This is a genomic window from Paenibacillus senegalimassiliensis, assembly GCF_001486585.1.
Classification (GTDB): Bacteria; Bacillota; Bacilli; order Paenibacillales; family Paenibacillaceae; genus Fontibacillus; species Fontibacillus senegalimassiliensis.
The window spans coordinates 59,489-117,023 of record NZ_LN909041.1 but is presented as its reverse complement, the minus strand read 5'-3'; the positions used below and the strand labels follow the sequence as shown (position 1 = coordinate 117,023).

The following is a 57,535-nucleotide window of genomic DNA, read 5'->3' as shown; positions in this document are numbered from 1 at the left end:
GATACCCTGCTGACTTCCGGCAAGTCACTGAGCGAGCTTAAGCAGATCATGAAGCAATATCCGCAGGTGCTGGTTAACGTACGTGTACAGGATAAGAGCAAATACGAAGGCAATACTGCGATTGGCGCTGCTGTGGCTGAGGTGGAGCGTACATTAGGTGATAATGGTCGGGTGCTGGTTCGTCCGTCCGGTACGGAGTCTCTGATTCGTGTCATGGCCGAAGGGCCGGAGAAGAACGAACTGGAGAAGCTGGTGGCTCAGATCGTCGGCGTTGTGGAGAAGGAACTCGTTTAAGCTTGGCGTCATGCTATCATCACGATTATTATACCTTAACCGCTGTTCTTGGAGCCTGGCTTCGGAACGGCGGTTTTTCATTGTGATGCCGGGTGTTTTTGTGGGATGATCAGGACGGGCCCAAGCAATCGGGACAAGTTGATCATTGCCAAAACGAGTGAAGGTGCATATAATTAAGCATATTCGAGAAAAGAAAGCGAGGGTCGTGAGGTCACTTGGAAAGTTAAGCGCCAGAGCTTCAGCGTGTGCGCATATGAATCTGAAGATTTATTTTGTGAGTAAGGGATCATACTCATCGTCATGGCAAGGGCGGCAGGCCAGCTTGCGAACGGTTGGGATCAATAGACCTTATGAGACGCTTCAGAGGAAGGTTGCGGCAGCTTGGAAGCTGACGAGGTGGAGGTGTTCGAAATGTTCGGCGGGGGCCTCCCGGTGTCACATCACACCGTAACTGTATGGGCAAAAGGAATGGGCGACCGTTCCCACAAACCATACGGACAGATGGAATACGATATTCATGAACTTGATGAATGTCGCGTAAGCAGACGGACGCGGGGGAGACTTCCGCGGTAGACGAAGCATCAGGATTTGTCGTGAGAGACTTGGCTGAACTCATAAAAAGCAGTTGCTTTTTGACAATTAAATATGTTCTTGTTTCGGTATATCGCGCGAGGTTTCTTTCGTGTTCACTTCTTACGGTTAACAACCATCTTGTAAGAACGAAACGGAGGAAAATATAATTATGTGTGGTATTGTTGGATATATTGGGAATCGGGATACGCAGTCGGTATTGATCGAAGGACTTAAGAAGCTGGAGTACCGTGGGTACGATTCGGCTGGCATTGCGGTGTTCACGCCAGGTGGACTGAAAATTGCCAAAGCTAAAGGCCGGTTGGCTAATTTGGAGACCAAGCTGGAGAATGCACCACTTGCCGGATCGGCTGGAATCGGTCATACTCGTTGGGCAACTCATGGCAAGCCGTCTGACGTTAATTCACATCCGCATACCGATCATACGCAGAAGTTCTCGGTGGTTCATAACGGGATTGTCGAAAACTATCTGGATCTGAAAGAAGAACTGATTGAGCAAGGGTATATTTTTGTGTCGGAAACAGATACAGAGGTTATTTCCCATCTGGTGGCTCGCGAGTATCAAGGGGATATCGTCAAGGCCGTGCAGCAAGCGATTCGCCATATGCGTGGCGCTTTTGCGCTTGGGGTATTGACCGAATACGAGCCTGAGAAGCTTGTAGCCGTCCGTCAAGCCAGCCCGTTGATTATCGGTCTTGGCGCGGGGGAGAACTTTATCGGCTCCGACATACCGGCTTTGCTTAATTACACCCGTGATGTGTACATTTTGAACGACGGCGAAATGGCCGTACTGACAAAGGATACTGTCGAATTGATGACCCTTGAGGGGAATTTTATTTCTCGGGAAATGATTCGTGTCGATTGGGATGCCGTGACGGCAGAAAAAGGCGGATATGATCATTTCATGCTCAAGGAAATCCATGAGCAGCCGCGTGCTTACCGGGACACTATGCTTGGCCGCATCGATGAGAGTGGACGTAAGGTAGTGCTGCCTGGATTTAAATTGTCCGACGAGAAGATCCGCAGCATTACGAGCATTCATGTCATTGCCTGCGGTACAGCTTATAATGCTGGCTTGGTTGGCGGAACAGCTATTGAACAGATGGTCCGCATCCCGATCATGTACGATGTGGCTTCGGAGTACCGTTACCGTTCACCACTCATTACTCCGGATACGCTGGTTATTGTGGTTAGCCAGTCGGGGGAGACGGCGGACACATTGGCAGCCTTGCGTGAAGCGCAAGCTAATGGAGCGCATGTGTTAGCCATTACCAATATGGTGGGCAGCTCGATTGCCCGTGATGCGGACGATGTCATTGCTACGCTGGCTGGCCCGGAAATTGCCGTGGCTTCCACGAAGGCATATACGTCGCAATTGATTGCCTTCTATCTGCTGGGGCTCTACATGAGCCAAGTACGTGGCACCAAATCCGAGGATGAAGTGGCGCATGTGCTTGCGGCCATGCATGCTCTGCCAGAGCAGGTGGAGAGCATACTGGCTCAGTCCGATACCATTAAGGCCTATGCGGAGCAGATCGCCAAGCATGAGCATTTGTTCTTTATCGGTCGCGGGATCGACTATGCAGTCGTGCAAGAAGGCTCGCTCAAGCTGAAGGAGATCTCCTATATTCATTCGGAAGCCTATGCTGCCGGAGAATTGAAGCACGGCACCTTGGCATTGATCGAGGACGGCGTGCCAGTCATCGCCTTGGCAACGCAGGACAGCGTGCTGGAGAAGACCGTCAGCAACATTAAGGAAGTGAAGGCGCGTGGCGGGGATGTTATGGCCTTCACCCATGAAGAACATGTTCCCAGCCTTTTGAAGTCGGTGGACCAGGCCTTCGCCATTCCGAAGACCCTGCCAATGCTGACTCCGGCCATTTCCGTCGTCCCTCTACAATTGCTCGCCTACTACGCTTCTCTAGCCCGTGGCAACGATGTTGATAAGCCACGGAACCTGGCGAAGAGTGTGACGGTGGAGTAGGGCGGGGTTAAGGACGACACTCGTTTGTCCCATTATAAAAAAGTCGTGAACCAGTAAAAGATGTCATGAACCGAAATGCAAGATGAATGATTTTCAGTATCTAGTAGGGAGCCCGAGGGATTAATTCGTGGCTCCCTTTTTAAATGCTGAAAAACATTAAAAAGCATAAGAATTTCTCAAGGGAACCTGAGCGAGATTAAGCTGGGAAGTAGTAATTCATCTACGGAAACATTAATATACAATTGATAGTATTGAATCATTGATTTGCAATGAATACCGGATGTAAATAAGGAGGATCACAACAATGCATGAAGCGGCAGTCGCTTTTTTAGATGAGGTATGGCCTTTTTATATAGATTTATTGGAAAAGGATAAGAAGCGTATTTTTTCTACTCCGTCCCCCAGCATGCTGTATACGGGCTCACATAATTATCTGAAATTTTCATGGAGGAAGGGCAAGTTCCAATGGGCTGACGGTGCGATTGCCTTTGATTTGTACGAGCCTTTATCTTGGAGCGACAGCTCACATAAGCTGAAGCCAGAGTTCGATTATATGAGCCACTTGACGGAGGAGATACTGGCGGATGAGGTTTTTCCCGAACTTCAGACGCGAGTAGATGCTTTGTTGCAGAAAGCGCCTCTGAAGGAATGTTATTTTAGCTACGAGCTGAAGCTGGTTCTGGAGGTAGAATGGAAGCAAGGGAAATATGAGCAATCTGTGCTGCTGCGAAATGAGGCGAAGCGGGAATACGTACGTGAGCAGCTTCGGGCTTTTATTGAGCAAAAGGTGTTTTCCGATGCTCCGGCACGGCCTAAGCCTGCTGATCATTACTTTTTTGCAGACGCACTGTTGAATCTGGATTTAATTGAACAGAACGTGACGGATACGGGGGCTATCATCGACAGGGTGACGGCCAAGTATCAAGATCGAGAGCACATAGAAGAGTGGAAACGGACCTATACAACAGCCCTAAAACGATGGGCGGAGGAGCGGTTTTTGCCTATGTATTTTATCTCCACGGGCAATTATGGGATGGAGTGGGAACTTAAGCCGGAGGCGGAACGCGATAAAGTAGAACCTGAAGCAATGGATTTTTTCATCTACACTGCAATGAAAATCGGCGCGGAAGAGCGTAATATTCCCGCAGCCTATTTCAAGCTGGCCGTCCAATTGGGTTCAGAGCGAGCGGAGCAGTATTTGAAGATGGGCAGTGAACTTGTTGAGCATGAACGGAGAAGTGAATTGTTGCATGCTCAGGCCAACGATATCTTAATGGAGATTGAGCTTCGCATTTTATCCGAGGAGGAGGAAGCCTACCGTCAGTCGCTTGAATACATATCGGACTTGTTGCGGCAGGGGTTTCCTTGTGAGTACAATCTGAAATTAAAAAATAAGATCAAAAATTTTCTGCCGATTAAAGGGTTGGCCAAGTCTCAGCTCCATCGTTTTTTTGCAGCATGTCTTCAATATCCGGCTTTGCACCCGAGCTTGGCTCAGTATGCGGAGTTGGCCATGAAGCCCTACGCATGGTATGGCGATGTGGAGGCTGGAGAAAAATCCGCTATGCCGGGCACTTATGCAGTGCTTGGTCTGGGTTTATGCAGCAAAGACTATTTTCCGCTTTTACAGCGCTATATGGAGCAGGTAGATGAAGAGCATCAGATGGCTCATCATTATTATTTGGAGGCCTTTCTGGAGGCGCATGGGGCGGTGCCAGAATGGATGCCTGTCATGGTGTCTATTCTTGCTAGCGTAACAGATTCGGCCAAGCCGTCAAAGCTGAATTGGGTGAACACGCCGCAATTAGCGGTCGCTCTACAAAACGAACTGACACAGCTTGAGCCGTACGAGAGAGAAAAGATACTGTATCTGATATTCGGCAGCTCAGGCAAGTTAAAGAAGACGATAAAAGCTACCGAAGAGCCATTAAAACAAGCCTTGGAGGCGCTCCTGCCGCTTTACATGTAAGCTCAGCATATCGAATAGAAGTTCTGTTTGTGTCATGGTTCGGGATTTGTTCATCTGAATATCATTAAATAAAAAGACATTTCCGCGAGCCTAAGGCGGAAATATCCTTTCTGGGACCTTCGGGTCCCTTTTTTATATTTTTCTGGAGTAGTATCCCATCAGTGTGAAGAACACGATCATGATGAAGAGCAGGGCGCCCATCAGGGTGAAAAAGATGTATGGGTTGAAAAAACCGGCGACCACCGTAGCTATGCCCAGCCCGATGAAGACGATGCTGATGCTCAGCGAGGCAGCATTTTGCAGAATCTGACTGCTGCGCTCGTCGTTCTCCTTAATGTACATTTGCTTCAACAGCGCCTCATTCCTGGCGGCCTTCATGTATTTCCCCAGAAACATAACTACGAACAATTCGAGGCCGAGAAAAGCACCGACCTGAAAGCCCTGGATAAAGCTCGGCAGCTCAGGTAGCCGGTCACGGTAAAACATAAACCCCAGGTACAGCAGCAGCGTGCCCCCGGCCACCAGAGACAGACTGTTTGCGCGTTTCTTAAGCTTGTTCTTATAATTTTCCATTACAATTCCTCCAATTCGCTAAAATCAAACACTTCTTCAATCGTTAATCCGAAATACTTGGCGATCTTGTACGCAAGAATCAGGGAGGCGGTGTACTTTCCGACTTCAAGTGAAGTGATAGTCTGCCTTGTAACACCGACCGCCAGTCCTAGCTCTTCCTGAGACAATTTGTGCTGCTTGCGCAGCTCCGCGATTTTGGTTTTCAAAGGATCAACTCCTTGCAATGTTTGCTTTGCATGTTTAGTATAGTTTGCTTTGCATATTATGTCAAGCTTACTTTGCAAATAAGGTATAGTTTGCTTTGCAAATTGTGGTGATGGATGAGCTGAATGGTTTTGTCGCTCAGGCTTTTAGACTGATGGGGGACGAGCGATTACACTCGGCGGGATGGGAACGAACCTCGTAACTTGCTTGCGGGGGATTTAATGAGCACAAAGGGGGAGGAATTTAATCCCCCTTCACTTCCTCAGTGCCTCCAGCATATCGTTGATATGCTGATGCATAAGCTGACGGGCTTGGTCGCTGTGGCGTTCTTCGATGGCGATGGCGATCAGGACGTGGTAGTTGGAAGCCTTGGTACGCATGTGAGGCAGCGTGTTCGTATGCTTGCGTCCTTCGGACAGGAGTGGGTAGATGGATTCCATCATACGGGACAGCACAGGCTGCCGGGCGGATTCGGCGATTAGGCGATGGAAGGCCAGGTCAGTATCCAGGAAGGGTCCGCCTTCTTCCATTTGCAGAATCATCCGCTCGGCGAGCTTTCGCAATTCCTTCACCTGATTAAGTGTAGCATGCTCTGCGCTTAAAGCCGCTAATGTAGGCTCGATCAGAATTCTCGCTTCCAGCAGCTTGACGAGTGAGATATCCCCAAGCTCCTTCAAGTTTGCCGTAGGGTCCTCTAACAATAAAGGATCATTCCTCACGTACATCCCCCGGCCGTGCTCAATACTGATGTTTCCTTGGCTTTCAAGAGTGCGCAAAGCCTCCCTAACCGTGGACACGCCAACCTCTAGCTCCTTGGATATTTGCTGTAAGGTGGGAATTCGAGACCCGGGGGGCCATTCACCGTTAATGATTTTTTCCTTAAGCTGATCTATCGTTGCTGAATACACTGTTTTTTTCATATTCATATCCCCTGTTGGTCTACTCTATTATGTTCATTTTAGCATAACGAGTTTTGTTTCTCCCTATGAAAGTAAGGATTGACATGCAAATTGAAAGATAATATCATAACCTCATAAAGATCATATCTATTTCAAATTAAAAGACGTAAAAGCTCTAAAAAAGTGCTTATATCTAATTATAGATCATATGTATATGAGAATATACTACACAACCATCATGAACATATGATCTATAAAGCTTCAGGAGGGGAAGACGATGGACGTAGTAACCTTTGGTGAATCCATGGTGCTGTTCAGCTCGGACCAGAACCTGCCACTGCAGTATATCCACCAATTCAACAAGCAAATGGCCGGGGCTGAGTCCAATGTAGCTATCGGGCTAGCCAAGTTAGGGCATCGTGTCGGGTGGTTCAGCAAGCTGGGGGATGATCCATTTGGGCATTATGTGCTTCATCAGATCAGAGGATATGGAATTGACACCTCAAGATGCCGACATACCAATGATGCTCCTACAGGCATTTACTTCAAGGAACAGCGCACTCACGGGAAGACGCAGGTCTATTATTACCGACATCATTCTGCCGCAAGCAGAATGCATCCGGATGAACTGGATGAGGCGTATTTGGCGGGCTTTAAATTTTTGCATGTAACAGGGATTACGGCTGCGCTTAGTCCTGATTGCCTGGCATTTACTCGCAAGGCTATGGCTTCAGCCCGGAAGCAAGGCTTGAAGATTGTTTTTGATCCCAATGTACGCTGGAAGCTCTGGGACAGTGAGGAAGCAGCCAAGCAAGTGTTGCTGGAGCTGGCAGGGTATGCGGACTACATTTTGCCGGGGCTGGATGAAGGTGAATTGTTGACCGGCTGTAAGCAGCCCGAGGAGATAGCTTCCGCTTTGCTAAAGCCAGGAGTAGCGGGCGTGGTTGTGAAGCTGGGTAGCGAAGGGGCGTATTATCAATCGGAGCAACAGGGCGGTTATGTGGCCCCTTTTCCAGCAGAGGAGATTGACCCTGTGGGGGCGGGAGATGCCTTTGCTGCGGGCTTTATCAGTGGACTTTTGCACGGTGATGAGCTTGAGCAGGCTGTCCGTAAGGCCAGTGCTATGGGAGCGATTGCTGTAAGCGTAAATGGAGATGTGGAGGGGCTTCCCAATGAGCAGGAATTGCTGCACATGATCCATCATCATGATGACGAAGACTACCAGAACGTAAAGCGATAGGAGTGAGGGACTATGACCAAGCAAGAGCAACTGGATCAGTTGATGAATTCCGGTATCGTCGCCGTTGTGCGAAGACCGCCAAGGGATAAGGTACAGCTTATTACGGATGCACTGGTAGCCGGCGGAGTGCAAGCCTTGGAGATCACGGTAGATTCAGAGGGCGCGTTCGAGCTTATTCCTCGCCTGAAAGAGAAATACGGCAGTCGGGTGCTGGTTGGCGCAGGGACGGTAATGAATGCAACGGTGGCGGAGCAGGCGCTGCAAGCTGGCGCGGACTTTATTTTCTCCCCCATTCTTGATGAAGCTACCATTAGAATCACTCAACAATATGGACGGATTTCCATTCCGGGCGTGATGACTCCTACCGAAATTGCCAAGGGCTATGAGTGGGGAGCCAATGTGCTAAAGATTTTCCCGGGAGCCATGTTGGGCGCTAACTATATTAAGGAAATATCAGCACCACTACAAGGAATTCCCATGATGCCCACAGGTGGTGTGACGTTACATAATGTTGGCGAGTTCATTCGAGCCGGGGCGGTTGCTGTAGGACTGGGCAGTTCTCTGCTGGACAAGAAGGCTATTGCCGAAGAGAGATACGAAGATATTACGGAGCTGGCGCAAAAATTTAAAGCAGCGATTATAAGCGCAAGAGGATAAGGAGACAATCCCATGAAAATCACCAATTTCAAAACCTTTATCGTACCCCCACGCTGGTTGTTCCTCAAAATAGAAACGGATGAAGGAATCGTTGGCTGGGGGGAGCCTGTGATTGAAGGCAAGGCCCATACGGTTCAAGCGGCGGTTGACGAATTAATGGACTTCCTTATTGGCAAAGATCCGCTGCGCATCGAAGATCATTGGCAGGTGATGTACCGTGGAGGCTTTTATCGTGGGGGCCCAATTCTAATGAGTGCAATTGCAGGAATTGATCAGGCTTTATGGGATATCAAAGGAAAATACTTCAATGCGCCTGTATATCAACTGCTCGGCGGGGCTTGCAGGGACACGATTCGCGTGTATTCCTGGATCGGTGGCGATCGGCCGAGTGAGGTGGGATTAGCTGCCCTGGAGAAGAAAAGCGCTGGCTTCACCGCCATTAAAATGAACGCTTGCGAAGAAATGCAGTATATTGATACGCATGACAAGGTGGATAAGGTGGTAGAGCGAGTGGCGGCCATCCGCAGCGCGGTGGGGCCGGATCTCGGCATTGGCGTGGATTTTCATGGACGTATTCATAAGCCGATGGCCAAGGTCCTGGCCAAGGAGCTTGATCCGTTCCGCCTGATGTTCATTGAGGAGCCTGTGCTTCCGGAAAATAATGAAGCTCTTCGCGAAATTGCCAACCATACCAGCACGCCGATTGCTACCGGGGAAAGAATGTTCTCGCGCTGGGACTTTAAGTCCCTGCTACAGGACGGTTATGTCGATATTATTCAGCCCGACCTGTCCCATGCCGGGGGAATTACTGAATGCAAAAAAATCTTTGCCATGGCAGAAGCTTATGATGTAGGGGTGGCACCGCACTGTCCACTTGGACCCATTGCTTTGGCAGCTTGTCTCCAAGTGGATGCTACGGCACACAACGCCATCATTCAGGAGCAAAGTCTCGGCATTCACTACAACCAGGGGAATGATCTGCTAGATTACATTACCGATCCGAATGTATTTGCTTACAATGAAGGTTATGTCCAAATCCCTCAAGGACCTGGACTTGGGATTACAGTAAATGAAGAGTATGTTATCCAAATGGCTAACGAAGCGCCCCATCGCTGGAGAAATCCGGTGTGGCGTCATTGTGATGGCTCTGTGGCAGAATGGTAAGATCGTATCGCGCCCTACTCCAGTTCAATGACTACCATCTGATGATTCTCTATGCGGGGGATGCTGTAAGCAAGTTCCCCCTCTTCTTCCGTGAAAGGTAGCTCTATCATTGATGGGGCCAGATAGATGCGGCGGACACGGGCGGTGTCGTCAGGGAGACGGAGGCAGACGGAAATATCCTGTAAGGGCACGATATCTTCAATGACCTCGACTTGCCCTTTCAGTACAGGAGATGCATACAGCAAATGATTGACATATCGCTTCTCCTTCCGCTGATATTGCAGAGTCGTGATGCCGCGAGCCGGGAGGTTGGTGCTTAAGACCGGCTGCGGAAGCAGGCTCGATAAGGCGTGAAGTACGATTTCTTTCAGGATGAGATGGCCTGCGTCGGCATATTCACTGAATAGATCCCAAGCGATATAGATTCCGCTCCGGGACTCGATCATTCCGGGTCCGTTATCATTCCTGGCACTTGGAGTGTGCCGGTGCGAACTAAATGCGAAGAGATCACGGTTGAAGTAGGGATTCTCCACATGGCCCAGCACTTGTCCCTCCTGAATGTCTACAAGCTGCCCTTCACTGTACATTGCATAGGAGGTTGGCAACAGGACGCCGGGCTGGAAATGCGGATGGAAATAGGCAGGACGGTAGGTATTGGTCCCTAGCCAGCGAATCCCCATATCTAGGGCAAAAGCATCGCCAGTCATATTCAACCCTGAACGGCCGGTGACCAGCAGCTTGCCGCCTCCTGTTGTAAAGGCTTCGATTCGGGCAGCCAGCTCCGGCCATACCGGTACTTCATCTGGCAGAATCAGCACCTTGTAGGCCGTAAAATCACTCAACGTGTCTATCACGTCAAAGAGATAATGGCCTTCGGTCAAGATGCGTACCGCTCCGGCGTCGGCCAGGTTGGTGCGGTCCTTGAGCGCCTGACTATCCGGACAAGCTTCGCGCGCCGCTTCCAGAGACAGAATCGCGATGTCGGCAACCGATTCTACCCCGTCGCACCACGGTTCCTTGGCTTCCACCTCGGCATAGGCGGCACCGATCAGGGCATAGGTGGCTATATCCATCAAGCCTGAGGGATGCAGCTGATCGCCGATTGAGCATTTGGCGCCGTGGGCCAGGCTGAGTGCGGCTTCAAACCGCAGCGCATTCGGATGCTTATAGCCGCCAAATTCGCCCCAGGAGGTATGGAACTTCCCGGTCATACCAAGATACTCCATGCCCAGCGTCTGGACATAGCGCGCCGACAGTGGAAAGTGGTCATAACCCCAGCCACCGGTCGGAAGTGATTCCAGTTCTAGATGGGTATTAATATGGGCAAGATCGCGGCGTCCTCTCGTTTGGTGACCGTTATTATGGTAGAGCGGCAAACCGGGCTTAACGGCGTTAATTACCTCGCGTACGCGTTGTGTATAGTTCAGGAAGGTTTGCTCGCCCAGCGCCTCTACGGCTGCATCGTCACGGGGGTCCTGACCCGCGGCCCGCAACGTGGCCACGCAGTATTGGCAGCGACATTTGCGCGCTCCGACAATATCGAGAAATAGGCCGTCAATCTCATAGCGGGTAACGACTTCATGGATTTGTGCAAGCAGGATATCCAGATAAGGGGTATTGAAGCAGAACTCGTGATAGCCTGGCGTCATAAAATCTTTGGCCCAGCGGGTCCGTTCCTCTTCATCGCGAATCAGCCATTCGGGATGGCGGCGAGCTAGCTTCTCGTCAAGACCAGCCGATAAATAGACCGGTGTTAGGACGTCGATTTCATGGGCTGCGGCGATCATTTCCCCTAACAGGTCAAAGGCGAGATGAGGATGAGTTTCGTTGGCTTCACTGGGGTGGTACGCCCAGCCGTGATGGCATTTGGAGAAGACCGTAACGGAATCGACGTGCCCGGCCCGCAGCATATCTTGAAACTGGGATTTGGAGAATTGCGCTCCGATTTCGGGAATGGCCTCGGAGGTATGGAAGTCGAGATGAACCTGACGAAAACGCATAGATAAACAACCCCTTCAAGTTAAATAGTAAAAACCGATAGTGATAATATAGATTTTAAGCCTGACAAGCTTTAAATAACAATCAATTGTGTAGGTTAGGAGATTAATGTACACTGATGATGTATTGAGAATCATTATCAGGGGTGGGGAGTTATATGAAGGGGAACGTTCCGTATGCCGCCATACGCAGACTGATTTACTTTAAAGGCCGCTGGACCTCTTGGCCGAAACGAAGAAGCACTCGGATGCATACGCTCCTTTATATCAAGCAAGGACCGTGCTGCAACCGATAGAGGTGCCGGCCGGTATTCTCACTGCGGTAATTGGTGCGCCCTATTTCCTGTATCTGATGGTGAGCAGTCGAAGGTAGCGGGCGTGCTTCCTATGAGAAATAGAAAGCGAGCGGGCCTCCCGGAAAATGCACCACCGGGCTGCCCCTCGCTTGATTAACCTAATTATTCTGCTGGTTGTTAATTCTACTAGCTCGCTTACGGCTCAATGCCCCAAATGAGCTGCCCATTCACGTATCCGGTCACCTGCTCATGATTTTCGAACTGGCTGGCGGAAGCCTTGAAGGAATAATCATTGGTCTGGTCATAATTGGCCCAGTTGTTCTTGGAGAAGCGGGTTTGAATCTCTGCACTTTCACCAGGGTTCAAGGCTCCGGCCGAAGCGGTAAACCCAATCTCCAGCGCATAATCAGCTCCCGTGACCGGGCTTTCCAGCTTCACGAATTGTCCGTTGACGTTGGCGCTACCGATGTTGGCCCAGTCACACCAGAAGCTTTGCGGGTTGTCTCCATCAACTGTGTAGTAGTACCGAAGGGTGACATCGCTAAGTTCAATCGCTGAATCCCCTGTATTAATGATTTTGAATTTCGGGGATATCCCGTTGGTGGAGGCGCTTGTATTGCCATTGAAGGCTTGGACTGTCAAGTCTCCGGCGGGAACAGGCACGCTAGTATCCACTACACCTACGGTAAGCAGGGCATTATTTCCTCCGCTAAAAGCAAAGGTAAGCACATGCTGACCGAGCGGCAGCGTGGACAGATAGGTTTTGCTTAAGATAACAGAGGAACCGGATGTCGTATAATCTTGACCCGCTGTTAGCGTCTGGCCTCCATTTGCGATGCTGGTGAGTTGATGTCCGTTTAAGCTAAGAGATACTGCAATATCTTGCTGTAAGTTTGCTGCCTGATCAAAGGTTGCATTTACCGGTGAAATGACGGCACTAGGCGTGGAATCCACAATGCTGACTTTTAAGACGGCGTCCTTTCCCTGGTTGAAGTCAAAGAGAATGGAATGGGTACCCACCGGTAACTGAGACAAGAACTCCTTTTTCAACACAAGTGTATTTCCACTCAGTGTATAATCCTGCCCTACTTCCAGCGCCTGGCCATCTAACCGAAGCGCGGTTAACGAGTGACCGTTGAATTGAATCGTGATGGTTTGGTCACCGGGATTTGCCGTATTTCGGTCAAGCTCGATGTTACCCGGTGTAATCGATGCACTTGGAATGGGGTTGTTATTCTTGAGGTCAGGCAGCTCATCCAGCGTGATGACATAATCACTTTGGTACAGCGTAGTCAGCGTGGCCGGATAGTTAAAGGCCGAACTCATCAGGTGCTCACCGTACCAAGGACAGAAGTACAGCCAGCCAGATTTTTCCTCCGTTAAATTTTGCAGGCTTGGGACGGTATCATTTTCAGTCATGGCTACCATCTTCTTGCCGTCGGTCAAATCAACGAGCTGATAGAAGATCGAGGTGATCGCATCCTCATTAGGTACGCCCGATAGCCCGTCATGTCGGTTGTAGATCGTATTGTATTTATCATAGCCGACCAAATCTACCTGATCGTCACCCGGATACCAAGCCGGAGAAGTGCTATAGACGTAACTATTGTAAGTCCAGATCAAGTTGTGCAGGTCATAGGTCTCTGTCAACTCGGTATAGAGGAGGTCCCATAATTGCTTGTACACCTCCGCGCCAGCCGATGCCCACCAGAACCAGGCTCCTTCCCCGTTCAGGCCGCCATTGCCCTCGGCTTCATGGTAAGGGCGGAAAATGACGGGTACATCATTATCCTGCAAGATCTGAAGCTGCTGCGCCAAATCCTCAATCGTCGTCATCACATATTGGTATTCTTTCGTCCCTGGAACTACCGCATTGGCGGTGTTGAAGTTAGTCTCCGTAGGCTTGTAGGTGGCTTCCTTCCAATCCACGAAATCTCCGAGCTGATAGGTGGTGAAGTTCCGTGGCACATTGATATGCCAAGAGGCCGTAGCGATCCCGCCCCGGTTGTTCACCCAATCGATCATGCGATCGGTGGTGCCGTCCTCCCAGCCGTATAACGGGTTGTAGTTCATAAAGTCAAAGCCGCGAATAGCCGGATACTTCCCGGTTAGGTCATAAATCCAATCAAACTCCAACTCGTAATTGCCGTCATTTCCGCTTCCGTATATCTCCTGCTGGCCGGAAATAATATGATGGCCATATACCTCGGTCAAATAGTTCATCAGAATTTGCGTTTCCGGCGTAGCTTGAGCATCAGTCAAGATCGGCTGTACTTCCAATGGGTCCAGGTCAGCGAAATCCACCGTGAAGGTATCAAAATAAGCAAAGCCCCAGCCGGCCTTGAGCTCAATGGTATTGCTTCCTTGGGTCAGCTTGTGGAAGCCAAATTCATAATTCGACCACTCTGTTGTGTAGGGCAGCATATACGATCCCTTCGTCACGCCGTTCACTGCTAAATATTGCAGCCTGCCATCAGCGCTAAGCTCCTGCATATACCGGGTGGAGATGGCATACATACCGGTTTCCGGGACCGTTACGTTGAACGTAATCGTACCCGAGTTCTGCATCCAGACAAACCCGCTGCCGGAATAGCCGGGCTTGGGTTGTCCATAAATTTCGGTGGCGACTTGAAGGTCGGAAGTAAGCTGGGCGTCTTCGCCTTCAATAGTGAAAAGCGGTAGGGTGTCTGCGTAAACGGGCGCTGCCAATAGTCCGAGCAACAGGGTCCATGCGAGCGTTAGTGCACTTGCCTTTTTCAGCCAATTTTTCATCTTCACCTTTCCTTTCCATGTAAGAAATGATAAATCCTTGTTTAATCTATCAACTCATGGATGCGCTTTCATAGCCAATATAGCATGAGTACCAATTATTGTAAATATATCCATGCTGAAAATTTCCCCTTGCCTCCTCAATCCTCGTATTCTCGTATTATGGTATTCTATTGCTAAAAGTGTGAGTTCAAAAAGTCGAATCTACTCCTTGAACAACTTCGTCCTGGGAAGCCAAATTTTTGAACTACCTCTAAAAGTGAGATACAGGAGAAGCTGGCTATGGCTAATATACATGATGTTGCAAAGCGTGCGGGAGTATCGGTATCTACCGTATCAAGGGTGCTGAACGGCAATCCTTATGTATCGGAGGAGAAGCGAATCGCGGTAAAGCGGGCAATTAACGAACTGGATTATACGCCAAATCGTTTAGCCGTTGATTTGATTCGGCAGAGCACGAGAACCATCGGCGTCATCATGCCGCATAACAATAATCAGGCCTTCGATCAGATGCTGCATGGGGTGCTTAACCGGTCGGTCGAACGCCATTATTCTGTCATGGTGCTCCCTACCAACTATCAGCCCGAGAACGAGATCAGTTACTTGGATATGCTGAAGAACAAACAACTGGACGGGATCATCATTACCTCTCGCTCGAATCCTTGGGATACCATTGTTCCCTATGCCAAGTATGGCACGCTGGTAGCTTGCGAGTTCACGGATCATCCGGATATTGCTTGTGCTTACATGGACCGATATGCCTCTTATGTCGATGCTTTTCAACTGTTGAAGAGCAAGGGACATTCCCGGGTTGCTTTTACCACTGCCAGGGGGCAGGAGAGCAACAGTACGCGGCTGACGATAAGAGCTTATCAGCAAGTGTTCGGGGAGCTTGCCCCCTCTTTGCATATCAAGGATTGCTACAGCATGGCGGATGGAGCAAATGCGGCCAGGCAATGGCTACAGGCGCAGAGCAAGCCTACAGCTATTTATGCGAATGGCGATGAGGTTGCCGCAGGCATTTATCAATATGCAAGAACTGCCGGGCTGCGGGTCCCAGAGGAACTGGCAATCATCGGCCAGGAGAATCAGCCTGTCGGGGTCGCTCTGAATCTATCAACCGTCGATCATCGACTGGTGCAAGTTGGAGAGCAAGCCTTCGATCTGGTGGTTGAGAAGTCCAAGGCCAAAACTGAAATTCCTTATCAAATTATCATGCGATCATCGGTGTAGCTCTTGACCTGAAATGCATTTCATACTTTAGCATGTAAATAGACGCGCATCACCCATCATGCTAAAGGAGGAAGGCTTCGTGTATAGTACATTTATTTTTGACGTTGATGGTACTTTGATGAATACGGAGCAAGCTGTGCTGGGCTCCTTGCAGAAGCTCTTGAAGCAGAATTACGGCGTGGAAATGAGCCAGCAAGACCTGGCGTTTGTGCTTGGCATCCCTGGTTCTGTATCCCTGCGGCAGCTTGGTGTGGATTACATTGAGGTGGCTAATAAGAAGTGGAATGCACTCATGCAGCGGGAATATCGCCATATGATTCATGTGTATGAAGGAATTCAGCCCCTGCTTGTTGATTTGAAAGAGCAATCGGTGGTGACCGGGGTAGTCACGTCCAAGACCTATCAGGAGTTTCTGGATGACTTTATTCCGTTTGGCCTTGTTTATGATCTGACCTATGCTATATGTGCCGACGATACTGAACTGCATAAGCCCCATCCGGAGCCCCTGCTCAAATTCCTTGAAATGTCCGGGGCCAAGGCTGAAACATCGATCTATATTGGAGACACCATTTATGATTCCGAATGTGCCAGAGAGGCGGGAGTCGATTTTGGATTAGCCTTATGGGGGTGCAGACAACCTGAAGCGATTCCGGCAAAATATAAGTTTGAACACCCGCGCGATATTCTCGCCTTATTAAATCCGCAATAGCGGTCTCCAGCCATCTTAATCCCTGGGCACCTCCCCATAACCTGACGCATATTGTAAGGTGATAGCAGTCTAGGCGAAGGGTAGAGAAAGGAAGGGTAAGCATGGCAGGGAAAATATTAAGGTACTTCGGTGGCGGGAATACGGCACGAGGCTTCCATAACTTGTTTGAGTCGAACTTTCAGGGACTCCGGCGATTATTTATTTTGAAAGGTGGCCCGGGAACGGGGAAATCCTCCTTAATGAAGGCGATCGGCTCGGAATGGTCGGAACAAGGTCTCGATATCGAGTATATTCATTGCTCGTCAGATCGGGATTCCATCGATGCGGTAATCATCCCCGCTCTGAAGGCCGGGATTGTTGATGGTACGGCGCCGCATGTGTTCGAGCCCAAAGCACCGGGTGCGGTAGAGGAATATGTGAATCTCGGGATGGCCTGGCATTCACGGCAATTGGCTGCTCAGCGGGCAACGATTGAACGATTGAACCAACAGATAACCGATGCTTATCAGGCGGCCTATGGCCATTTTGCCGATGCACTCCAAATTCATGATGAGTGGGAAGAAATCTACTTCGGACAGATGGATTTTGAGAAGGCAAATGCATGGACGGAGGAGCTTCTGCATCGCCTCTTCCAAGAGAAGAAGCAGTCCGGCAGGGCCGAGGTCAAGCATCGCTTCTTGGGTGCAGCGACACCAACAGGGGCGGTTGATTTTGTACCTAATTTAACGGAGGGCTTGGCCAAACGCTATTTCCTCAAAGGGCGCGCAGGCACGGGGAAATCCACGATTCTCAAGAAAGTGGCCGAAGCAGCGGAGCAGCGGGGCTACGATATCGAAGTCTATCATTGCGGCTTTGATCCGTATAGCCTGGATATGGTCATTGTTCGCGATCTGGATTTTGCTATCTTTGACAGTACGGCACCGCATGAATACCATCCCGAACGGGCTGGTGATGAAATCCTTGATACCTACAGCGTATTTGTTGCGCCGGGTACTGACGAGCGCTTTGCCGCAGAGATCGCGCAGGTGGGTGTACAATATAAGGCCAAGATGCAGCAGGGAATTTCCTCTCTGGCCGAAGCCAAACGGCATCGTGATCAGCTAGAAGAGATCTACGTTGCAGCCATGGATTTTACCATTGTGGATGAATTCAGAGATGGCATTCGTGCAGAACTTATGACCCTGGTGAGGTGATATCGGCAATCCGCATCCGCCCCCAGTCATACATGAGCTCCAGAATTGGCATTAAGGTCTGCCCAAGGTGGGTCAATGAATATTCCACCTTGGGCGGAACCTCGGGATACACCTCGCGGTGAATAATACCATCATCCATCATTTCCTTAAGCTGGCTGGTTAGCATTTTATGCGTGATTTTCGGCAATAAACGCTGGAGCTCGCTGAACCGCTGCGGTCCCTCCTTATCCAGATGCCACAAAATGATCAACTTCCACTTTCCTCCGATGACTGACAGCGTTAATTCCTTTTCGCAGTTATAATCACCACTTTTCAGCTTATCCATAATTTCTTTTCGCAAATCGGACAACTCAAATCCCTCCTACAGCACAAAAGTTACTTTTAAGTTACTACCGTACAAAAAAGTGCATTCTTCATTCCTGGCTATATCTCGCTTAGTATTTAATTACAGGCAGGTTACTCATTCAGTCATTCATGCATCATTATACCAGCATACCAGACCAGCACGAGATGCAGCAAAAGCCCGGCCTGCCAAATCAAGCGAATGAGGAGTGGAAGATAAATGGAACTACAGTTAGCATTGGACTTGGTGAATATCCCAGAGGCAAAAGAATTGATTAAAGAGGTAGAAGCACATATTGATATCGTGGAGATTGGCACACCCGTCGTAATCAACGAGGGGCTGAGAGCGGTCAAGGAAATCAAGGATACTTTCCCACATTTGAAGGTGCTGGCCGATCTTAAGGTAATGGATGCCGCTGGATATGAAGTAATGAAGGCTTCGGAGGCGGGAGCGGATATTGTGACGATCCTGGCTGTAGCCGAGGATGAGACAATTAAGGGTGCAGTAGAGGAAGCTCGCAAGCAGAACAGACAAATCCTTGTTGATATGATCGGTGTAAAAGACATCGCGGCGCGTGCGGAGGAATTGGATTTCTTTGGAGTAGACTATATTTGCGTACACACAGGTTATGATTTGCAGGCCGTCGGTAAAAATTCCTTTGAGGACCTGAATACGATCAAGCGTGTGGTGAAGCAGGCCAAGGTTGCCGTTGCAGGGGGAATCAAGCTCGCTACCTTGCCAGAAGTTATTCAGGCGCAGCCGGACCTTGTCATTGTAGGCGGCGGTATTACCGGCACGGAAGACAAACGGACGACAGCCGCAGAAATGCAGCGTCTGATTCGCCAAGGTTAACCTTATGCTGACAAGCCAATACTCAGCCACTATATCAGGGGAGCTTACGCAAGCAGTGAAAGGTATCCCCGAAAATGAGACCGCAAAGCTTGTGGAACGGATACTGCAGGCGGGACAAATTTTCGTTGCCGGGGCGGGACGGTCCGGTCTGATGATGCGGGCATTTGCCATGCGACTGGCCCAGCTTGGACTCCGAGCATATGTCGTTGGAGAGACGGTTACGCCGGGTATGGGACCGGAGGACGTGCTCATTATCGGTTCCGGTTCTGGCGAGACGCGCAGTCTTGTTCCGGTGGCGGAGAAGGCCGCAGCCCTGGGCGGGGCGGTTGTTCTGGTCACTCTCACGCCAGAGTCAACGATCGGCCGTCTATCTGTGCTGACGGTCAAGTTACCGGGCTCGGTCAAGGACCGGGCAGGTCAGCCCTACCCAACTATCCAGCCAATGGGTGCCTTGTTCGAGCAGACGTTGCTCCTCTTCGGCGATGCCGTGGTGTTACGGCTGATGGAGCTAAGACAAGACAATACGGCTACGATGTATGGAAGGCACGCGAACCTGGAATAGAAGGCGAGGTCAAAAAGCACGAGAAGGATGGAATCGCCATCCTCTCGTGCTATTTTATATATTACGCTTCGGCTTCAGGATACCGAAGTTACAGAGGCTCCTGTCTTGGCCGAGGGCTGAGCTAGAAGCTTCTCCTTGCTCATAGCCAGGGAGAAGACAATCGTAAGTGCGGCGGGAACCAATGCCCAGGCAAAGGTCAGGGCCACGGAAGAAGACAAAGCGCCGCTAATGGCTTGTAGCATTCCTTGTGGAATCTGCTCTCGCGAGGAGGCCTCCAGCAGAATATGGGCATCACCGGACAGAAGCTGCGAGGCCACAGCTTCTTCGCCCACTGAACCGGTGGATACATCAGTAGGAATATGCTTGACGAACAGATGGTTTTGAATGATTCCAAAGATAGTGACCCCTACAGCCATCCCCAAAGAGCGCATGAAGGTCAAGGTTGAACTGGCCGTTCCCCGCTGATTTGCCGGGAAAGGGTGGATAGATGCATTCCCCAACACCGGGAAGGAGAAGCCGATTCCAAGTCCGGCGATGACGAGGGATATCGTAACGAAGAGCTGTCCAGAGCCGGGGGTAATCGTACTAAGCAGGTAGAAGCCTGCAGCGAAGATGACCGTGGCTGGAATCATAATGGACCGGTAGCTGAATTTGTTCATGAGAAAACCGCCGATGGTGGACGACACCACCGTGCTGAGCATCATCGGAAGCAGCACCAGGCCAGAGTTCACGGCGGTTCCGTACTGAACACCCTGAATATAGATCGGGATAAATACGGAGGCGGTGATGAAGGCGGCGCCTCCAAAGGTAGCAATTGCATTGCTGGTAGCGTACAGACGATTGGTGAACATCCGGAAAGAAATAATCGGTTCGGCCGCCCTTAGCTCTGCGATGATAAAGATCAGGAGCGAAATCACGGACAACGCAAACAGGGATAATACTATGGCCGATCCCCAAGCATATGTCTTTCCCCCAAGCTCAAGCGCAAGCATTAAGGAAACTACACTACTAACCAGAGAAATCGCTCCGGCCCAATCAATACGTTGTTTGGATACGACGGCAGCTTCATGATAGAAGAACGCCACGCCAGCCAGAGCAGCTATTCCCAAAGGCAGATTAATGAAGAATATCCAGTGCCAATTCAAATATTCAGTAATAAAGGCGCCGAGCAAAGGACCCAGGATGCTGGCTAATCCAAATACAGCTCCGAACATCCCCCCCAATTTGCCCCGTTCTTCCAGTGGCACAAGATCATACATAATCGTAAAGGCAATCGGAATGAGCGCTCCCCCGCTTATGCCTTGAATAATGCGATAGAGGATGAGCTGATCCATGGTTTGAGCTGTGCCGCACAGGACTGAGCCAATAATGAACACGATGATGCCGAAGAGAAAGAACCTCTTACGGCCATACATATCAGATAGCTTGCCGAAGATGGGCATGCCAGCCATCTCCGAGATCATATAGGCTGACGATACCCACACAAAGCGGTCGAGTCCACCGATATCTCCGACGATGGTCGCTGTTGCCGTCGTAATAATGGTATTGTCCATCGCCGACATCAGAATTCCCAGCAGCAGGGCAGCTAGCACGATGCCGGTGTGTTTTCTTTTTGTTTGTTCCATCTTTCGTTCACTCACCTTATTCGTTGATAAGATAGCCCCTTACCTCAATCCTTACGGGCTACTGCCTGCTTCCAGACGCTAATGCCGAGCCACACGCAGCCGATGGTAATGAGGAAGCCGTGTCCAACACGAAGGGGTTGCGACCAGGCATACTGCGGAAGATAGAGCAGAAAGGCTGCTGCAATTGGAATGCCGCTCCACTTGGACAGAATACGGGATTTCCAGACAGCAATGGCAACCAGGATGCAACCGATAGCCAATAGCACAAGCCCGATCATGATAAGAATAAGCCCAAAGCCGGAGCGAATATCTTCCGTAATCGGGAGCAGATTCTCGTTATTCAGGCGAAGAGCTTCCTGGCCCACAGCGTACAGACCAAAGACCTCTGCCCCGTAGAAAGGCAGTGTAAGCCCGACGCCCAGCCAACTCAAGACCAAGCCATTGAATGCCAGATGGACGACAGGGGTTTGTCTTAAAGTAAGGAACAAGCCAAGTAGCCCTAATGTAAATAAAATGAATGCTACGATGGCCAGGGAGTGGGAGACCACCCATTCGACCGAGGCAAACGCGGCAGCTCCTCCCAGAGTGGCCTCATTGGAGAAGGGGCGAAGTGCAGGATAAAGAACAAAGAGAAGGCCGGAGCCGATCAGGGAAGCACTAGTCAAACTTCCCAAGGCACTAGGCGATGGATAAGATGCTGCCATCAACTTCTTCTCATTCATACGATTCATTAATTGACTCGTCATGGACAACCCTCTTTCTAATAATTGGTGGAATATAGCTATATTTTAAAACTAATTACGTTAGTTTGCAAACTATTTTTGTAATTATAAATTAATTATTATTATTTGACAAACTAATATAATTAGCATAATATAAACTCAAAAATTATAGCTAACTTCATTTAATAATCTGAATGAAGAGGTGGACGATGAGGATTTTGTTAACGGGAGGTTCCGGTTTTATCGGAACAAATCTGACGCGTTATCTATTGGAGAAGTATCCGGATTACACGCTGATTAATCTGTCGCCAGGACGTAATGGCATCCGGGCCAAGAGTACGGAGGCCTTTGCTGACAACCCCAACTATGTCTATGTGAACGGAACTGTGGAGAATGAAGAAGAATTGCGCGAGGCTTTTAGTCATGGCGTGGATGTGGTCATTAATTTGGCCGGACAGACCCACGTAGATCAGAGCTTGTCCTCCCCTGGTGAACTCATTCGCGCCAATCTGATGATTACCCAGATGGTACTGGATATGAGCCGCCAGTTCGAGGTAACCCGGCTGGTTCAAATCTCATCGGCCGAGGTTTATGGACCGGTTGGGGAAGGGAGCCGGATGGATGAATCCGCCCTGATCTCACCGGTTAATCCCTACGCCGCCAGTAAGGCGGCTTGTGATCTGCTGGTGGCCTCCTACCATCATACCTTCGGTATGGAGACCTTGATTACGCGATGCTCCAACAATTATGGCCCCTTCCAAACGACGGAGAAGCTGGTGCCGCTCGTCATTACACAAGCGCTATGCAATCGAACCATTCCAATGTATGGAGATGGCAACTTTATGAGGGATTGGTTGCATGTACAGGACCACTGCACTGCCTTGGATGCGGTCATTCATCGGGGGAAGGCGGGCCAAATCTACAACATATCCGGCAATCAGACTTCGACGACCCGTGAGATCATCGAGCATATATTGGAGCTGACGGAACGTCCCTGGTCCTTGGTGAACAGCGTGCCGGACCGCCCAGGCAACTTCCACCGCTATTCCTTATGCTGCGATAGAATGCTTGAAGATACAGGCTGGGAGCCTCGCTATTCCTTGAAGGATGGCCTTGGTGAAACGGTGGACTGGTATAGAAATCATGGGCACTGGTGGTTATCTGATCAAGGCCTGGCAGCCATTCGATGAAGGAGGGAAAGGAATGAAAGGAATTATTTTGGCAGGTGGGCTGGGTTCCAGACTATATCCGTTAACCATATCCGTGACCAAGCATTTATTGCCTATTTATGATAAGCCTATGATTTATTATCCGTTGTCTGTCTTAATGCTCTCAGGCATAAGGGACATTCTGATTATAGGAACCGCCCAGGATACGCCCCGCTATCAAGCTTTATTTGGGGATGGCAGCCGGCTGGGGATGAACTTCTCTTATGCTGTGCAGGATCATCCGAGAGGGCTGGCTGAAGCCTTCCTGATAGGAGAATCATTTATCGGCCAAGAGGATGTAGCCCTGATTCTGGGAGACAACATCTTTTTTGGGCAGGGCTTTACGGCGATCCTGCGTCAGGCGGTGGAGAAGCAGATGGGAGCTACCGTCTTCGGCTATCAGGTGAAGGACCCGTCGAGGTTTGCGGTTGTTGACTTTGATGCTTCGCGTCAAATCGTATCTATTGAAGAGAAGCCCCGGTACCCCAAGTCCAATTATGCCGTTACCGGTCTGTATTTCTATGATCATCATGTAGTGGACGTGGCAAAATCCATCAAGCCTTCGGCACGCGGCGAGTTGGAAATCACGGACGTGAACCAGGCGTATCTGACACAAGGTCGCCTTCATGTCGAACTGCTGGGCCGGGGATTTGCCTGGCTGGATGCCGGTACCCATGACTCACTTATGCAGGCGTCTCAATTTATAGAGACACTAGAGAAGCGTCAAGGCTTCAAGATCGCTTGCATCGAAGAAATTGCATATCATCTTGGCTATATTGATCGCGAACAACTTGTAAGAACCGCTTCATCCCTTAAGAACGAATATGGACAGTATCTGATGGATATTGCGGATATTCACCAAGGTTCTAGCCAAGGGCGGAGCTTGGAGGTGCACCTGGCATGACGGCGATCGAGGCACACCAAGAGGAGCGGGGAGCGCTTCTGATTACGGGGGGCTGCGGCTTTATTGGCTCTCATTTTCTAATGCACATTTTGGCTCGTAATCCTGAACGCAAGATCGTCAACCTGGATAAAATGACTTATGCTGCCTCTACGGACACCAATCGGGCAGCCGCACAGTATAGCAATTACAGGTTTGTTAAGGGCTCGATCGAGAACAAGGAGCTTGTCGAGCATCTATTTAGAGAGCATGATATTCGAGGAGTCATCCATTTTGCGGCTGAGTCTCATGTCGACAATTCCATCGCCAACCCGGAGGTTTTTGTCTGGACGAATGTTCTCGGAACGCAAACGCTGCTGAATGCTGCCTTATCCCATTGGATGGAGTCTCCAGGGCAACCGAAGCCCGGTCATGCCGAGTGCCGGTTCCACCATATCTCTACGGATGAAGTATATGGTGCTTTAGGCCCGACAGGCAAATTCACAGAGGAAAGCAAATATGCTCCGAACAGTCCCTATAGTGCAAGCAAAGCCGGCTCCGACTTGCTCGTATCCAGCTATAACCGTACCTACGGCCTTAATACCGTAATCACAAATTGCTCGAACAATTACGGACCCGGACAACATGCGGAGAAGCTTATTCCAACTGTCATTCGCTCTGCGCTAGCGCGTGAGCCTATTCCCATCTACGGTACCGGGCAAAATGTGCGGGATTGGCTCCATGTTCAGGATCATGCCGAGGCCATTGAGCTTGTATTCCGGCAAGGTACAAGTGGAGAAACCTATAATATCGGATCAGATAATGAGTGGAGCAACCTGGAACTGGTGAAGCGCATCTGCTCGATCCTTGACGAGCTTGAAGCGGCTACGTTGAACCAGGCCGGGTTATCCAGCTTTGCCGAACTGATTCACTTCACAGATGATCGCCCTGGGCATGATTGGCGGTATGCCATAGATTCATCCAAACTTTATGATGAGTTGGGTTGGCAGGCGCGAATTCCTTTTGCAGAGGGGTTACGGGGCACAATTGAATGGTATAGCGAAAAATTGAATCACAATAGTTAAAACACTTTCCAGGTAATTGAAATAGCTATTAATATTAATTACAATAGGATTAGAAGTGAGGTGATTCCTATGAGTAAACTGGTTACGGTAAACACCGTATCCCAATTAGCGTTTCTACCCAATGTTTTTCCTGTGAACTGTTATTTGGTCGAAGAGCAAGATGGATTGACCTTAATAGATACGGGGATGTCCTTTAGTGCTAAGGGCATACTTCAGACTGCCGAACGGCTTGGCCAACCCATAACCCGGATTGTGCTCACACACGCTCACCTGGACCATGTAGGCGGGCTGGATCTTCTAAAGGAAGCGCTACCAGATGTGCCTGTCTATATTTCCCGGAGGGATGCCCTTCTGCTTGAGGGAGACTTATCCTTGCTGCCGGAAGAGCCCAATACGCCTATTCGTGGCAGCGTTCCAACCAAGGTAAAGACAAGGGCAGATGTGCTCTTGCAGGATGGGGACCATGTAGGCTCGCTGTTGGCGATTGCAGTTCCGGGGCATACCCCTGGTTCCATGGCCTTTCTGGACACCCGCAACCGTATACTCATAGCTGGAGATGCCTTCCAGACTCGCGGGGGGATAGCGGTATCGGGCAAGGTTAAGCCCTGGTTCCCCTTCCCCGCCTTGGCAACCTGGTGCAAGACGGAAGCTATTGAAAGTGCGAGGAAATTAATCGAACTTCAACCGGCCCTGCTCGCCGTAGGTCATGGGCCTATGCTTGAGCAGCCGATCGATGCAATCAGGCGGGCGATTATGGAGGCGGAGGCGGCCCCCTCTTTGGTCCAGCATTAGTAGAGAAGGAGCAGTTTCAATGGCAGCTAGGAATAGCATTAAACTCAATCATATTTTACAGGCAGCAACGGACATTATTGATGAGAAGGGCGTTGAGGAGCTTACCTTGGCTTCCCTGGCCCAGAAGCTGGAGATCAGATCCCCGTCGCTCTATAATCATGTGGATGGCTTGCAGGATATTAAGCGCCAGCTATCAATTTATGGACTCAAGCAGCTATGCTCTGAGTTGATGCGGGCGGCTATCGGGCGGGCCGGAGACGACGCGCTTCGCGAGATGGCGAAAGCCTATATCGTATTTGCCAGATCGCATCCCGGCCTCTATGAGATGACGCTCTTCATATCTGTTGATGATGACGCAGAACTCAATCAGGCAGGCCAGGAGATTGTAGAGCTTGTGACCCAGGTTCTTCGAGCCTATCGGCTGGAGGAATCGCATACCATTCATATGGCGCGCGCGTTCCGCAGCTTCCTTCACGGGTTTGCTTCACTGGAGCACCGCGGCGGGTTCGGGTTGCCTCTTGACCTGGACGAGAGCTTTAACGAGATGCTGGAGACCTTCCTGGCAGGACTGCATGTGCGCTTTCCCCAGGGGCAATAAATGAGTGGCTCCATAAAACCTAAGGCTGATAACGGGATACCCGTTGTCAGCCTTTTTGTTACTTGGATATTTCTTTATTTATACCATGCTGAATACCTCGGCGGGGGCTTGCTCACTGGCTGAAGAAGCTGAGGGGCTTGGGGCTATCTTCTCCAAATATTGAACGGATAAGGCGTAAGCATCATAGGTGGCCGCTTCCTGCTGCATACGAGTAACCTGCTCCTTATATCGTGAATCGCCAAAAATCCGCCTTGCCCCTGCGGAAATATGTTCCGGGGTAACCTTATTAGTCTTGAGGTTGATTCCGATCCCCGACCATTCCACACGCGCGCTAACTTCGCTCTTATCCTCCGATTTGCCCCAGACCATCAGGGGAACGCCATAGGCAATGGCATAATGGACTCCGCCGTATCCTGCATTGGTCACCATCAAATCCAGATGAGGCATTAGTAACGAGTAGGGGATGAACGGCTCAATGCGGACGTTGTCTGGCAAGGCAAAAGGCAGCGGAGGAAGCGGTTTGTGACCCGTTGTGGCAATCACCAGGACGTCCTGGTTCGCAAGCGCCTGAATGGTGGGTAGCAGCAATTGACTGAAATCGGTATTGGCAAGTGTACCTTGGGTCACCAAGACGACCTTCTTGGCTGTCTCTAGTTCATTCCACCAGGAGGGGAGCTCGTAGTCTGTAGGAGTGGTGGTGAGATTGAACGGGCCAACAAAACGGATATTTGCCGGGAAATTGCGGTTCGGGTATTCAAAGGATGGGCAAGTGCCTTGCAAATATAAATCCGAGTAATGGACGACGGCATCAAAGACCCAATGTTCCAGCTTGGGCAAGCCCAACCGATTGAGAATTCCGTTGAAATGTTGCTGTTCATGGCGGAATACCACCTTCTGAACGAGGAAATTTAACAATTGGTTACGAAAGCGCCCAAGCGGTGTGTCTACAGGAGGGATGCCCAGCCCGAAAGGGGCGGTATCCTTACCCGTGATTGATAAAGGCAACATCCCGATGCATACGGTCTTGATTGTGTCTCCTCGTCTGCGCAGAGGTAGAATGCCTGTAAAGGTTGGGCAGATGACGAGGACATCGGGTTCAAATTGCTGACGGATGTCCGCTAAATCTCGGTCGAAGCCCTCCATAGTGCCTGCAATAATGTTGCGTACGCCCCATTTGAATTTCCGAAGCCCTTGTAACTCCATGTATTTTGGAAAATGCTCATGTAGTGTCGAAGCACTAAAGTTAATCAAGTGAGTAAATGGGACAAAGGTCGCCCCCGTACGTTCAATTTTCTCCTGAAACAAGTTGCTGCAATACCAAACTACCTCGTGTCCACGCTGAACCAACTTCCTCGCAATGGGAATGACGGGATTCACATGTCCGTCCGCAGGCCATACGGCAATAAGATAACGTGCCAATGCTTCAACCTCCTTTATAGGGGATAATATGCAGAGTTAACTCATGATGTTATCTGTTGAACTAATCTGAATTAACAAAAAACATTATCTGTTTTTACCTAGGAGTGTATTGACAAATTTGGGCAACAAGTATAATTTTAACATTAGTAAGATTTTCATATATGTTAGATTATATAGCTTTTGACGATGCAGTCAACGTATTTATGTTAGAACTTATACTAATTAGATTAGGAGAATGTGTATGAGTGAATCTATTCAAACGGATGTATGCATTGTTGGAGGCGGGCCTGCCGGGGCCATGCTGGGGCTTTTATTGGCACAGCAAAGTCCATTGAATGTGCTGGTGCTTGAACGGAACCAGGCTTTCCAACGGGAATTTCGCGGTGAATCCATTTCACAGGGATCGGTGGCAATTCTTGATGAATTGGGCATTCTGGATGGACTCAGGCAGCAGGGCTTTTTACAAATTGAAGGGTTATCTATGTTTGATGAAGATCAGAGAATTTTCTCTGTGAACTTCCACGACTTTCAGGCCAAGCACAAATTCATTATTGACTTACCGCAGCCGATACTGATTGGCGCCATTCTGGACAAGGCTCAAACGCTGCCGAATTTCAGCTTGCGTATGGGAGCCGCCTGCACAGGATTGGTTGAAGAACAAGAGCAAATCACTGGCGTTGTATATCGAGATGCCTCTGGCGAGAGCATCACCGTCTCGGCTTCAGTAGTAGTTGATGCTAGCGGCCGATATACAAAAATCAGGGAAATGGCGGGAATTCAGGCCGATATTCAAACCTTCAGCCGGGATGCCGTTTGGTTCCGCGTTCCTCGCCCGAGCGACTGGGAACTTCACACACGTATCAAAGTCAACGGTCAACATCACCTCATCATTTTGCCTACCTACCCAGACCAATTACGAGTTGGCATCAACATTGCCAAGGGACAATACCAGAAGGTCAAGCAAGAACCTATCGAGACATTTCACGATCAAGTTTGCAAATTGGAGCCCCTGCTGGATGGAATCGTTCAGCAACATATCCGGAGCTGGAAGGATACCGTACTCCTGGACATCTTCACGGCCAATGTGCCGCAATGGTCCCGGGATGGTCTTGTGCTCATCGGAGACTCGGCCCATACGGTATCACCAATCCTCGGTCAAGGCGTTAATTTGGCCATTCAGGATGCCTATGTTCTGGCTACGGTCATTGCGAATTATCTGCAAGCTCATCCGAAGGCAATTATTCCGAAGAGCGCATTCGCTGCTTTTGAAGAAAGTCGGCGGGAATTGGTGAATTTTGTACAAGCCTTCCAGGCCGATCAGGAGAAGGGGCTGATGGCTGCCACAGAAGAAGGGATGATTGAGAGACGAATCAAGATGTCGACGCTGGATCAATCCCCGATGAAGGTCCAGCTTGCCATGAAATTGGCCTTCGGCATTTTCAGTGCAGAGCCCGTGCAGGCGAGCCATGGCGGTTAACCTGCAAGCATAAAGGAGTTTGGGACGAACATGCTCATGCTGACTATTCTTAAATGGTTCAATTTATCTTTAAGAGGGCTTATGGAGCTGGGACTGGTTGTCGCACTGGCCCAGTGGGGCTATCTGACCGGAAGCCAGGCTTGGCAGAAGACGGTACTAAGCATTGCCGCACCCGTAGTAATCTTCGGCTTCTGGGGCTGGTTTGACTTTCGTTATGTCGTATCCAACCCGGAGCCCTACCGTCTGGTTCAAGAGCTACTGCTTACCTTTCTCGCTGCCTACGCCTGGTATTCCGTTGGTTATCGCTCATTAGGCTGGTCCCTGGCGATCATTTCTATTGTGCATCATGCTCTGATTTATTTGCTGGGAGAGCGATTAATCAAGTAACCGGTATAGATAGCAAGTCCGGCTTCATACATGCCCAATATACAATTTGGGAGGAGTTCAATTGGGGAAGAACCGAGTCGTTGTCACAGGGATAGGTATTATTTGTTCGCTTGGGACCAATAAAGAGCAGGTCATCTCCAGAATGAAACGTAATGAGACGGGAATCGGACAGATTACGCGGTTCCCCACGGATAAGTTCATCAGCCGAATCGGTGCAGAAGTGACAGATTATCACCCGGATCTTTATTTTACAGACGAAGAGCAGCGAAGATACGATTATTGCAGCCAATTTGGCATTATTGCAGCTAAGGAAGCGCTGGAGGAGAGCGGAATCTCTAGCGGGGATTATTCATTGAACCGCTTTGGCGTAGCCTTCGGAAGCTGCAACGGCGGGATTAATTCTCTCGAAGAGCAAGGTACGGTCAAGGAATTGGACCTGGAGCGGACAGCGAGATATCCCTTCTTCCAGCAAGGTGACAATATTGCCAAGCATTTAGGGCTTCACGGCCCGGTGAATACGATTAATACGGCATGCGCCGCCAGTGGTAACGCGATTGGCTATGCCTTTGACATGATTCGCAATCAGTATGCAGATGTCATGCTGGCTGGAGGCTCGGACTCGATGTCCTCCTCGGTGTATTCGGGCTTTAACGTGCTTCAGGCGCTAAATTCTTCACCTTGCTCGCCTTATAACGACAAATTCGGCTTGAGCTTGGGCGAAGGCGCGGCTTTTGTCATTTTGGAAACACTGGAGCGTGCAAAACAGCGCAAGGCTACAATATATGCTGAAATTTGCGGATATGGCCTAAGCAGCGATGCCTATCATGAGACGGCCCCCGAGCCTGAGGGACGAGGAATTCAGGTGGCTGTTGATTTTGCCATCAAGAATGCGGGGATTGCCAAGGAGCAAATTGATTATATCAACACGCATGGTACAGGAACGAAAGCCAATGACTCGGCGGAGCTTTACGGACTGCGGCAATTATTTGGAGAAGAGGCATTCCGCAAGGTGCTATACAGTTCAAGCAAAGCCTATTTCGGGCATAATCTGGGCGCGGCTGCGGCTATCGAGTACGCCACCACACTTCTGGCACTTCGCGAAGGGTTATTGCCTGCGACCCTCCATTTTGAGACTCCTAGAGAAGGAATCGATGCAGCGAACCTGATTGCAAACGAAATGCAGGCCCATCATGTTGCCTACTTCCTTTGCAATAACTCGGCTTTTGGCGGCCACAATTGCTCAATCGTTTCTTACAACTGGGCTGCTGGAGAACGTACGGTGGAGGCGGAAGAGCTGGCACCAGCCAAACGTGTTGCCATTGTCGGACAAGGAAGTGTGAGCCGGTACGGTCATGGGGCCGGAATGATCGATTTCTGGCAGGAAAATAAGGAGACCGTCTCATCGGAAGTTCCTCTCTTCTCCTTGAAGGAATATAACAAAGAGCTGTACGAGCGAAGAATGAACGCTCTGTCGCAATATAGCATCGGAGCCGCCCATCTGGCGCTTCAAGATGCCAAGCTGTCGGCTGCGGAGCAGCATTCCACGGACGTGGGCTTGTTCTACGGCACCTCCAGAGGCAGTCTGGATAGCGCCTATAAATATTTGTCAGCTATTTTCGAGAAGGGGCCTGAGCATGCCAGCGGGGTTTATTTCCCCGATATGGTGCTCAATTCCACCGCCGGCAAAATAGCGAAGAAGCTCGGAGTCAAAGGGTATGGCACCTCCATGAGCACCGGGGGTAACGATGGCATGATGAGTGCTCTCTACGCTTACGAGACGGTCCGGGCCGGTATTCAGACGCACGTGCTGGTTGGCGCGGGTGATGAACATTCCCTGCTTTCCACTCAGGTAGACGCGGCTTTGGGGCTGGCGGACATCGACTATGAAATAGGTGAAGGCAGTGCCTTTCTGGTGCTGATGGACCTTGAGCAAGCCAAGCTGGAGGGAAGAGACATTTACGCGGAATTGAAGGGCTTCGGGACGGTCTTTAGCGGACAGGAAAAGGTAGAGGACGAGCCCCAGGCATTGCGCGAAGTGGCCCAGGCCGCCTTGCAGCGGGCTGATGTGAAGCCTTCAGACATTGAATTTATTCTGATAGACGGCAGATTCGAGCCGAAGGAGCAAAGCCAGGATGTGCAGCCATTATTGGAACTGTTCCCTAAGGGAAGCGTTCCTCTCCTTAGCCTGAATGATCGCTTGGGATATTGCGAATCGGCAGGCTCCCTGCTTCATTTGATGGCGGCGGCCAACATTATGCAATCAAGTCGGCTTGCTCCAGTATACGGGCAGGAAGTAGCGGCAACCTCTACTCTGGCCCAGAAGCCTCAAGGAAGCTGCGGCCTGGTGATCAGTTCCTCAATTAACGGCAACTATACGGCTGCCGTCATAACCAACGGTTACACACATTCATCATAAATAATAAGAATGGGAGAGATGAGCATGAAGAGCGTGGAGGAAATCAAAGGAATTATCAAGGAAAGCATTTTGATTGATCGTTTGGAGTTGGAAGACATCACGGCGGAAGAAATCGGAGATGAGCTCCCCTTGTTTGGTGAAGGTCTTGGACTCGATTCCGTGGAGGCTCTGGATGTTGTAGCCGGCATTGAAGCGGAATTCGGCGTCAAATTGCAAGGTATGGATCAAGGCGCCATCAAGGAGCATTTCTACTCTGTAGAGACCTTGTCCCAATTCGTTCACAATCAGCTTGCCGGAGAAGCCGTTCTGGAATAGAGATGAGGAGCGTCAGCGGGCAGTCTTCCGGACTGCTCGCTGGTGATTAAAAGAGAAGAGGACTGGAGGTGTAGCCGCTTATGAAGGACGTTACGGTGATTGGTGCTGGGCTGGGAGGTTTGGCCAGTGCAGCATTGCTGGCGAAGCATGGAAATAAGGTGCGTGTACTGGAGCGCCATTTCATGGCAGGCGGCTATGCGACCTCGTTCCATCGCAAGACACGGGAGATGTCCCTGCGGGCAGAGTTTGAAGTGTCTCTTCACTTGATGGGTGACTTGGGCGAAGGTGGGGCTTTGCGGGAAGTTCTGTCCGAACTTGGCGTGCTGGATCACGTTGAATTTCTTCGTGCTGACAGTCTGTACCGCGCGTTGCTCCCGGGAATGGATATCCAGGCCAGGTCGTATGAGGCTTACGAGCAAACCCTGATTGCCCGCTATCCAGAGGAGCAGGAAGGAATCAGGGAATTATTTGCCCAATTCATTCGGCTTCGCCAGGAAATGCTGCTGATGATGAACAAAGCCAACCGGGGAGAGGACAGCGATATATTCAGCGATGCTCCGACTCTGTTTGCTTGCAGCAATTTGTCGTTGAAGCAAATGCTGGATGAATATATTAAGTCGCCGGAGCTTCAATCCATTATTGGGCAGCAGTGGCAATATTATGGACTTCCGCCTTCGCAGATTTCTGCTGCATATTATGCCTATGCCTGGACGGAGTACATGCTGTTTGGCGGCTATTACCCCAAGGGGCGCTCACAGCAGATCTCCAACGCCTTAGTGCAGATCATCAAGGATCACGGCGGGGAGGTGCTCTTGCGGCAAGAAGTGACGCAGATCGAAGTGGAGGATGGCGCAGTTCGGGGTGTACGCACGAAGAAGGGATATTTCCCAACGGAATTTGTCATTTCCAATGCCGATCCGCGTGAGACCTTTGGTAGGCTCATCGGATACGAGCGGCTTCCCCGCAAATATGTCAGGAAGCTGGAAGCCTTGAAGCCCAGCTTGGGCTGCGTTCAGGCTTATCTATTGCTGGATATTGATTTTCAGAAGGTATATGGCGAGAAGAACCATGAAATTTTCGTCAATGAATATTTCGACCTGGAACAAGCTTATGAGGATATGCTCAAGGAGCGGTATGATCAGATGCCCTTTAGCATTACAATCTATGAAAATTTGAATTCGGAATATCAGATGAGTGGCAAGACCACTTTGTCTTTATTTATTCTCAATCCGATCGATGGCTGGAGCGGTCTGGACAAGCAGGCTTATTTAGCGAAAAAAACAGCGGTAACCGAGGTGCTGCTTGGCCGATTGGAGCGCCTTTATCCGAATATACGCCAGCACATTGATTTTGTGGAATTATCCACTCCACTTACCAATCATTCCTATACGGGGAACTGGCAGGGAGCGATATACGGAGCCCAGCAATCGGTGGAGCAAAGCCTGCACCGGAGACTCCCCCAGACCACGCCAATCAAGGGTCTTTATTTGGCAGGAGCCTGGACCCGGCCCGGCGGAGGATACAGCGGAGTGATCTGGAGCGGCTATAATCTAGCCAAGCAAATCCTTAGGAATAAAGAGGCGGTGATACAGCATTGATGAAGGATCGGGTGGTGCTCATTACAGGCGCAACGCGGGGAATCGGGAAGTCGATTCTGTACCGCTTCGCCGAACAAGGAGCCAAGGTGGTTGGCATTTATGCCAGCAGCCGAGAGCGTGCGGAGGCCATTCAGGAGGAATGGCGGGCAAGAGGAACGGAGATTATGTTCGCGCAAGGGTCGGTTACGGACCCTGAATTTGTCCGCGATACGCTGCAGCAAGTCGTTTCTATCCACGGAACGGTAGATGTTCTGGTGAATAATGCAGGCATCACTTCGGATAATTTCACCTCGCAGATGAGTGTGCAGGAGTGGAATCGGGTCTTCCAGACTAACTTTGAGGGGACCTATAACTGTTCTCGGGAAGCGCTTGTTCATATGGAGCGGCAGGGGAGCGGCAAGATCGTCAATGTCATCTCGGTAACCGGGGTGCTGGGGAGAGAAGCGCAATCCAACTATGGCGCCTCCAAGGGGGCCGTTATCGGACTTACGCGCATGCTGGCGCGGCAATATTCGCAGAAGGGTATACATATCAATGCCGTGGCCCCGGGAATGATCGACACAGAGATGATCGGGCATGTTCCTGAGGAGAAGCTGGAGAACTTCCTGTTGCATACCAATTTGAAACGGCTAGGCACTTCGCGGGAGGTTGCCGATTCAGTCCTCTTCTTGTCGGGGGATATGTCTGACTATATGTCCGGCAGCGTCTTGAAGGTAGACGGAGGCTTTATTCGATAGGGGGAAGCAGCTTGAACAAGGGGATATTGATTACGCAGGGTGGCTATGCCTTTAACCAGGCGATCGCTTCCCGGATGCTGGCTGGTGGCCACAGGGTTGTACTTCATATAGCCGAGACAGAGCAGGCCGCTGCCTATCGCAGGGAGTTGGAGGAGGAAGTGGCCGCCAGGCTGTATATTTTGCAGGGAGATCCAACTAAGCCGGAGAGCCTTCAGGCGATGATGGAAGAGGGCATACACTGGCTGGATGGCCTCGACGTGATGATCCATGGAGATGAGATGCTGGATGAGGAACAGATGATGATGGACAGGCCGGAAGACTTTGGCCACCAGATTTCTGCTGTTTTCGAAGAGATCTTCCTGTGGAACCAGGCGGCAGTGCAGCACATGGTCAAGAAGAAGAGCGGGAAGATTATCTTCCCCATCAGGTATGACACGCTCTATTATGACGGTTACCCAAGCTCGCCGGTCGTTAATCACGGGAAAATTTCCATGATGAAATGTCTCTCCCGGGAGTGCAGTGTATTCCGCATTGACGTGAACGTCATGAGCTTTGGTTATCACGATGTCGGATGGGATCGAGCCGGGAAGAAGGAAATGCAGCGTAAGCTGGAAATTTTCGGACTGAAGCCGGTACTGAAGCCGCTGGAGGATATGCTGGGCATGCTGGAGTACCTTATTCAAGCCCCGGGAAGTCTGGTAGGTGGACAGAATCTGGAGATTGGCATCGGCATCGAAACCAATTTGTAGTATGTGATCAAAGGACAAAGGAGGGGAATCCTGTGCAATCCGTAAAGCTTATAGGAGTGGGAACTTCATTGCCGGGCGAAGCCGTAACGAATTCGAAGATGGAAGAGGTATTTGCCCTGAGAGAAGATTGGATCGATTTTATGATCGGGACCAAGACACGTTACTTCGCTGTTGATCTGGATGAGAAGAACGTGAAGTATGAGCTGAGTGACTTGGCTTCCACAGCGGCGCAGAGAGCCATGGAGCAGGCTGGCTTAACGCCGAAGGATATTGACTTTATCGTCATGTCTACGGCCACGCCGGATCATTTGATGCCAGCGACGGTAAATTTGGTAGCAGACCGGCTGGGAATGAACCGGATTCCCACCTATGAGATTCAATCCGGCTGCTCCGGGGCTATTCAGGGTCTGGAGGTCGCGTACCGGTTCCTGGGTACGGGCAGCTTCACCACGGGCCTGGTTATTGGCGGGGATGTATGCAACAAATATATGGATTTCCAGCGTGACTTCAAGAAGATGCGTTCCTCGGAACTCATCAATTTGGCTTTGTTCGGCGACGGAGCCGGGGCGGCAATTTTGACCAATGACCCGAAGCGCTCCGGGATCGGCATTTCCTACATCGTTAACCGATTTGAGGGATTGGATCGGGCTCCCGGCCAAATGATGAATTGGTTCGGGACCCAGCAGAGCTCAGGCGACGGAAAGAAAATTCAGTCGGCGAAGGAAGATTATAAGGCCATTGAGCAGGATGTTCCCGTGATGGCTAAGGAGATGCTGGAGGAACTGCTGAATGAGCTGAATTGTCCGCTGGATGAGGTGGAGCACTATCTACCTCCGCAATTGGGCGGTCATATGACCAGACGGATTGAAGAATCGCTGGGTCTGGATGCGGCCAAATCCATTAGCTGTGTAGCGGAAACGGGGAATAACGGCAATGCCCTGCCGTACCTGCAGCTTGAACGGTTGATGGAGCAGATGAAGCCAGGGGAGAGGGCGGTCTGCATCGCTATTGAGTCCTCGAAGTGGATCAAGACGGGCATGGCTCTCGTCAGAGAGGACGTGGCTTATGGATGAGCAGGAGGTATTGCCGCAAATCCGTCGTTGGAGGAAGGAAGGGACACTGGGTGAGAACCGCGACCTTATCGTGCAAGCGATACGAATGCATTATGATTCTGTGTTCACGGAGAAGGTAGGTTATTCGTTGAAGAGTGTGTCTGCGGAAGCCTGGCAATCCTCCGGGGAGGGTTCTGTCCAGCCCCTTAGGTTAGCTGTGCTGAGTAATTTCACCGTAGAGTCCTTCCCCTTAATGCTTCGTCCGTTGCTATTGTGTGAGGGAATCTGGCCCTATACTTATCTGGCCGGATTTAACCAGTACGTCTATGAGCTGATTCACGCGAATAGCGGCCTCTATCAGCATTCCCCACAACTTACGATATGCTTGCTGGACGAGCATATCGTACTTGATGAGTTGCCGAAAGATTGGGAAATCGAGGACCTGGAGGAGGCTTGTCAGCGGAAGCTGAAGCAACTCGGGCAGCTTATGGAGATATACCATCAACAGGCTACGGGACTCATCGCCCTTCATACCATTCCAATGTCCCCTAACCTGTACAATACCAAGATTGATTACAAGACGAAGGCCAGGCTTAGCCAAATCTGGCGTGCCTTCAATATGGGTCTTCTCCAGTTGTCGGATACGTGGAGTCAGGTTATTACCCTGGATACGGAAGTATTGCTTCAGGAGCATGAGACTACCAAGCTTCAAGATGCCCGACTGGCTGTATATGGCAGCTTTTATTTTACCTCTGAGGTATTGTTCGGATTCGCTGCGGAAGCAGCAAAGATCGCCAGAAACTACGTGGGTATGACCAAAAAAGTGCTGGTGCTTGATTTAGACAATACCCTCTGGGGCGGTATCGTCGGAGATGATGGCGTGGATGGTGTACAGTTGGGAAATGATGCGCCTGGCAAGGCCTTCGTTCTTTTCCAGAAGCGGTTGAAGCAATTGAAGAATCAGGGAGTTCTTCTTACGATATGCAGCAAAAATGAAGAGGCCGTCGTTAGGCAGATGTTCGAGCAGCACCCGGCGATGCAGCTTACCCTGGATGATATTACACTTATTCGTGCTAACTGGGAGCCGAAGTCAGAGAATATCCGGTTCATCGCCAAAGCGTTAAACGTGGGGCTGGATAGTCTCGTATTTGTGGATGATAACCCGTTCGAGCGTAATCAGATCAGAGAAGCGCTGCCTATGGTAATTGTCCCTGAACTGGATAAAGACCCCTCCTATTATGAAGAGACGCTGTTGTCTAGCGGTTGGTTTAACACCGTGAAGCTGACCGCTTCCGACAGGAAGCGAACCGATCAATATCGGAAAGAAGCGGAGCGTGAGTTGTTGAAGGAGTCCAGCCAGGGAATCGAAGATTATTTGCATTCTTTGGATTTGCAGGTGAACCTGCTGCCGGCCGATTCCTTCAATTTGCCACGGCTTGCGCAACTTACCCTGCGGACCAATCAATTTAATATGACCACCCGTCGGTTGCAGGAGTCGGAGGTAGCTGCACTGCAAGAGAACGATGCGTATTGGGTATTTGGCTTTCAGTCGCAGGATCGCTTTGGCGATTACGGATTGATTGGCTGTGTTGTCCTTGAGAAATCGCCAGATAGCTGGAGGATAGATAATTTTATGATGAGTTGCCGTGTCTTCTCTCGGCAGATTGAGACCGCTGTTCTGCGTTATGTGCTGGGGCAGGCCAAGGAAGCAGGGGTCAAGCAAGTGTACGGCGACTATATCCCGACCGCCAAGAATGTAATCGTGAAGGATTTCTACGTACAGCACGGCTTTGTACCTACCCAGCCACAGCCCGATTCTGATCGACCGTTGCAGCGTTATGTTCATCACCTTGATGTAATTCCACAAGCAGTACCCTGGATTCAGATGAAGACAGAGAAGGAGGCGGTCCATCCATGATTGAACTGGCTGCGTTGAAGCAGGTTGTCGCCGAAGTGATGGATTTGGAGGCAGAGGAATTGCAAGAGGATACCTTGCTGGAGGAGCTTGAGGATTGGGATTCTGTGAATGCGGTGCGGTTGATGCTGCATTTGGAATCAGAGCTGGGCGTCAGGCTTCAGGTAGAACAGGTCATGAAGGCGAAGAGCCTGAGAGACTTGCTGACCGGTGCGAACGGGGAAGCCATCCATGAGGCCGGGTGAAATGAAAGCCCAAATTGTTCCGCTCCCCGGACTGAGAAGGCACACCTATCATTACCTGATGTATGCTTCTCAGTTTAAGGCTGTAGCGCTGGACACGGAGGTAGATATAAGCCAGTTGCTGGAGCGTAAGGAGAAGTGGAAGGAGCGAGGGCAGCGGATAGGATATGTTGCTTTCCTGATTGAGGGGATTTCCAAGGTGCTTCGTGATTATCCGAGGGCTAATGTCTCGTTGAAGGGGGGGATTCAGCCCAAACTGGCTGTCTTCCCTGAGATTACTGCCAAATTCATGATTAACAAGCGAGTGAATGGCGAGCAGATTGTGATGTCGGGCGTCATCTCGGAGTCGGATCAGAAGCAGGTCGACGAAATACAGGGGACGATCGATTATTTCAGCCAAAGTGAGGTGGAAGAGCTCCAGGAACTCAGGGGGGTGAGGTTGCTGCAGTCCTTGCCTGTTTGGCTAGGTCAGTGGGTGTATCGTCTGGCGATGGGCAATCTGTCAAAGCGGAATCAGATGCAAGGGACATTTGCCATTTCATCGTTGGGCCAGCAGCCCGTTCAGGCTTTCTATCCCATCATCTCCAACACACTGTGCTTCGGCATGGGAACAGCAGAGCAGAGACCTGTGGTGATTGACGGACAGATAACCATTCGCCCCATGATGAAGCTGAGTCTGGTCTTTGATCATAGGGCGATTGACGGCGCGCTTGCAGCCGAAATTCTTGGCAAGGTCAAGCAGCAAGTGGAGTGTATGAGCGAATAAACATATACCTAGGAGAAGAGGTGAACTGCAATGGCTCGTCGACCGAAGAAGGACCGTTATGATGTTATTGTCATTGGGGCAGGCATGGGTGGCCTGGGAGCTGCCACCTATTTGGCGCAGCAGGGCTATTCCGTACTTGTCGCCGAGCGTCATTATTATGCGGGAGGTTACGCGCATTCCTTCCGAAGACGTCAATATACATTTGATGCTGCTGTGCGAATCGTCGCCGGAGCTAACGAGCATGGCTTGCTTCATGACCTTCTCTGTAAGGCGGGACTAGGCAATAAGCTGCCGTTCGTTCAACTGCCAGATGTATTTACAGCGATTTATCCCGAGCACCGTTTTACCGTATCCCGTGGGGCTCAGGGGCTTCTCGAAACCTACAGCCAACTCTTCCCGCAGCAGCGGGCCGGGCTCGCGGCGCTGATTCAGGATATGCAGCAAATTTATCATGCCACGATTGAACTGCTGCATGCGCGTGACCCCTTCCATGTCATGTCTAACCAGACCATTATGAAATACAGGTACATGACCTTCGATGAGCTGATTCGCCAGCATTTGACCGATGAGAAGGCGGTGTATACATTTGCCGCGCTGTGGAGCTATTACGGGGCTCCGCCAACCTTGGGGAGTGCGCTGTATTTCGCTTACGCCATTATGAGCTATTTTAATGAAGAGATTTATTATCTGAAGGGTAGCTTTCAGGAGTTGGCGGATGCCTTTGTCCAGCGTATCCAGGATTGTGGCGGCGAAGTATGTCTCAGGAATGAAGTAAAGCGCATCGTTGTAGAAGACAAGCAGGTCAAGGGGGTCGAATTGGGCACCGGAGAATTTGTGGAGGCACCTATTGTTGTATGCAATGGTGACTTGAAGAAGATGGTGCACGATCTTGTTGGCGCCGAGCACTTCCCTTCCCGGTATGTGAAGCGTCTGGCAGATATGACGGTCTCCATGTCGGCATTTGAGGTGTTTATCGGAACCGACCTGCCACTGGAGAATTACGGACTGGCGCATGAGACCTTCATCTACAATCATTATGATTATTCGCAGATTTATGAGAAGCATCGCCATCTGAAGCAGACTGGCGTGGGCGGCTTAGGAGGCCTGGCCATATCATGCCCTACTTTAGCCGACCCGGGGCTGGCTCCTGCGGGGAAACATACGGCCATCTTAACTACACTGGTGCCCTATGATGTAGGTGCAGACTGGAAGGAGGAGAAGCCGAAGTACCAGGAGGCCCTTATCCGCATGGCAGAAAAGGCAATTCCCGGACTGGGAGAGCATCTTGACTTTGTGGAATCGGGCACCCCGCTTACGATGGAACGCTTCACCAATAATAGCCAGGGGGCTACGTACGGCTGGGAGCAGAACATGAAGCAGATGACTTCACGTCCGCAGCATGGAACGGCCATCGGTGGATTATACCTGTCCGGCCATTGGACGGACCCGGGCGGTGGAGTGGTCTCCGCTTTGCTCTCCAGCTATAAGCTATTCCGTAAGATTATGGACGAGTCTGGCGGAGGAGCTGAGGTCTCCCAGCTTATGGCGGGGGCGGGTGAACGGATATGAAGCAAATGGTAGAACCGCTGGAGGATGCTTCCGATATCTCTTCCGAGATTGTACGGACCCGTATAGCGGGGAGTATCTTCTATATTGAGCTTAATCATCCAGCTACCCGGAATAGTCTCGAAAAGGAGATGGCGACTCAGTTGCTGCAAGCCATTCGGGCAGCGAGTGCAAATCCGAAGTGTGCCATTATCGTGTTCCTCTCAACACTGCGTTCCTGCTTCTCCGTCGGTCCTTCTCTTGCTGGACTGACTGAATTATCTCTTCATCCCCAGGGCGCTGCTCTGCTTGGCGATGTGGTTGACGTACTGAACCAAATTGTAATGGAAATTTACCATTCGCCCAAGCTGACCGTAGCCGGTATTCACGGATGTGCTTATGGCGGCGGGTTAAATATCATGCTTGCCTGCGATTATCGGTTGGCTGAGGAGAAGACCAAGCTGATTGAGAACTTTCATTATATGGGATTTACGCCCGATCTGGGAGCAAGTTATTTCTTGCCCCGGTGCATCGGACAGTCCCGGTGCATGGACCTGCTAGTAACAGGCCGGTTGTTCACGGCGAGAGAGGTGGCTGATTGGGGCCTGTTCCATGAGGTGGTTGAGAAGAGGAGTGGTCTGCTGGAACGTATTGATGCCTTGTGCAGCCGTTTTCTGACCGGGGAGGTCCGAAATGTGGAGCGAATGAAGGAACTGTTGCACACCTCTGCTGATACATCGCTGGAAGAGCATTTGGAGAAGGAGAAACGTTATCTAACCGATTGCCTGCGCTATCCTGAAATTACACAACGTCTCAAGCAAGTAGGCATTTGATCTCGTAGAATCGGCAATGCCCGCAAGTACAAAATAAATTTCAGGGAGGCATGGGAGAAATGCATATTGTAGAGAGTCCGAAGCTTCATATCTTGGAGAAGACACCTCAAGAAATATTAAAGCAAGCCCCACCGTTTCTGTTCATCGACCGGGTGCTTCGCTTTGACGGCAAGGAATTGGAATGCGTGAAGCATCTGGCTTACAATGAGCCTTATTTTGCCGGGCATTTCCCAGGGGAACCCATCGTTCCGGGCGTGCTGATGATTGAAATGGCCGCACAAGCCAGTATGCTTCTGTCGATTGCGCTGGAAGGCTCGGAGATTACAGAGCCTCGAATCGGTTATCTGGTACGTACGCAGGACTTCCGCTTCTATAACCCGGGCAGACCCGGGGATAGTCTTCATATTCTAGTGCAGATGAAGGAGCGCGTGGGACATTATCATACGACGAAGGCTGTTCTCATTAACGGACAGACCGGGGCCAAGCTGGGCAAGGGGGAATTAACCTTCTTCTTGCCGGAAGGGTTAGGGTGAGATGATGATTGGAATCGGATTGGACCTGGTTGAGATTGATCGGATGAAGCATATTTTGTTGAGGCAAGAGGACTCCTTCCTGGAGATGGTTCTCTCGGAACGTGAGCAGGAGGCGCTTCGTCAATTCGTCTCCCTACGGCGCAAGGCTGAATGGCTTGCCGGGCGGGTTGCTGCTAAGGAAGCGGCCTCCAAGGCCCTCGGAACAGGGTTAACTGGAGAGATTATGCCTAATAAGCTTGAGATTATTGCCGGTCGTACGGGGAAGCCGGAGCTTGCTTCCTTGCAGGAAATTTGGAGCAACTGGCAACCCCGGATACGCTCACATGTCACGATTACGCATACTCGGCATACCGCAGCGGCAGTAGTGATTCTGGAACAGATGGAGGATGCCATAACCTCATTTGCTCGAAAGGGTGATGCGCGTGGCTTTGCTGCTGGAAGAGCTTTCCACGGTACATTCGATACAAATACCCGCTCCTTATGATATGCGTACCATCAACCTGCATCTGATCCAGAGAGGCAATTCGTTAATTCTGGTGGATGCAGGGGTCAATACAGAGTCATGTTGGGATGGTCTGGTTCAAGGTCTTCATCGTCTAGGTTTTGCGGTTTCCGATATTTCCTGTATTGTGCTGACTCATAGTCACATAGACCATATAGGGCTGCTTAGTCGAATAACATCCCAGGATAAAGTTCCTGTGTACGCCCATCCTGAAGCTTTCCATCGCTTGAACAAGGACCAGGAGTTTCAGGCAATGAGATGGACATTCTTTGAAGAGCTTTACGAGTCTATGGGCTGTGGAGAGCTGGGAAGAAGTACAGTGGAGGGAATGAGGGTAGCGGGGCGAAGGAGGTTAAGCGCTTTGGCAAGCGACAATCTTCATCCAATTCACAGTGGGGACTATATCGCGGGGTTGTCTGTGCTGGAAACGCCGGGCCATTCCCCGGATCATGCCATGTTTATTGATTACAGACAACGGCTCCTGTTCAGTGGAGATATGCTTATTCGTCACATGCCCAGCAATGCCATGATTGAACCGAATCGTATGGGACAGCGTCTGAGCACGCTTGTCCAATACATGGCTTCGCTTGAACAGTGTATGAAGCTGGGTGGAATGACAGCCTATCCCGGCCATGGACAGCCTATCACGGATCTTCCGGCACTTGCCCGGTTGCGACTCCAACGAATTCGTCGGCGTATTCACCGGATTCAGCAATTTATAGCAAATGGCATCTCCGTACCTGTGGAGATAGCCGTGGCATGCTATAAGGAACTGTACGTTAATGATTTCTCCATGGTCATGTCGGAGTTGATCGGGTGTCTGGATTATTTGGAAGCCCATCACCAGGTTACCAAACGGAAGATAGGGACAGTGTGGCACTATCAAGTTACTACTTCCTGTAATAGTAACGTATAAACGAAGCAGCAAGTCCTGGACCATAAAATCCGTGACTTGCTGCTTCGTTATTGTAATGATTCGGATGAGCTTCAACAGTTCACCCTCTACTCGCTGGTAGATAGAGTAACCTGTGGCTGTAACGTAATCTCAAAAGCTCGCCCCCATTTGAAATCCGGATTATTCAGTTCCAAGGATGCACCGGTATAGGTGGCCAGGGTCCAGGTCGATCCCTGAATTTGCTTCACGTTAGCCGCTGCCGAGGTACTATCGATTCCGATGAAGGCCTTTCTGCTCGCCAGAGCTGGAATATGGGCTTGCATCTGTTCTTGCAACATCACAAGCAAATGGCTGTAATCCTCTGGTAAATTGAAGATCAGCATATGCTGATCCGTGAAGTTCTGAGGCATATTGCTATATCGGGCATGGCTTCGGGAATACGCCCTAATCTCGGCGATTGCCATAGCCTTATAATAGTAATCCTTCAGGAAGCGCTTGAACAATAAGGAGCTGTGGGCCTGAAGTGCCTTCTCCAAGGCAGATTCCTGCGTCTCCGTGACAAGGAAGACGTATCTCGCTTGAGCCATCCCCAGGGCGATACCGATCTTGTTGCCTGCGGTGTTCCAGCCGCTATAACCCAGCAGCCGCCCGGTCATAGGCTGCTCCAGCAGAGCCTCAGTCACAGCGGCATTCGCCGCTCCTTGGCCCACAAAATCAATGGCAAGCATGGCCTGCAAGTTATCGCCGCCAGCTTGTACTCGCTGTATGGCATTGCTTACTTCATCAGCGCCCGTAATGGCAATAATCTCAATGTCAGGCTCCTCCGTTACGTGCTTACCCCCGATGATATCGATGTGGCGAAGCAGGTTATCATGCACACTCATGTATTCATAGGGATTGATGATAGTGGAGCCGTCCGGGCCGTAATATTGGATGGAGAAACGACTTTTTCTTCCGTTCTGATACAACTGATTCGCCATTCGGGCGACGAGAGAGTGCCCTAATCCATCCGCATCCGGCAAAATGACCGCCCGGTTCGGATTTTGCCCACCACGCCCATCCAGCTCATGATCAATAAATTGTTCTACGAAGCGAATCTCGTTAATTTGCACCCCCTGCGTATTGGCATCGTCCACACCAATCGCGAGAAAATCGATAAACCCTGGACGGGTCAGCTGATCGAGAATGTAATGATTGGTTTTAAACTTATGCCGCCGGGTGTTGTAATACGCCTCTTTATCAAAATGGGTCGTGCCGTCATAGGGTTCACCCGTGTCCGAAATATTATAGTCTGACAGAATATCGTCAAAGTGGGTGCATGAGCGGCGTGGCCGTCCCATCAACTCACGGGATTCTACATAAGCGTCATAAGTCAAACCCTCCACATAAGTGGTTGTAGCGAGTCTCATGATGGTATCCAGAACATACACAGGCTTGCTTGGATATCGCTGTTTAATCTGGCGAATAACATCAAGCAGCCGGGTAACTGATTGATCATAGTCTGGATAAGCGCCGCTATCACACTCACGCAGGCGTCTACTCCCAATCAATCCCCCGTAAGCCAGCATATCCGCAGAGATAATAAATCCATCCACCGATGCCGCACAGTCTAGAATGAACTTCCTAAGATTTGCCGTGTTCCCATAAATCGGTTCGCGGGTGCTTAGGATTTCCGAGCCTGAGGTAATAGCTACAGTGTCCAGGCCATTTCGAAGATCTTCATTACTCGGGGTAATCAAATGGAGGCCAGCCGAGTAGCCTTGTCTGACAACATCATCCAAATTGACGGGACGATCATCCAGAGGGACATACAATACTTTTTTCATGTGCGGTTTCTCCTTTTCAAGTAGGTAGGCCTTGATGAAGGCCTTCACTTATAAAGGTGTTTTTACCCATTCAAAAACAACCTGACTCCCCAAATTTATTTCATCCCCGCTTAAAACAGCACTAATATCCCGATAACAAACGACCCATATAGTGAAGGTATAGACGTCTAGACCATTAAGGGAAGGAGATTATTTCAACACTTGAACAGGCTAAGGGCATTGCCCAAATATGGATTGCTGGCTCTAGTATTGACGGGGACGTTGTTCCCGATCTATTGGATGCTTGTGATGGCGACGCAGCGGTCGGCGGATGTATTCACCGGCGTTACGCTTTGGCCCAAATCCATCACCTTGGAGCACTTCATCAACATTTTTGCAGAGGATCATTACTTCACTCCATTTATCAATAGCTTTACAGTGACGGCGGTGTCCTTGCTCATCGTGCTGGCCTTTGGGCTATCGAGCGCCTATGTGCTGGGGAGAAAAGCCTTCCGAGTCCCGTTCAAGCGAACGCTGCTCATTTGGATTTTGCTGGTCCGGGTGCTTCCGCCCATCGCCTTTGCGCTCCCGCTTTACATACTTATGAATGATGCAGGGCTGCTGAATACGAAAATTCCAATCATCCTGGCGCATGTGCTGGTGAATCTGCCGTTTGTGATCTGGTTTATGGTGACCTTCTTTTATACCGTGCCGGAGGAGATTGAAGAAAGTGCCAGAATCGATGGGGCTTCCGATTTTCTGGTGTTCTACAAAGTGGTATTGCCCCTGGTATTGCCGGGAATTGCTGCGGTGACCATTCTATCGTTCATGGATTCCTGGAATGAGTATTTGTACAGCGTTATTTTCATTCAAAGCCCAAGTGATTTTACCATTCCGCTCAAATTAGCGACCCTGAACAGTGAACAGGAGCTGACGGAGTGGGGAAAAGTAGCCAGCGGCGGGATTGTATCCATGGTGCCGGTGATTTTGACAGCGGTGTTTATGCAGAAGCATTTAATGAGCGGCCTTACGGCTGGTGCAATTAAAGAATAGGAGATGAGAGAAATGAAGAAAAGTTTGGGAATCGTGCTTAGTGCAGTTATGGCGGTTGGTCTGCTCGCAGGATGTCAGTCCGGCGGACCGGACAAGCTGGTAATCGCAGCAAGGGGAGGTTCGCATGTTACAGCGATGGAAGCGGTGAAGGGAGCATTTGAACAGGAACATAACGTCACCGTTGAAATTGTTGGGCTGGAAGCAGCGGACCTGAAGCAGAAGGTATCTCTGGACGCCAAGAACAAGAAGGGTGCTTATGACCTGATTATGGCTGATGATCCGTGGATGCCTGAATTCAGTGAAGCTGGCCTGTTCGCCAATCTGTCCGAGCTCGATGTAGAGGCGGATGCCGATTTTGAGGAATCTTCATTGGCTCTGGGCAAGCATCCTTATGACACCGGCGATCTGTATGCTCTGCCGTTCGCGGGCAATGTCCAATTGTTCTTCTACAACAAGGAACTGTTCGATAAGCATGGCTATAACGTGCCAGGAAGCTGGGAGGAAGTGCTGAATATGGCTGAGGAGGCCCACGCGGCAGATGGTGTAGCAGGTTACGTCATTCGCGGCCAACAGGGCAACCCGATCGTTTCCGATTTCCTGCCTATCTTCTGGGCTTACGGCGGACAAGTCTTTGACGAGAACTGGAAAGCGCAAGTGAATTCCGAGGCAGGGAAGGATGCGCTGAATACTTATATCCGTCTGCTGGCTGTGGGCGAGAATTATGAGACGACGGACATCGTCAGCTCCTTAGCGGAAGGGCGCGGGGCGATGGCACTAGGCTGGCCTTCGTGGTTCATCTCTGGAGAGACAGCCCAAGCGGACTATGCTCCCATTCCATCCAAAGCAACCGCTAGTGGAGAATCGATGTCCACCGGGATGATCGGGAACTGGATGATGGGGGTGGCAGCAAATTCCCAGAATCCAGAGCTTGCCGCCCAGTTCCTTACCTTTATTACCAGCGCGGAAAGTCAGAAGACTATGGTTGAGCATGGCGGGGTCCCTACTCGTAAGAGCGTTTATCTGGATAGCGAGCTTGCGGCCAAGTATAAGCATTTCCCGGTTCAGCTTGAAGCTCTCCAAAACTCCCAAGCCCGGCCCAGAACGCCGAAGTGGTCTTTGGCAGAAGAGGCACTTGGAGCCGAGCTGTCGGCAGCCATCGCTGGAACGAAGTCGGTAGAGGATGCGTTAGCGGCAGCCAATCAAGCGATGGACCAGGTTATGCAATAAGGAACGTGAACGAAAGATTCTGATGCATATAAAGGAGCGGTATACCATTGGCTAGTAAGCGGCGGTTTCAAGCAGCGATGCTGGCTCCCGTCATCGTGCTCTTGATCGGTTTGACGGTGTTTCCCTTCATCTATACGGTGACGAACAGCTTTACCGATTATTATTATCTGGCCGCGGAGTCCAAGCAGTTTGTTGGCTTAAGCAATTATATCAAGGTTCTGAACGATGACCTGTTCCAGCGGGCTGTCTGGAATACAGTGAAATTCATGCTCCTGGCCGTTTCGATTGAAACGGCTCTGGGGCTCGGTATTGCGCTGCTTGTGGAGAGCATGAAGCGGGGCTTGCGGCTGCTGAGAGTGACATTGCTATTGCCGTCCCTGCTGCCGCCGGTTACGGTGGCGCTAGTGTGGCAAATGATGCTCAGCAATCATAACGGGATCATCAACCATATGCTATCCATCTTCGGCATGGGCCCCTTTAATTTTCTGATGGATATTGGGCTGGCTTTTAATGCGATTTTGCTCATCGATATTTGGCAATGGACCCCATTTGCGTTCTTGCTGCTGTACGCTGCATTGCAAGCCATCCCCAGATCGCAATATGAGGCGGCAAGGGTGGACGGAGCAGGCGGGTGGAAGGTGTTCGCTCATATTACGCTGCCCCACTTATGGCCGGGCTTGCTGCTTGTCGTGCTGCTACGGACAATTGATACCTTTCGGTTGTTTGACAAAGTTAACATTTTGACAGGCGGAGGGCCGGCGAACTCGACTACAACAGTTACGCAATATATTTACCGGCACGGAGTGTACAATTTGCAGTTTGGTTATAGCGCTGCGGCTTCCATCATTATGGTACTGCTCGTGCTGGCCTTCTCCATCGCCTACATCCTGCGTTCCATTCGGGGAAGCCAGTAGCAAGGAAGGTCAATATACTTCAAGGATTAAGGATATGTGATGGTTATGAATCTGGAGCTTGTTATACAGGAGATTGGACAGTGGGTTGATCAGGTGGCTGCTTTTCAACGCCAGGCGGCAGAGTTATCCCATATGGGGGTGCAGGTCAAGAGTGATGAGACAGACTATGTCACCGATATTGACCTTCAGTCGGAAGAGATGCTGATTGATTTCATTCGCAGCCGCTACCCTGACCACAGCATTTTAACGGAAGAGCGAGGCAAGCTGGACGGCGATGCAGACTATTTGTGGTTAATTGATCCGATTGATGGAACAACGAACTACATCCATGGGTTTCCCATGTCCTCCATCTCCATCGCCTTGCAGCATCGGGGGATTTCGGTGGCAGGCATGGTGCATTCCCCGGGAATGGATATGAGATTCCAAGCAATCCGGGGCGGCGGGGCTTATCTGAATGGCCGGCGGCTGGAGGTATCAAGCACGAATGAATTGAAGCATAGTCTGCTGTCGACCGGGTTCCCTAACGGGCTTGGCAAGCAGGCGCTCAATTTGCCTTATTTCAATCGAATGCTTGGCAAGGTCTCCGGCATACGCCGAACGGGTAGTGCAGCTCTTGATCTTTGTTTTGTGGCGGCCTCTTATTTTGACGGCTATTGGGAATTTGATCTCAACGCCTGGGATATGTGTGCGGGTGCATTAATCGCTGAGGAAGCCGGGGGGAAGGTGCAGCGAACAAATATAGACGGCCATGCCCTGACCCTTTGTTGTAATCCGAACCTCTGGGAGGTTCTGCATAAGGAGCTATTGGAGCCTGAGGAAATTTGAAGGAATCGAGGACAAACGTATTGATTGGCTACCAACACATCAAGCAAGAGATCGAGAGAATGATCGACAACCGGTTATGGAAAGTAGGGCAAAAGCTGCCCTCTGAATACGAATTGGCGAAATATTTCAACGTAAGCCGAGAAACGCTACGCGCCGCCATCAAGCTGCTGGAGCAAGAAGGCAAGCTGTTGGTGAAGCATGGCATTGGCACCTTTGTCATTAAGCCCCTGCCCGTCATTCCGAGCCGTCTTGAGGTACTTCAGAGCACAGGCACGATGATTAAGCTGGCCGGTCTGACCGAGGCGGATACCAAAGAAATGATTGGGGAGGTGGTGTGCAAAAAAGAGTGGGCCGATGCCTTGAATATTGCCGAGGATTCCAGTGTGGTGAAGCTGGAGCGAATTCGTTATGCCGATGGAGAGGCGGTGGCTTACTCCATTAACATTATGCCGAAGGAACTGGTGGAAGATGCCTTCGAGCGTGTGGACTTCTCCGGATCTTTATTTGGGTTTCTGGAGGAGACTTGCAAGATTCATATCGCCAGGGCCGATACCGAATTGCTTGTACCTCTCAAGCAGGACAAGTATGTCAGACGATTGCAGGTGGATGAGGAAGTGGACACCCCCGTTATTTTAATGAAGCAATTGCACTATGACGAGCGGAACCGAGAAGTGTTGTATTCATTTGACTATTTGAGAAATGATATTTTCAATTTCTGGATTCGCAGGGAACGGAAATAAAACAACCTTTCAATCCGAAGGAGTGGGTTATGATGAGTAAACAACGGTTATGGAAGAGAGCCGCATGTGCGGCCGTACTTAGTGCAGCCGTCCTATGGTCTCCGACCCCAGTTAGCGTGATGGCGGAAGCTCCGTCATCAATTAACCCCAACTCGTATAAGGCATTTCATGATACTTATGATGAGCAAGACCCGGACCAGAAGTTTCTTCGGGCGCTGGATACCAGCTTCTACAATGTAGAACTCGACATCATGGTCGACTCCGGCCATAGCACCTATTCTGGTCCACAATATCCCGATTATTTGCAAGGCCAGGTCAAACTGTATGTCAAGCACGATGCTGCTGCACAGCCAAATACCCGAAATCTTTATCAATATTTCGAAGAGGTTGTAGCCCAGATTGAACGTAATGGCGGAAGCGTACATGGCGATGGTCAGAGTATCGTTATCAATCTGGATATGAAGACCGCGAACAGCCCGGATTATGCGAAAATTGCCCGCTCGCTGCAAGCGATACTTGAGCATTACGGCCCGCTGATGACCTCCGGGAATGTTGGAGATGCGGGCAGCTATACCGAGCGTGCGATTACGGTTTGCCTTTCCGGCTCCGAAGGTCTGAAGAATGCCTATTTTGATTACATCTCCGGCACGACGGGGACACTGCTGGCCTTCAAGGATGAGGTATACAGTGTATCTGACGGACGGCGGGGCAATGCGGCGGATTATTTCCCGAACGATGCGGATATTTATCATCGCTTCTACGCCATTCACTGGAAGCATATCGAGAGCGGCTTCGACCTGCTAACTCCGGGGAATTGGTCTCAGGATGAGGAGAAACGTCTGGAGGAGATGCTCCGGTTGGCGACGGACAAAGGGTACACGCTCCGCTTCTACAGCCTGAACGGCAACGAGGGAGCTTGGCACTATAAGTTCCCGAATGGGGATGGGGAGGCCGCGCAGCGCTGGACGCAATTTGCCTATGTGAATCATAAGCTGGGCACTCGCCATTTCGTGTCGACCGATTCCTATGAAGCGATGACTCAGGTGTTCGACCGTTTCCTGGTGCCACTAAGAGACTACAACTACAAGGTCGAGAAAGCAGGAGGTACGCAGAACGGCACTGACGTTTCCGTTTCTATAACGAGTGACAAGCGCGTGGTTGAGGTGCACAAGGCAGAGGGGCCACTGAACAACAATCTGTGGTATTCTGTCGGTCATGTTCAGAACGATGGATATATCCAGTGGGTGACGAACAAGCGGATTGATCCGAATGGCAGTAACAAAAACGGTATTCAGCCGCATAGTGATGTAACTGGCATCAATGGCCAGCAGCTTGTTGTACAAGTCAATCAAACGGATGGGAATGGCTCAGGCTTATGGGCTAATATCGGACGGCTGGAAGCCGACTCGACAATTACATGGATGACCAATGAGCGAATTGCCATAGGCGGCCAGCACACGGAAGGCTCCTGGCCTCACGTAGCCATTGAAGATAATCGCATCGTGCTCGTTTATTTGAACGGAGGCAAGCTGCAATATCATGCAGGTGTGATTAACTCGAGCAACTACCAAATCGAGTGGAATCAAGCCGGGTCGGTTCATGATCAGACAGCAGAAAGACCGGACGTCGCTTACCAGAACGGTCAACTCGTTGTGGTATATCAGAGTAATGGACGGCTGAATTACACATTAGGTGCCTGGAATGGCAATGGTCCAATAACCTGGGGCACGACCGGAGATATGCAAGGGCAAAATGGCCATGATCCAACGGTTGCGTTCATAGGAAATGATAAGGTCATTGAACTGCATACCAGTGAGAATACCGGCTTGATCTGGTATAACATCGGCGAGGTTCGGGGAAATGCCATCGAATGGATTCACAATTATATTTGGGATTCCGGCAGTTCCTCCAAGCCAAGCGTGGACTACCATGCACCTAGCAGCACATTGATTGATCTTCACAAGGCAGGAACAAATGATGCGCTGTGGTATAACAGCGGGAAAATTCATTTGCCTTAACCTGAGCCTGGGTGCTATTCTAGCTGCAGAGATGCATACGAAGGAGCCTGGCCTAATGTTAATTGCCCTGTAGGGATGAATGATAGGAGAGCATGTTCTTAATGAAGCGGCGCTTATACCGTTTTATTAGGTATGCACTCCAAATCTCTTACAGGGTATGCAGAGGGCTAAGGGTGACGACCACCATACTGCGGATACCTAAGGGTATCCGCTTTTCTATGGGGAAAATTCCGCATCTCTTCGCTTCATCCTTCTAATCTGCTATCCTCCCCATCAGGAATGGAGGAGTTTGCATGAGTGGAGCATCGCGTTTGATACTAATTGAAGGCCTGCCGGGTTCGGGTAAGACGACAACGGCCCAAATGATTCACCAGCTTTATGATCTGCCTTCTCGGTTGTTTTTGGAGGGGGATTTGGACCATCCGGCCGATTATGAGGGAGTGGCTTATTTTAGCCAGAAGGAGTTTGACTGGTTATTATGCAGCCAACCGTCATTAGCTGAAGCTATCAAGCATGCAGCTTCGTCGCAGGACGGCGGTTGGCTGCTAGAGTATAGAAGGCTTCAAGAGAATCCGGCATCAGGCTTGCCTGAAGAGCTATTACAAATCATCGCACAAAAAGATATCTATGAGTTGCCACTGGCTGACAATCGTCGGCTTATCAAGGCAAGGTGGGCGCGGTTTGCGCAAGATGCGCTGAGTCGAACAGACACTACTATATTGGAATGCTGCTTGCTGCAAAATCCGCTGACCGTAGGAATGATTAAGTATGGCGCGCCGAAGGAAGCGAATACCCGTTTTGTACTGCAACTGGTAGACAGGGTGAAGGAACTGAATCCTGTGCTAGTTTACGTGGATCAACAGGATGTGGATTATTCCTTTCGAAAGGCTGTGACAGAACGACCGGTAGATTGGTCCGAGGGATTTATCCAATATTATACGCGTCAAGGTTTTGGAAGCACTCAGGGCTACGAGGGGTTGGACGGCACGATTGAAGTGCTTAAGGCCAGAAGAGAATGGGAACAAGAAATACTGAGTAGCCTGAAGGTCAACAAGGTGATCATTGACAACTCTCTATTCAATACAAAGCAGCTTAAACAAGCCTTGGCGGAGGTGTTGGCCAAGTGAACTTATTTCAAGGTGCTAGGGTTAAGTTAACGGCGATTACTGAACAAGATGCAGAGATGTATTCAAGCTGGAGCAACGACTCCGAGTATCTTCGCAACCTCGATACGGATTATGCCCGTCCACGTAGTAGTGCTGAGTATTGCCCCTGCCTATTAACGGGAAAACATCCCGTTAAATGGCTCATATCTGCCAGAAATAGAGTTTTATAGGGAATTTCTCATGCTAATTGTTGTGAAATGGCCGCTTTAGAGGAAAAAAGCCAAAATTAACATGAGATTTTCCTGTTAATCATCCTATTGGGGTAAATACACATGAATTAACATGAGGATTTCCCGCTAGTGGCAGATTCCATATTCATGGGCTCCCTTAAGGATCGCGTCAAACCCCTATACTTTGATTATCTTAATCCCGTCCACACCAGGCTTTGTTCGTACAATTGCTGTTGAAGCGCCGCATCGTAAGATACAGGGACAGTACGCACTGGCCGCTGTCCGACGTAATAGTTGCCCGTAACCTGACTGACCTCTGGTGAGGTAGCTAGATACAGTGAGGTCGCAGCCCCTTGCTCGGGGCTTTGCATCACTAGCTTCATCAAGGGACGGATAAAGGAAGGCGCCGATTTCGCGGATTGAGGCGTATAAATGACTCCCGGATGGAGGGCGTTTACAGTGACTTCGTGTTCCGGGAGACGATTGGCCAGATGATAGGTCATCATCAGCAGGGCTGTTTTGGCTTGCCGATACACGCCCATGCCGGAATATCTTCCAGCATCCTGCTTCGGCAGGGCTTCAAGCTGGAGCTGCTTGGCTTGCATGCGTGAAGCTACATTGATGATACGTCCTGCGCCGGAAGCTCTCAAGGAATCAAGCAGCAGATGAGTTAGTAGGAAGGGAGCTAAGTAATTTACGGCCAAGGTCATCTCATAACCGTCTTGGCTAAGCTGTTGCTGTGAGAACACGCCACCGGCATTATTAATCAGTACGTCAAGTCGTTCATAACGTTCGACAGCTTGCTCGGCAAGTTGGCGAATAGCTGCAAAGGAAGACAAATCCCCTCCAGTAAATCGATGGCGGAACTACCTGTTCGCTGCACAATTGCTTTCCGGGCGTCTTCCCCCCGCTGCGCATTACGGCTGACAAGCACCACATGAGCGCCTGACTTGGCTAATCCTTCGGCGGTGGCGAAGCCAATACCGGAGTTCGCTCCTGTAACCAGACAAATTTTAGGATTCATCATTTCCTCCTTGACATTTATCCACAGCCCATTTATATTCCTCTTTTATATGCCTTATACCGCCATCGTACCTGAACCAGCGGCGACTCTCAACTACTTGTTGCAGCATTTGGGCAGGGAGGGTGTCATTTACTTATCCAAGCTTTTGAAAATACTGACGAATGCGATTTAGCTTGGCCGTTTGCTTGCCGCCCGGCTTTTCCATACTACCGAATTCAAAAAAACGGACAGCCTTAATGCCAACAAAACGCAAGAAGCCCCTTTTCATCAGCATTTTGTGTGCGTTGCCGAGCCAAAGCAGAGGATATAGAGCAGGTCCCTTCATCGTAGAGATACATACCGCCGATTTACCGGCCAGCAAGCCTTCAGGCAACAGTCCCTTATTGTCGCGGTAGGCGAAGCCGGAAGCAAACACCTGATCCATATAACCGAGCAGCATGGCAGGAGGGCGGCCCCACCATATGGGATAGATAAATATCAGTTTGTCTGCCCACAAGATTTGTTCCCGGTATTTAGCGAGAGCCGGTTCCTGATGCATATCGCGTCGACGTTTTTGCTCACCAAAGGTCAGTACCGGGTTAAACCCCTCGGCATAAAGATCAAGTACCCGGATGTCCGAGACCTGCTGGTTTTCCTTACTGCCTGCCAGCGCTTGTTCAAGGAGAGCGTAGTTAAGACTTTTATGATTGGGATGGGCAAATATAAATAATAGATTCATACCGGTGTCCTCCTGAATTGTAGGTTGATTGAAAGATAGCACAAAGGAAAATGTGTTGTCAAATGATAATTGTTTTTTGATAATTATTTGGGTAAGCTGACAGTAAGAGAGAAGGGGCTGATTCTATTGCTATTCCAACAGTTGATTACTTTATTATCATCCATGTATAAGACCCGGCTGGATTTAACCAAAGGCCTTGTCATTGATGACTTAACACCTCTCCAATACAACATCATGGAGTTTTTGGCTGTTCAGCAGCCCGTATCCTTAAGCAAGCTAAGCGAGTGCTTACATCTTTCCTTGCCTAACGCAAGCCGTGAGTTGAAGAAATTGTACGAGAAGGGGTGGTGTCATAAAGAAACGGCACCGGATGACAAGCGTAAGCAGGTCATTCGCTTAAGTGAGCGCGGGCAGGCCCGAATGGATGAGGCATTTGCCATCATGCGCCAGCGTTTCTTAGAACAATTGGCCCCGCTGTCCAACAAGGAACGGGAGGAGATCGGAGCGGCGATAAGTCTACTGCAGGACACGGTATTTCATACCGAGGGATAACATTGATGAAATAAATAGATACAAAATCATGCGGGAGGCATTACTCACTTGAAATTACGAACCGGCTACATAAGCAAAAATAAGATGTATATCATGCAACTTGTAACGATTTTTTTAGGCTTCATTATCTTTGGTATCTCGGAAAATATTAAGGGACCAGCTATACCCAGAATTCAATTTGACTTCAACCTGAATGAAGAACAACTCGGCAGCTTGTTGTCCCTGAATGCACTTGGTTATCTCATTGCCTGTTCCTTTACGGCAATTCTTGTACGAAAGTGGGGCATCAAAGCGACAAGTATCATGTCCTTCGCCTCCATGATGCTTTCCGGGGTCTTCATTTTCTTATCCCATAGCTATCCGCTGTTTGCAGGTTCTTATTTCCTCATGTATATCGGCAACGGAATGTTGGAAATTGCGCTGGCTATTTTGGGTGCCCGTATTTTTGTCAAAAATGTAGGTACAATGATGAACCTGTCGCATTTCTTCTACGGGATAAGCTCTACTGTTGCGCCCTTGCTGGCTACGGGAGTCATGTCACTGCAAGTCTTTGGCCATACTCTCGATTGGCGGGGCATGTATCTGGTGATGCTCTCCTTATCCTTGCTTCCCATTCTGAGTGCATTGTACAGTAAGTTTCCGGGAGACGATCTGCCCTTGGAGAGCCGCACCCCGTTCAAGGAGCTGACTCGGGACCCGGCGTTATGGTGGATGGTACTCATCTTGTCCTTTGGCGTAGTATCCGAGCTTGCGGTAGGGGGCTGGCTGGTCAATTTCCTGGAGAAGGCGTACCATTGGGATACCGTCAAGGCATCCGGTTTATTATCTGTCTTTTTCCTGTTATTCTCGGTGGGACGGCTAGTGTTAGGCCCGGTCACGGATAAGATTGGCTTCACTTTGTCCCTGATTATTTTCGCCGGTTTCTCGTCAGTCTGCACATTTATCGCAATTGCCGGAGGGGAGCGGTGGTCCTTCCTGTTTGCCGCCTCCGGGCTGGGCATCGCTATGATCTATCCGACGGTCATGGCCTTTATTGCCAAGCGCTACCCGCGAGGGAGTGACACGGCTATTACCTTTACCGTTACTTTGATGGGCCTGGGTAGTGTAATTGGTAATTATCTGATTGGTTTTGTGATTGAGACGGTCAAAAAAATGTATGGAGAAGCTACGCAGACAGGGCTATTGCGCGGACTACAGGCGGGATACGCATTTATCGGACTGTGTGCCTTCCTGTGTACACTGTGTGGTTTTGTTTTATATCGTTATCTCAAAAAACGCGGAGAGCTGATTTGATCCAGCGAGATAGGAGGCGGTTTCTTGTACCGGGTTGCGATTTGCGATGATGAAGAGAAACAACGGGAACAGGTCCGGCAATTGCTGCTGGCTCTATCGGTCAAGAGCGGAATTGATTTTGAAGTGACGGCATTTGAGGCTGGAGAGCGTTTAATCGGGCACTATGAAGGCGGTGGTGAACCGTTCCATATTCTTATTCTGGATATTGAA

57 protein-coding genes (2 of these 57 cut by a window edge) are annotated in these 57,535 nt (G+C 50.2%); 44 read left to right on the top strand and 13 right to left on the bottom strand.

Annotation, left to right across the window (positions count from 1 at the left end; genetic code table 11):
- The 4 genes from glmM to BN3279_RS02230 form a co-directional block, all read left to right on the top strand.
- On the top strand, positions 1–294 hold the 3' portion of the coding sequence (glmM, locus tag BN3279_RS02245) for a phosphoglucosamine mutase (RefSeq protein ID WP_059049031.1). It extends 1,047 nt beyond the left edge of the window; only the last 294 of its 1,341 coding nucleotides appear in the window; the start codon falls outside the window, past its left edge; the stop codon is at positions 292–294.
- A 381-nt stretch (positions 295–675) separates the two neighbouring features.
- Positions 676–867 carry a hypothetical protein gene (locus tag BN3279_RS02240; RefSeq protein WP_059049030.1) on the top strand — a complete coding sequence of 64 codons (192 nt, stop codon included), beginning with the start codon at positions 676–678 and terminating at the stop codon, positions 865–867.
- A 169-nt stretch (positions 868–1,036) separates the two neighbouring features.
- Positions 1,037–2,869: a glutamine--fructose-6-phosphate transaminase (isomerizing) gene (gene glmS, locus BN3279_RS02235; RefSeq protein WP_059049029.1), complete on the top strand. Its 1,833-nt coding sequence runs from the start codon at positions 1,037–1,039 to the stop codon at positions 2,867–2,869.
- 304 nt (positions 2,870–3,173) lie between these two features.
- A complete protein-coding gene (locus BN3279_RS02230; RefSeq protein WP_059049028.1) occupies positions 3,174–4,838 on the top strand; it encodes a DUF6138 family protein in 1,665 nt (554 codons plus the stop codon).
- 132 nt (positions 4,839–4,970) lie between these two features.
- On the opposite strand, the gene BN3279_RS02225 is transcribed toward BN3279_RS02230, so the two are convergent.
- From BN3279_RS02225 to BN3279_RS02215, 3 genes are all read right to left on the bottom strand, one after another.
- Positions 4,971–5,411, bottom strand: a complete 441-nt coding sequence (locus tag BN3279_RS02225; RefSeq protein ID WP_059049027.1) for a DUF2178 domain-containing protein — start codon at positions 5,409–5,411, stop codon at positions 4,971–4,973.
- Positions 5,411–5,617 (bottom strand): helix-turn-helix transcriptional regulator, encoded by a 207-nt coding sequence (locus BN3279_RS02220; RefSeq protein WP_059049026.1) that lies wholly within the window; start codon positions 5,615–5,617, stop codon positions 5,411–5,413. The genes BN3279_RS02225 and BN3279_RS02220 overlap by 1 nt, the downstream gene beginning before the upstream one ends.
- A gap of 252 nt (positions 5,618–5,869) precedes the next feature.
- On the bottom strand, positions 5,870–6,535 hold the full coding sequence (locus tag BN3279_RS02215; RefSeq protein ID WP_059049025.1) for a FadR/GntR family transcriptional regulator: 666 nt from the start codon (positions 6,533–6,535) through the stop codon (positions 5,870–5,872).
- A gap of 256 nt (positions 6,536–6,791) precedes the next feature.
- On the opposite strand from BN3279_RS02215, the gene BN3279_RS02210 reads away from it, so the two are divergent.
- The 3 genes from BN3279_RS02210 to dgoD are packed head-to-tail and all read left to right on the top strand — an operon-like array spanning position 6,792 to position 9,575.
- Positions 6,792–7,754 (top strand): sugar kinase, encoded by a 963-nt coding sequence (locus BN3279_RS02210; RefSeq protein ID WP_059049024.1) that lies wholly within the window; start codon positions 6,792–6,794, stop codon positions 7,752–7,754.
- Between the two features lie 12 nt (positions 7,755–7,766).
- Positions 7,767–8,411: a bifunctional 4-hydroxy-2-oxoglutarate aldolase/2-dehydro-3-deoxy-phosphogluconate aldolase gene (locus BN3279_RS02205; protein WP_059049023.1), complete on the top strand. Its 645-nt coding sequence runs from the start codon at positions 7,767–7,769 to the stop codon at positions 8,409–8,411.
- Between the two features lie 12 nt (positions 8,412–8,423).
- Positions 8,424–9,575 (top strand): galactonate dehydratase, encoded by a 1,152-nt coding sequence (gene dgoD, locus BN3279_RS02200; protein WP_059049022.1) that lies wholly within the window; start codon positions 8,424–8,426, stop codon positions 9,573–9,575.
- Positions 9,576–9,589: 14 nt separating this feature from the next.
- Here the strand turns inward: dgoD and BN3279_RS02195 are convergent, their stop codons facing one another.
- A complete protein-coding gene (locus BN3279_RS02195; protein WP_059049021.1) occupies positions 9,590–11,575 on the bottom strand; it encodes an alpha-amylase family protein in 1,986 nt (661 codons plus the stop codon).
- A 277-nt stretch (positions 11,576–11,852) separates the two neighbouring features.
- Here BN3279_RS02195 and BN3279_RS24135 point away from each other — a divergent pair, with 277 nt between their 5' ends.
- Positions 11,853–11,945: an iron chelate uptake ABC transporter family permease subunit gene (locus BN3279_RS24135; protein ID WP_392396821.1), complete on the top strand. Its 93-nt coding sequence runs from the start codon at positions 11,853–11,855 to the stop codon at positions 11,943–11,945.
- 118 nt (positions 11,946–12,063) lie between these two features.
- On the opposite strand, the gene BN3279_RS02190 is transcribed toward BN3279_RS24135, so the two are convergent.
- Positions 12,064–14,640, bottom strand: coding sequence for a glycosyl hydrolase (locus tag BN3279_RS02190; protein WP_059049020.1), 2,577 nt, complete (start codon positions 14,638–14,640; stop codon positions 12,064–12,066).
- A 279-nt stretch (positions 14,641–14,919) separates the two neighbouring features.
- Between BN3279_RS02190 and BN3279_RS02185 the strand changes: the two genes are divergently transcribed.
- From BN3279_RS02185 to BN3279_RS02175, 3 genes are all read left to right on the top strand, one after another.
- Complete coding sequence (locus BN3279_RS02185; RefSeq protein WP_059049019.1) at positions 14,920–15,870, top strand: LacI family DNA-binding transcriptional regulator; 951 nt, start codon at positions 14,920–14,922, stop codon at positions 15,868–15,870.
- Positions 15,871–15,949: 79 nt separating this feature from the next.
- Positions 15,950–16,579 carry an HAD family hydrolase gene (locus BN3279_RS02180; RefSeq protein ID WP_059049018.1) on the top strand — a complete coding sequence of 210 codons (630 nt, stop codon included), beginning with the start codon at positions 15,950–15,952 and terminating at the stop codon, positions 16,577–16,579.
- Positions 16,580–16,680: 101 nt separating this feature from the next.
- A complete protein-coding gene (locus BN3279_RS02175; RefSeq protein WP_059049017.1) occupies positions 16,681–17,772 on the top strand; it encodes a PRK06851 family protein in 1,092 nt (363 codons plus the stop codon).
- Here the strand turns inward: BN3279_RS02175 and BN3279_RS02170 are convergent.
- Complete coding sequence (locus BN3279_RS02170) at positions 17,753–18,121, bottom strand: winged helix-turn-helix transcriptional regulator (RefSeq protein ID WP_059049016.1); 369 nt, start codon at positions 18,119–18,121, stop codon at positions 17,753–17,755. The genes BN3279_RS02175 and BN3279_RS02170 overlap by 20 nt on opposite strands.
- Positions 18,122–18,334: 213 nt before the next feature.
- Here BN3279_RS02170 and hxlA point away from each other — a divergent pair, with 213 nt between their 5' ends.
- Positions 18,335–18,967 carry a 3-hexulose-6-phosphate synthase gene (gene hxlA / locus BN3279_RS02165; RefSeq protein WP_059049015.1) on the top strand — a complete coding sequence of 211 codons (633 nt, stop codon included), beginning with the start codon at positions 18,335–18,337 and terminating at the stop codon, positions 18,965–18,967.
- Positions 18,968–18,971: 4 nt separating this feature from the next.
- Entirely contained in the window at positions 18,972–19,529 is a 558-nt protein-coding gene (hxlB, locus tag BN3279_RS02160; RefSeq protein WP_059049014.1) for a 6-phospho-3-hexuloisomerase, read from the top strand.
- Positions 19,530–19,603: 74 nt separating this feature from the next.
- Here the strand turns inward: hxlB and BN3279_RS02155 are convergent, their stop codons facing one another.
- Both BN3279_RS02155 and BN3279_RS02150 read right to left on the bottom strand, forming a co-directional pair.
- A complete protein-coding gene (locus BN3279_RS02155) occupies positions 19,604–21,154 on the bottom strand; it encodes an MDR family MFS transporter (protein ID WP_059049013.1) in 1,551 nt (516 codons plus the stop codon).
- A 44-nt stretch (positions 21,155–21,198) separates the two neighbouring features.
- Positions 21,199–21,900, bottom strand: coding sequence for a hypothetical protein (locus BN3279_RS02150; RefSeq protein WP_059049012.1), 702 nt, complete (start codon positions 21,898–21,900; stop codon positions 21,199–21,201).
- 185 nt (positions 21,901–22,085) lie between these two features.
- On the opposite strand from BN3279_RS02150, the gene BN3279_RS02145 reads away from it, so the two are divergent.
- The 5 genes from BN3279_RS02145 to BN3279_RS02125 all read left to right on the top strand — a co-directional run bounded on the left by BN3279_RS02145 (position 22,086) and on the right by BN3279_RS02125 (position 26,439).
- Entirely contained in the window at positions 22,086–23,066 is a 981-nt protein-coding gene (locus BN3279_RS02145) for a dTDP-glucose 4,6-dehydratase (protein ID WP_059049011.1), read from the top strand.
- 13 nt (positions 23,067–23,079) lie between these two features.
- Complete coding sequence (rfbA, locus tag BN3279_RS02140; RefSeq protein ID WP_059049010.1) at positions 23,080–23,988, top strand: glucose-1-phosphate thymidylyltransferase RfbA; 909 nt, start codon at positions 23,080–23,082, stop codon at positions 23,986–23,988.
- A complete protein-coding gene (gene rfbB / locus BN3279_RS02135) occupies positions 23,985–25,049 on the top strand; it encodes a dTDP-glucose 4,6-dehydratase (protein ID WP_059049009.1) in 1,065 nt (354 codons plus the stop codon). Before rfbA ends, rfbB begins: the two co-directional genes overlap by 4 nt.
- A gap of 69 nt (positions 25,050–25,118) precedes the next feature.
- The gene (locus BN3279_RS02130; RefSeq protein WP_059049008.1) at positions 25,119–25,841 is read left to right on the top strand and encodes an MBL fold metallo-hydrolase; all 723 of its coding nucleotides are present in this window, start codon (positions 25,119–25,121) and stop codon (positions 25,839–25,841) included.
- Positions 25,842–25,860: 19 nt separating this feature from the next.
- Positions 25,861–26,439, top strand: a complete 579-nt coding sequence (locus BN3279_RS02125) for a TetR/AcrR family transcriptional regulator (protein ID WP_059049007.1) — start codon at positions 25,861–25,863, stop codon at positions 26,437–26,439.
- A gap of 78 nt (positions 26,440–26,517) precedes the next feature.
- Here the strand turns inward: BN3279_RS02125 and BN3279_RS02120 are convergent, their stop codons facing one another.
- Positions 26,518–27,858: a glycosyltransferase gene (locus tag BN3279_RS02120; RefSeq protein ID WP_059049006.1), complete on the bottom strand. Its 1,341-nt coding sequence runs from the start codon at positions 27,856–27,858 to the stop codon at positions 26,518–26,520.
- 241 nt (positions 27,859–28,099) lie between these two features.
- On the opposite strand from BN3279_RS02120, the gene BN3279_RS02115 reads away from it, so the two are divergent.
- The 16 genes from BN3279_RS02115 (at position 28,100) to BN3279_RS23295 (ending at position 43,841) form a co-directional block, all read left to right on the top strand.
- Positions 28,100–29,335, top strand: coding sequence for an FAD-dependent monooxygenase (locus BN3279_RS02115; RefSeq protein ID WP_059049005.1), 1,236 nt, complete (start codon positions 28,100–28,102; stop codon positions 29,333–29,335).
- 30 nt (positions 29,336–29,365) lie between these two features.
- The gene (locus BN3279_RS02110) at positions 29,366–29,722 is read left to right on the top strand and encodes a YrdB family protein (protein ID WP_059049004.1); all 357 of its coding nucleotides are present in this window, start codon (positions 29,366–29,368) and stop codon (positions 29,720–29,722) included.
- Between the two features lie 61 nt (positions 29,723–29,783).
- Positions 29,784–32,138 (top strand): beta-ketoacyl synthase N-terminal-like domain-containing protein, encoded by a 2,355-nt coding sequence (locus tag BN3279_RS02105; protein WP_059049003.1) that lies wholly within the window; start codon positions 29,784–29,786, stop codon positions 32,136–32,138.
- A gap of 24 nt (positions 32,139–32,162) precedes the next feature.
- On the top strand, positions 32,163–32,453 hold the full coding sequence (locus tag BN3279_RS02100) for a phosphopantetheine-binding protein (protein ID WP_059049002.1): 291 nt from the start codon (positions 32,163–32,165) through the stop codon (positions 32,451–32,453).
- An 80-nt stretch (positions 32,454–32,533) separates the two neighbouring features.
- Positions 32,534–34,051: a phytoene desaturase family protein gene (locus BN3279_RS02095; protein ID WP_059049001.1), complete on the top strand. Its 1,518-nt coding sequence runs from the start codon at positions 32,534–32,536 to the stop codon at positions 34,049–34,051.
- Positions 34,051–34,788 carry an SDR family NAD(P)-dependent oxidoreductase gene (locus BN3279_RS02090; protein ID WP_059049000.1) on the top strand — a complete coding sequence of 246 codons (738 nt, stop codon included), beginning with the start codon at positions 34,051–34,053 and terminating at the stop codon, positions 34,786–34,788. Before BN3279_RS02095 ends, BN3279_RS02090 begins: the two co-directional genes overlap by 1 nt.
- A gap of 11 nt (positions 34,789–34,799) precedes the next feature.
- Entirely contained in the window at positions 34,800–35,537 is a 738-nt protein-coding gene (locus BN3279_RS02085; RefSeq protein WP_059048999.1) for an SDR family oxidoreductase, read from the top strand.
- 32 nt (positions 35,538–35,569) lie between these two features.
- Positions 35,570–36,610 carry a beta-ketoacyl-[acyl-carrier-protein] synthase family protein gene (locus BN3279_RS02080; protein WP_059048998.1) on the top strand — a complete coding sequence of 347 codons (1,041 nt, stop codon included), beginning with the start codon at positions 35,570–35,572 and terminating at the stop codon, positions 36,608–36,610.
- Positions 36,603–38,507 (top strand): HAD-IIIC family phosphatase, encoded by a 1,905-nt coding sequence (locus BN3279_RS02075; RefSeq protein ID WP_059048997.1) that lies wholly within the window; start codon positions 36,603–36,605, stop codon positions 38,505–38,507. The genes BN3279_RS02080 and BN3279_RS02075 overlap by 8 nt, the downstream gene beginning before the upstream one ends.
- On the top strand, positions 38,504–38,749 hold the full coding sequence (locus BN3279_RS02070; RefSeq protein WP_059048996.1) for an acyl carrier protein: 246 nt from the start codon (positions 38,504–38,506) through the stop codon (positions 38,747–38,749). Before BN3279_RS02075 ends, BN3279_RS02070 begins: the two co-directional genes overlap by 4 nt.
- Before the next feature lies 1 nt (position 38,750).
- Entirely contained in the window at positions 38,751–39,512 is a 762-nt protein-coding gene (locus BN3279_RS02065) for a 2-oxo acid dehydrogenase subunit E2 (RefSeq protein WP_059048995.1), read from the top strand.
- A gap of 30 nt (positions 39,513–39,542) precedes the next feature.
- Positions 39,543–41,081 (top strand): phytoene desaturase family protein, encoded by a 1,539-nt coding sequence (locus BN3279_RS02060; RefSeq protein WP_059048994.1) that lies wholly within the window; start codon positions 39,543–39,545, stop codon positions 41,079–41,081.
- On the top strand, positions 41,078–41,890 hold the full coding sequence (locus tag BN3279_RS02055) for an enoyl-CoA hydratase/isomerase family protein (RefSeq protein ID WP_059048993.1): 813 nt from the start codon (positions 41,078–41,080) through the stop codon (positions 41,888–41,890). Before BN3279_RS02060 ends, BN3279_RS02055 begins: the two co-directional genes overlap by 4 nt.
- A 59-nt stretch (positions 41,891–41,949) precedes the next feature.
- Positions 41,950–42,423 carry a 3-hydroxyacyl-ACP dehydratase FabZ family protein gene (locus tag BN3279_RS02050; protein ID WP_059048992.1) on the top strand — a complete coding sequence of 158 codons (474 nt, stop codon included), beginning with the start codon at positions 41,950–41,952 and terminating at the stop codon, positions 42,421–42,423.
- 1 nt (position 42,424) lies between these two features.
- Positions 42,425–42,907: a holo-ACP synthase gene (gene acpS, locus BN3279_RS02045; protein ID WP_059048991.1), complete on the top strand. Its 483-nt coding sequence runs from the start codon at positions 42,425–42,427 to the stop codon at positions 42,905–42,907.
- Positions 42,840–43,841, top strand: coding sequence for an MBL fold metallo-hydrolase (locus BN3279_RS23295; protein ID WP_082672884.1), 1,002 nt, complete (start codon positions 42,840–42,842; stop codon positions 43,839–43,841). Before acpS ends, BN3279_RS23295 begins: the two co-directional genes overlap by 68 nt.
- Before the next feature lie 86 nt (positions 43,842–43,927).
- On the opposite strand, the gene BN3279_RS02035 is transcribed toward BN3279_RS23295, so the two are convergent.
- On the bottom strand, positions 43,928–45,646 hold the full coding sequence (locus tag BN3279_RS02035; protein WP_059048989.1) for a DUF4127 family protein: 1,719 nt from the start codon (positions 45,644–45,646) through the stop codon (positions 43,928–43,930).
- Positions 45,647–45,847: 201 nt separating this feature from the next.
- Here BN3279_RS02035 and BN3279_RS02030 point away from each other — a divergent pair, with 201 nt between their 5' ends.
- From BN3279_RS02030 to BN3279_RS02000, 7 genes are all read left to right on the top strand, one after another.
- Positions 45,848–46,678, top strand: coding sequence for a carbohydrate ABC transporter permease (locus BN3279_RS02030; protein WP_232436731.1), 831 nt, complete (start codon positions 45,848–45,850; stop codon positions 46,676–46,678).
- Positions 46,679–46,690: 12 nt separating this feature from the next.
- On the top strand, positions 46,691–47,905 hold the full coding sequence (locus tag BN3279_RS02025; RefSeq protein ID WP_059048987.1) for an extracellular solute-binding protein: 1,215 nt from the start codon (positions 46,691–46,693) through the stop codon (positions 47,903–47,905).
- Positions 47,906–47,952: 47 nt separating this feature from the next.
- Positions 47,953–48,819 (top strand): carbohydrate ABC transporter permease, encoded by an 867-nt coding sequence (locus BN3279_RS02020; RefSeq protein WP_059048986.1) that lies wholly within the window; start codon positions 47,953–47,955, stop codon positions 48,817–48,819.
- Positions 48,820–48,858: 39 nt separating this feature from the next.
- Complete coding sequence (locus tag BN3279_RS02015) at positions 48,859–49,644, top strand: inositol monophosphatase family protein (protein ID WP_059048985.1); 786 nt, start codon at positions 48,859–48,861, stop codon at positions 49,642–49,644.
- Complete coding sequence (locus tag BN3279_RS02010) at positions 49,641–50,384, top strand: GntR family transcriptional regulator (protein ID WP_316245740.1); 744 nt, start codon at positions 49,641–49,643, stop codon at positions 50,382–50,384. The genes BN3279_RS02015 and BN3279_RS02010 overlap by 4 nt, the downstream gene beginning before the upstream one ends.
- 32 nt (positions 50,385–50,416) lie before the next feature.
- A complete protein-coding gene (locus tag BN3279_RS02005) occupies positions 50,417–52,402 on the top strand; it encodes a PI-PLC domain-containing protein (protein ID WP_059048984.1) in 1,986 nt (661 codons plus the stop codon).
- 293 nt (positions 52,403–52,695) lie between these two features.
- Positions 52,696–53,529, top strand: a complete 834-nt coding sequence (locus BN3279_RS02000; protein WP_059048983.1) for a P-loop NTPase family protein — start codon at positions 52,696–52,698, stop codon at positions 53,527–53,529.
- 397 nt (positions 53,530–53,926) lie between these two features.
- On the opposite strand, the gene BN3279_RS01995 is transcribed toward BN3279_RS02000, so the two are convergent.
- The 3 genes from BN3279_RS01995 to BN3279_RS01985 all read right to left on the bottom strand — a co-directional run bounded on the left by BN3279_RS01995 (position 53,927) and on the right by BN3279_RS01985 (position 55,480).
- A complete protein-coding gene (locus BN3279_RS01995) occupies positions 53,927–54,577 on the bottom strand; it encodes an SDR family NAD(P)-dependent oxidoreductase (protein ID WP_082672883.1) in 651 nt (216 codons plus the stop codon).
- On the bottom strand, positions 54,505–54,762 hold the full coding sequence (locus BN3279_RS24325) for an SDR family NAD(P)-dependent oxidoreductase (RefSeq protein WP_059048981.1): 258 nt from the start codon (positions 54,760–54,762) through the stop codon (positions 54,505–54,507). Before BN3279_RS24325 ends, BN3279_RS01995 begins: the two co-directional genes overlap by 73 nt.
- A gap of 133 nt (positions 54,763–54,895) precedes the next feature.
- Positions 54,896–55,480, bottom strand: coding sequence for an NAD(P)H-dependent oxidoreductase (locus BN3279_RS01985; RefSeq protein ID WP_059048980.1), 585 nt, complete (start codon positions 55,478–55,480; stop codon positions 54,896–54,898).
- Between the two features lie 69 nt (positions 55,481–55,549).
- Here BN3279_RS01985 and BN3279_RS01980 point away from each other — a divergent pair, with 69 nt between their 5' ends.
- The 3 genes from BN3279_RS01980 to BN3279_RS01970 form a co-directional block, all read left to right on the top strand.
- Positions 55,550–56,032, top strand: a complete 483-nt coding sequence (locus BN3279_RS01980) for a MarR family winged helix-turn-helix transcriptional regulator (protein WP_059048979.1) — start codon at positions 55,550–55,552, stop codon at positions 56,030–56,032.
- An 84-nt stretch (positions 56,033–56,116) separates the two neighbouring features.
- A complete protein-coding gene (locus BN3279_RS01975; protein WP_059049046.1) occupies positions 56,117–57,325 on the top strand; it encodes an MFS transporter in 1,209 nt (402 codons plus the stop codon).
- Between the two features lie 24 nt (positions 57,326–57,349).
- Positions 57,350–57,535, top strand: the 5' portion of a protein-coding gene (locus BN3279_RS01970) for a LytR/AlgR family response regulator transcription factor (RefSeq protein WP_059048978.1). 555 nt of this gene lie beyond the right edge of the window; 186 of the gene's 741 nt are visible here — the first part of the coding sequence; the start codon lies at positions 57,350–57,352; its stop codon lies beyond the right edge, outside the window.

What these genes read in the sequence shown, in the direction of transcription:
- rfbB (WP_059049009.1), top strand. Translation starts at nt 23,985, where the DNA reads ATGACGGCGATCGAGGCACACCAAGAGGAGCGGGGAGCGCTTCTGATT.
- BN3279_RS02225 (WP_059049027.1), bottom strand. Translation starts at nt 5,411, where the DNA reads ATGGAAAATTATAAGAACAAGCTTAAGAAACGCGCAAACAGTCTGTCT.
- glmS (WP_059049029.1), top strand. Translation starts at nt 1,037, where the DNA reads ATGTGTGGTATTGTTGGATATATTGGGAATCGGGATACGCAGTCGGTA.
- BN3279_RS02130 (WP_059049008.1), top strand. Translation starts at nt 25,119, where the DNA reads ATGAGTAAACTGGTTACGGTAAACACCGTATCCCAATTAGCGTTTCTA.
- BN3279_RS02185 (WP_059049019.1), top strand. Translation starts at nt 14,920, where the DNA reads ATGGCTAATATACATGATGTTGCAAAGCGTGCGGGAGTATCGGTATCT.
- BN3279_RS02230 (WP_059049028.1), top strand. Translation starts at nt 3,174, where the DNA reads ATGCATGAAGCGGCAGTCGCTTTTTTAGATGAGGTATGGCCTTTTTAT.
- rfbA (WP_059049010.1), top strand. Translation starts at nt 23,080, where the DNA reads ATGAAAGGAATTATTTTGGCAGGTGGGCTGGGTTCCAGACTATATCCG.
- BN3279_RS02005 (WP_059048984.1), top strand. Translation starts at nt 50,417, where the DNA reads ATGAGTAAACAACGGTTATGGAAGAGAGCCGCATGTGCGGCCGTACTT.
- BN3279_RS02065 (WP_059048995.1), top strand. Translation starts at nt 38,751, where the DNA reads ATGAAAGCCCAAATTGTTCCGCTCCCCGGACTGAGAAGGCACACCTAT.
- BN3279_RS02150 (WP_059049012.1), bottom strand. Translation starts at nt 21,900, where the DNA reads ATGACGAGTCAATTAATGAATCGTATGAATGAGAAGAAGTTGATGGCA.
- hxlB (WP_059049014.1), top strand. Translation starts at nt 18,972, where the DNA reads ATGCTGACAAGCCAATACTCAGCCACTATATCAGGGGAGCTTACGCAA.
- hxlA (WP_059049015.1), top strand. Translation starts at nt 18,335, where the DNA reads ATGGAACTACAGTTAGCATTGGACTTGGTGAATATCCCAGAGGCAAAA.
- BN3279_RS02050 (WP_059048992.1), top strand. Translation starts at nt 41,950, where the DNA reads ATGCATATTGTAGAGAGTCCGAAGCTTCATATCTTGGAGAAGACACCT.
- BN3279_RS02115 (WP_059049005.1), top strand. Translation starts at nt 28,100, where the DNA reads ATGAGTGAATCTATTCAAACGGATGTATGCATTGTTGGAGGCGGGCCT.
- BN3279_RS02110 (WP_059049004.1), top strand. Translation starts at nt 29,366, where the DNA reads ATGCTCATGCTGACTATTCTTAAATGGTTCAATTTATCTTTAAGAGGG.
- BN3279_RS02190 (WP_059049020.1), bottom strand. Translation starts at nt 14,640, where the DNA reads ATGAAAAATTGGCTGAAAAAGGCAAGTGCACTAACGCTCGCATGGACC.
- BN3279_RS02210 (WP_059049024.1), top strand. Translation starts at nt 6,792, where the DNA reads ATGGACGTAGTAACCTTTGGTGAATCCATGGTGCTGTTCAGCTCGGAC.
- BN3279_RS02195 (WP_059049021.1), bottom strand. Translation starts at nt 11,575, where the DNA reads ATGCGTTTTCGTCAGGTTCATCTCGACTTCCATACCTCCGAGGCCATT.
- BN3279_RS02145 (WP_059049011.1), top strand. Translation starts at nt 22,086, where the DNA reads ATGAGGATTTTGTTAACGGGAGGTTCCGGTTTTATCGGAACAAATCTG.
- BN3279_RS02205 (WP_059049023.1), top strand. Translation starts at nt 7,767, where the DNA reads ATGACCAAGCAAGAGCAACTGGATCAGTTGATGAATTCCGGTATCGTC.
- BN3279_RS02155 (WP_059049013.1), bottom strand. Translation starts at nt 21,154, where the DNA reads ATGGAACAAACAAAAAGAAAACACACCGGCATCGTGCTAGCTGCCCTG.
- BN3279_RS02060 (WP_059048994.1), top strand. Translation starts at nt 39,543, where the DNA reads ATGGCTCGTCGACCGAAGAAGGACCGTTATGATGTTATTGTCATTGGG.
- BN3279_RS02095 (WP_059049001.1), top strand. Translation starts at nt 32,534, where the DNA reads ATGAAGGACGTTACGGTGATTGGTGCTGGGCTGGGAGGTTTGGCCAGT.
- dgoD (WP_059049022.1), top strand. Translation starts at nt 8,424, where the DNA reads ATGAAAATCACCAATTTCAAAACCTTTATCGTACCCCCACGCTGGTTG.
- BN3279_RS01975 (WP_059049046.1), top strand. Translation starts at nt 56,117, where the DNA reads ATGTATATCATGCAACTTGTAACGATTTTTTTAGGCTTCATTATCTTT.
- BN3279_RS02090 (WP_059049000.1), top strand. Translation starts at nt 34,051, where the DNA reads ATGAAGGATCGGGTGGTGCTCATTACAGGCGCAACGCGGGGAATCGGG.
- BN3279_RS23295 (WP_082672884.1), top strand. Translation starts at nt 42,840, where the DNA reads ATGCGCGTGGCTTTGCTGCTGGAAGAGCTTTCCACGGTACATTCGATA.
- BN3279_RS01985 (WP_059048980.1), bottom strand. Translation starts at nt 55,480, where the DNA reads ATGAATCTATTATTTATATTTGCCCATCCCAATCATAAAAGTCTTAAC.
- BN3279_RS02075 (WP_059048997.1), top strand. Translation starts at nt 36,603, where the DNA reads ATGGATGAGCAGGAGGTATTGCCGCAAATCCGTCGTTGGAGGAAGGAA.
- BN3279_RS02000 (WP_059048983.1), top strand. Translation starts at nt 52,696, where the DNA reads ATGAGTGGAGCATCGCGTTTGATACTAATTGAAGGCCTGCCGGGTTCG.
- BN3279_RS02175 (WP_059049017.1), top strand. Translation starts at nt 16,681, where the DNA reads ATGGCAGGGAAAATATTAAGGTACTTCGGTGGCGGGAATACGGCACGA.
- BN3279_RS24325 (WP_059048981.1), bottom strand. Translation starts at nt 54,762, where the DNA reads ATGAATCCTAAAATTTGTCTGGTTACAGGAGCGAACTCCGGTATTGGC.
- BN3279_RS02100 (WP_059049002.1), top strand. Translation starts at nt 32,163, where the DNA reads ATGAAGAGCGTGGAGGAAATCAAAGGAATTATCAAGGAAAGCATTTTG.
- BN3279_RS02070 (WP_059048996.1), top strand. Translation starts at nt 38,504, where the DNA reads ATGATTGAACTGGCTGCGTTGAAGCAGGTTGTCGCCGAAGTGATGGAT.
- BN3279_RS02215 (WP_059049025.1), bottom strand. Translation starts at nt 6,535, where the DNA reads ATGAAAAAAACAGTGTATTCAGCAACGATAGATCAGCTTAAGGAAAAA.
- BN3279_RS02035 (WP_059048989.1), bottom strand. Translation starts at nt 45,646, where the DNA reads ATGAAAAAAGTATTGTATGTCCCTCTGGATGATCGTCCCGTCAATTTG.
- acpS (WP_059048991.1), top strand. Translation starts at nt 42,425, where the DNA reads ATGATGATTGGAATCGGATTGGACCTGGTTGAGATTGATCGGATGAAG.
- BN3279_RS02125 (WP_059049007.1), top strand. Translation starts at nt 25,861, where the DNA reads ATGGCAGCTAGGAATAGCATTAAACTCAATCATATTTTACAGGCAGCA.
- BN3279_RS02055 (WP_059048993.1), top strand. Translation starts at nt 41,078, where the DNA reads ATGAAGCAAATGGTAGAACCGCTGGAGGATGCTTCCGATATCTCTTCC.
- BN3279_RS02015 (WP_059048985.1), top strand. Translation starts at nt 48,859, where the DNA reads ATGGTTATGAATCTGGAGCTTGTTATACAGGAGATTGGACAGTGGGTT.
- BN3279_RS02025 (WP_059048987.1), top strand. Translation starts at nt 46,691, where the DNA reads ATGAAGAAAAGTTTGGGAATCGTGCTTAGTGCAGTTATGGCGGTTGGT.